50 protein-coding genes and 1 other RNA gene (1 of these 51 running past the window's edge) are annotated in these 57,671 nt (G+C 57.8%); 33 read left to right on the top strand and 18 right to left on the bottom strand.

Features of this window, described 5'->3' with window-relative positions; translation table 11 throughout:
- Both HNQ83_RS06885 and HNQ83_RS06880 read left to right on the top strand, forming a co-directional pair.
- Nucleotides 1-771: the 3' portion of a CPBP family intramembrane glutamic endopeptidase gene (locus HNQ83_RS06885; protein WP_175388261.1), read on the top strand. 21 nt of this gene lie to the left of the window's left edge; only the last 771 of its 792 coding nucleotides appear in the window; its start codon lies beyond the left edge, outside the window; it ends in the stop codon at nt 769-771.
- Between the two features lie 104 nt (nt 772-875).
- On the top strand, nt 876-2,441 hold the full coding sequence (locus tag HNQ83_RS06880; protein ID WP_175388260.1) for a PAS domain-containing methyl-accepting chemotaxis protein: 1,566 nt from the start codon (nt 876-878) through the stop codon (nt 2,439-2,441).
- A gap of 204 nt (nt 2,442-2,645) precedes the next feature.
- Here HNQ83_RS06880 and HNQ83_RS06875 read toward each other — a convergent pair whose 3' ends face one another.
- Nucleotides 2,646-3,323 carry an alpha/beta family hydrolase gene (locus tag HNQ83_RS06875; protein WP_175388259.1) on the bottom strand — a complete coding sequence of 226 codons (678 nt, stop codon included), beginning with the start codon at nt 3,321-3,323 and terminating at the stop codon, nt 2,646-2,648.
- A 94-nt stretch (nt 3,324-3,417) separates the two neighbouring features.
- On the opposite strand from HNQ83_RS06875, the gene ccoN (HNQ83_RS06870) reads away from it, so the two are divergent.
- The 18 genes from ccoN (HNQ83_RS06870) to HNQ83_RS06785 all read left to right on the top strand — a co-directional run bounded on the left by ccoN (HNQ83_RS06870) (nt 3,418) and on the right by HNQ83_RS06785 (nt 19,856).
- Nucleotides 3,418-4,842, top strand: coding sequence for a cytochrome-c oxidase, cbb3-type subunit I (gene ccoN / locus HNQ83_RS06870; RefSeq protein WP_175388258.1), 1,425 nt, complete (start codon nt 3,418-3,420; stop codon nt 4,840-4,842).
- Nucleotides 4,843-4,852: 10 nt separating this feature from the next.
- Nucleotides 4,853-5,461, top strand: a complete 609-nt coding sequence (ccoO, locus tag HNQ83_RS06865) for a cytochrome-c oxidase, cbb3-type subunit II (protein WP_175388257.1) — start codon at nt 4,853-4,855, stop codon at nt 5,459-5,461.
- 3 nt (nt 5,462-5,464) lie between these two features.
- On the top strand, nt 5,465-5,668 hold the full coding sequence (locus tag HNQ83_RS06860; protein ID WP_175388256.1) for a cbb3-type cytochrome c oxidase subunit 3: 204 nt from the start codon (nt 5,465-5,467) through the stop codon (nt 5,666-5,668).
- Entirely contained in the window at nt 5,665-6,618 is a 954-nt protein-coding gene (gene ccoP / locus HNQ83_RS06855) for a cytochrome-c oxidase, cbb3-type subunit III (protein ID WP_175388255.1), read from the top strand. The genes HNQ83_RS06860 and ccoP (HNQ83_RS06855) overlap by 4 nt, the downstream gene beginning before the upstream one ends.
- 482 nt (nt 6,619-7,100) lie before the next feature.
- Nucleotides 7,101-8,543: a cytochrome-c oxidase, cbb3-type subunit I gene (gene ccoN, locus HNQ83_RS06850; protein WP_175388254.1), complete on the top strand. Its 1,443-nt coding sequence runs from the start codon at nt 7,101-7,103 to the stop codon at nt 8,541-8,543.
- A complete protein-coding gene (gene ccoO, locus HNQ83_RS06845; protein WP_175388253.1) occupies nt 8,543-9,151 on the top strand; it encodes a cytochrome-c oxidase, cbb3-type subunit II in 609 nt (202 codons plus the stop codon). The genes ccoN (HNQ83_RS06850) and ccoO (HNQ83_RS06845) overlap by 1 nt, the downstream gene beginning before the upstream one ends.
- A gap of 5 nt (nt 9,152-9,156) precedes the next feature.
- Nucleotides 9,157-9,342, top strand: a complete 186-nt coding sequence (locus HNQ83_RS06840; RefSeq protein WP_003175465.1) for a CcoQ/FixQ family Cbb3-type cytochrome c oxidase assembly chaperone — start codon at nt 9,157-9,159, stop codon at nt 9,340-9,342.
- Nucleotides 9,339-10,322, top strand: coding sequence for a cytochrome-c oxidase, cbb3-type subunit III (gene ccoP / locus HNQ83_RS06835; protein WP_175388252.1), 984 nt, complete (start codon nt 9,339-9,341; stop codon nt 10,320-10,322). Before HNQ83_RS06840 ends, ccoP (HNQ83_RS06835) begins: the two co-directional genes overlap by 4 nt.
- Before the next feature lie 164 nt (nt 10,323-10,486).
- Nucleotides 10,487-10,741, top strand: coding sequence for a type II toxin-antitoxin system Phd/YefM family antitoxin (locus HNQ83_RS06830; RefSeq protein WP_175388365.1), 255 nt, complete (start codon nt 10,487-10,489; stop codon nt 10,739-10,741).
- A complete protein-coding gene (locus tag HNQ83_RS06825; protein WP_175388251.1) occupies nt 10,741-11,151 on the top strand; it encodes a type II toxin-antitoxin system VapC family toxin in 411 nt (136 codons plus the stop codon). The genes HNQ83_RS06830 and HNQ83_RS06825 overlap by 1 nt, the downstream gene beginning before the upstream one ends.
- 206 nt (nt 11,152-11,357) lie before the next feature.
- Nucleotides 11,358-12,773, top strand: a complete 1,416-nt coding sequence (ccoG, locus tag HNQ83_RS06820; RefSeq protein ID WP_175388250.1) for a cytochrome c oxidase accessory protein CcoG — start codon at nt 11,358-11,360, stop codon at nt 12,771-12,773.
- Nucleotides 12,774-12,784: 11 nt separating this feature from the next.
- Nucleotides 12,785-13,324, top strand: a complete 540-nt coding sequence (locus HNQ83_RS06815) for a FixH family protein (RefSeq protein ID WP_175388249.1) — start codon at nt 12,785-12,787, stop codon at nt 13,322-13,324.
- Nucleotides 13,325-13,461: 137 nt separating this feature from the next.
- The gene (locus HNQ83_RS06810) at nt 13,462-15,912 is read left to right on the top strand and encodes a heavy metal translocating P-type ATPase (RefSeq protein WP_175388248.1); all 2,451 of its coding nucleotides are present in this window, start codon (nt 13,462-13,464) and stop codon (nt 15,910-15,912) included.
- A 22-nt stretch (nt 15,913-15,934) separates the two neighbouring features.
- Nucleotides 15,935-16,153: a cbb3-type cytochrome oxidase assembly protein CcoS gene (gene ccoS, locus HNQ83_RS06805; RefSeq protein WP_059404569.1), complete on the top strand. Its 219-nt coding sequence runs from the start codon at nt 15,935-15,937 to the stop codon at nt 16,151-16,153.
- The gene (locus HNQ83_RS06800; RefSeq protein ID WP_175388247.1) at nt 16,146-16,829 is read left to right on the top strand and encodes a sulfite exporter TauE/SafE family protein; all 684 of its coding nucleotides are present in this window, start codon (nt 16,146-16,148) and stop codon (nt 16,827-16,829) included. Before ccoS ends, HNQ83_RS06800 begins: the two co-directional genes overlap by 8 nt.
- A 191-nt stretch (nt 16,830-17,020) precedes the next feature.
- A complete protein-coding gene (gene hemN, locus HNQ83_RS06795) occupies nt 17,021-18,403 on the top strand; it encodes an oxygen-independent coproporphyrinogen III oxidase (protein WP_175388364.1) in 1,383 nt (460 codons plus the stop codon).
- Nucleotides 18,404-18,494: 91 nt separating this feature from the next.
- Nucleotides 18,495-19,229: a fumarate/nitrate reduction transcriptional regulator Fnr gene (gene fnr, locus HNQ83_RS06790; protein WP_175388246.1), complete on the top strand. Its 735-nt coding sequence runs from the start codon at nt 18,495-18,497 to the stop codon at nt 19,227-19,229.
- A 78-nt stretch (nt 19,230-19,307) separates the two neighbouring features.
- On the top strand, nt 19,308-19,856 hold the full coding sequence (locus tag HNQ83_RS06785; protein WP_034152844.1) for an adenine phosphoribosyltransferase: 549 nt from the start codon (nt 19,308-19,310) through the stop codon (nt 19,854-19,856).
- A 120-nt stretch (nt 19,857-19,976) separates the two neighbouring features.
- Here the strand turns inward: HNQ83_RS06785 and HNQ83_RS06780 are convergent, their stop codons facing one another.
- The 5 genes from HNQ83_RS06780 to dnaX form a co-directional block, all read right to left on the bottom strand.
- Nucleotides 19,977-21,125 (bottom strand): acyl-CoA dehydrogenase family protein, encoded by a 1,149-nt coding sequence (locus HNQ83_RS06780; protein ID WP_175388245.1) that lies wholly within the window; start codon nt 21,123-21,125, stop codon nt 19,977-19,979.
- A 212-nt stretch (nt 21,126-21,337) separates the two neighbouring features.
- Nucleotides 21,338-21,940, bottom strand: coding sequence for a recombination mediator RecR (gene recR, locus HNQ83_RS06775; protein ID WP_175388244.1), 603 nt, complete (start codon nt 21,938-21,940; stop codon nt 21,338-21,340).
- A gap of 75 nt (nt 21,941-22,015) precedes the next feature.
- A complete protein-coding gene (locus HNQ83_RS06770) occupies nt 22,016-23,050 on the bottom strand; it encodes an NADP-dependent oxidoreductase (RefSeq protein ID WP_175388243.1) in 1,035 nt (344 codons plus the stop codon).
- A 263-nt stretch (nt 23,051-23,313) separates the two neighbouring features.
- On the bottom strand, nt 23,314-23,652 hold the full coding sequence (locus HNQ83_RS06765; protein ID WP_095197315.1) for a YbaB/EbfC family nucleoid-associated protein: 339 nt from the start codon (nt 23,650-23,652) through the stop codon (nt 23,314-23,316).
- A gap of 67 nt (nt 23,653-23,719) precedes the next feature.
- Nucleotides 23,720-25,795: a DNA polymerase III subunit gamma/tau gene (gene dnaX, locus HNQ83_RS06760; RefSeq protein ID WP_175388242.1), complete on the bottom strand. Its 2,076-nt coding sequence runs from the start codon at nt 25,793-25,795 to the stop codon at nt 23,720-23,722.
- Nucleotides 25,796-25,929: 134 nt separating this feature from the next.
- Between dnaX and HNQ83_RS06755 the strand changes: the two genes are divergently transcribed.
- Entirely contained in the window at nt 25,930-26,667 is a 738-nt protein-coding gene (locus HNQ83_RS06755) for an ABC transporter substrate-binding protein (RefSeq protein WP_175388241.1), read from the top strand.
- A gap of 121 nt (nt 26,668-26,788) precedes the next feature.
- Here HNQ83_RS06755 and HNQ83_RS06750 read toward each other — a convergent pair whose 3' ends face one another.
- Nucleotides 26,789-28,477 carry a bifunctional diguanylate cyclase/phosphodiesterase gene (locus HNQ83_RS06750; RefSeq protein WP_175388240.1) on the bottom strand — a complete coding sequence of 563 codons (1,689 nt, stop codon included), beginning with the start codon at nt 28,475-28,477 and terminating at the stop codon, nt 26,789-26,791.
- A 649-nt stretch (nt 28,478-29,126) separates the two neighbouring features.
- On the opposite strand from HNQ83_RS06750, the gene HNQ83_RS06745 reads away from it, so the two are divergent.
- The 7 genes from HNQ83_RS06745 to HNQ83_RS06715 all read left to right on the top strand — a co-directional run bounded on the left by HNQ83_RS06745 (nt 29,127) and on the right by HNQ83_RS06715 (nt 37,508).
- Complete coding sequence (locus HNQ83_RS06745) at nt 29,127-30,422, top strand: site-specific integrase (RefSeq protein ID WP_175388239.1); 1,296 nt, start codon at nt 29,127-29,129, stop codon at nt 30,420-30,422.
- A 986-nt stretch (nt 30,423-31,408) separates the two neighbouring features.
- Nucleotides 31,409-31,816 carry a hypothetical protein gene (locus tag HNQ83_RS06740; RefSeq protein ID WP_175388238.1) on the top strand — a complete coding sequence of 136 codons (408 nt, stop codon included), beginning with the start codon at nt 31,409-31,411 and terminating at the stop codon, nt 31,814-31,816.
- A 128-nt stretch (nt 31,817-31,944) separates the two neighbouring features.
- On the top strand, nt 31,945-33,366 hold the full coding sequence (locus HNQ83_RS06735) for a hypothetical protein (protein ID WP_175388237.1): 1,422 nt from the start codon (nt 31,945-31,947) through the stop codon (nt 33,364-33,366).
- A gap of 1,288 nt (nt 33,367-34,654) precedes the next feature.
- The gene (locus HNQ83_RS06730; protein ID WP_175388236.1) at nt 34,655-35,038 is read left to right on the top strand and encodes a hypothetical protein; all 384 of its coding nucleotides are present in this window, start codon (nt 34,655-34,657) and stop codon (nt 35,036-35,038) included.
- A gap of 14 nt (nt 35,039-35,052) precedes the next feature.
- Nucleotides 35,053-35,601, top strand: a complete 549-nt coding sequence (locus HNQ83_RS06725; protein ID WP_175388235.1) for a hypothetical protein — start codon at nt 35,053-35,055, stop codon at nt 35,599-35,601.
- 353 nt (nt 35,602-35,954) lie between these two features.
- Nucleotides 35,955-36,437 carry a hypothetical protein gene (locus HNQ83_RS06720; protein WP_175388234.1) on the top strand — a complete coding sequence of 161 codons (483 nt, stop codon included), beginning with the start codon at nt 35,955-35,957 and terminating at the stop codon, nt 36,435-36,437.
- A 516-nt stretch (nt 36,438-36,953) separates the two neighbouring features.
- The gene (locus tag HNQ83_RS06715) at nt 36,954-37,508 is read left to right on the top strand and encodes a tyrosine-type recombinase/integrase (RefSeq protein ID WP_175388233.1); all 555 of its coding nucleotides are present in this window, start codon (nt 36,954-36,956) and stop codon (nt 37,506-37,508) included.
- Between the two features lie 227 nt (nt 37,509-37,735).
- Here HNQ83_RS06715 and HNQ83_RS06710 read toward each other — a convergent pair whose 3' ends face one another.
- Complete coding sequence (locus HNQ83_RS06710) at nt 37,736-38,599, bottom strand: DUF4238 domain-containing protein (RefSeq protein WP_175388232.1); 864 nt, start codon at nt 38,597-38,599, stop codon at nt 37,736-37,738.
- Nucleotides 38,600-38,793: 194 nt separating this feature from the next.
- On the opposite strand from HNQ83_RS06710, the gene HNQ83_RS06705 reads away from it, so the two are divergent.
- Nucleotides 38,794-39,012, top strand: a complete 219-nt coding sequence (locus HNQ83_RS06705; protein WP_175388231.1) for a hypothetical protein — start codon at nt 38,794-38,796, stop codon at nt 39,010-39,012.
- Between the two features lie 99 nt (nt 39,013-39,111).
- Here the strand turns inward: HNQ83_RS06705 and HNQ83_RS06700 are convergent, their stop codons facing one another.
- The 10 genes from HNQ83_RS06700 to HNQ83_RS06660 form a co-directional block, all read right to left on the bottom strand.
- On the bottom strand, nt 39,112-39,420 hold the full coding sequence (locus HNQ83_RS06700) for a hypothetical protein (RefSeq protein WP_175388230.1): 309 nt from the start codon (nt 39,418-39,420) through the stop codon (nt 39,112-39,114).
- Nucleotides 39,421-39,430: 10 nt separating this feature from the next.
- Entirely contained in the window at nt 39,431-39,679 is a 249-nt protein-coding gene (locus HNQ83_RS31095; protein WP_256668883.1) for a hypothetical protein, read from the bottom strand.
- Between the two features lie 512 nt (nt 39,680-40,191).
- Entirely contained in the window at nt 40,192-40,503 is a 312-nt protein-coding gene (locus tag HNQ83_RS06695) for a hypothetical protein (RefSeq protein WP_175388229.1), read from the bottom strand.
- Between the two features lie 122 nt (nt 40,504-40,625).
- Entirely contained in the window at nt 40,626-41,429 is an 804-nt protein-coding gene (locus HNQ83_RS06690) for a hypothetical protein (RefSeq protein ID WP_175388228.1), read from the bottom strand.
- 238 nt (nt 41,430-41,667) lie between these two features.
- Nucleotides 41,668-41,764: signal recognition particle sRNA small type (gene ffs, locus HNQ83_RS06685), an RNA gene on the bottom strand.
- A 145-nt stretch (nt 41,765-41,909) separates the two neighbouring features.
- Nucleotides 41,910-43,076 (bottom strand): putative zinc-binding metallopeptidase, encoded by a 1,167-nt coding sequence (locus HNQ83_RS06680; protein WP_175388227.1) that lies wholly within the window; start codon nt 43,074-43,076, stop codon nt 41,910-41,912.
- A 275-nt stretch (nt 43,077-43,351) separates the two neighbouring features.
- A complete protein-coding gene (gene ligA, locus HNQ83_RS06675; RefSeq protein WP_175388226.1) occupies nt 43,352-45,709 on the bottom strand; it encodes an NAD-dependent DNA ligase LigA in 2,358 nt (785 codons plus the stop codon).
- Between the two features lie 91 nt (nt 45,710-45,800).
- Nucleotides 45,801-46,652: a cell division protein ZipA gene (gene zipA / locus HNQ83_RS06670; RefSeq protein WP_175388225.1), complete on the bottom strand. Its 852-nt coding sequence runs from the start codon at nt 46,650-46,652 to the stop codon at nt 45,801-45,803.
- A 256-nt stretch (nt 46,653-46,908) separates the two neighbouring features.
- The gene (gene smc / locus HNQ83_RS06665) at nt 46,909-50,397 is read right to left on the bottom strand and encodes a chromosome segregation protein SMC (RefSeq protein ID WP_175388224.1); all 3,489 of its coding nucleotides are present in this window, start codon (nt 50,395-50,397) and stop codon (nt 46,909-46,911) included.
- A 2-nt stretch (nt 50,398-50,399) separates the two neighbouring features.
- Nucleotides 50,400-51,059: a GntR family transcriptional regulator gene (locus HNQ83_RS06660; protein WP_175388223.1), complete on the bottom strand. Its 660-nt coding sequence runs from the start codon at nt 51,057-51,059 to the stop codon at nt 50,400-50,402.
- A gap of 266 nt (nt 51,060-51,325) precedes the next feature.
- Here HNQ83_RS06660 and xdhA point away from each other — a divergent pair, with 266 nt between their 5' ends.
- The 4 genes from xdhA to guaD all read left to right on the top strand — a co-directional run bounded on the left by xdhA (nt 51,326) and on the right by guaD (nt 57,490).
- A complete protein-coding gene (xdhA, locus tag HNQ83_RS06655) occupies nt 51,326-52,780 on the top strand; it encodes a xanthine dehydrogenase small subunit (protein WP_175388222.1) in 1,455 nt (484 codons plus the stop codon).
- Nucleotides 52,773-55,172 carry a xanthine dehydrogenase molybdopterin binding subunit gene (gene xdhB / locus HNQ83_RS06650; protein WP_175388221.1) on the top strand — a complete coding sequence of 800 codons (2,400 nt, stop codon included), beginning with the start codon at nt 52,773-52,775 and terminating at the stop codon, nt 55,170-55,172. Before xdhA ends, xdhB begins: the two co-directional genes overlap by 8 nt.
- A gap of 147 nt (nt 55,173-55,319) precedes the next feature.
- A complete protein-coding gene (xdhC, locus tag HNQ83_RS06645; protein ID WP_175388220.1) occupies nt 55,320-56,162 on the top strand; it encodes a xanthine dehydrogenase accessory protein XdhC in 843 nt (280 codons plus the stop codon).
- 23 nt (nt 56,163-56,185) lie between these two features.
- Nucleotides 56,186-57,490 (top strand): guanine deaminase, encoded by a 1,305-nt coding sequence (gene guaD / locus HNQ83_RS06640; protein ID WP_175388219.1) that lies wholly within the window; start codon nt 56,186-56,188, stop codon nt 57,488-57,490.
- The last annotated feature ends 181 nt before the right edge of the window (nt 57,491-57,671 follow it).

The following is a 57,671-nucleotide window of genomic DNA, read 5'->3' as shown; positions in this document are numbered from 1 at the left end:
TGCCTGTCCCTCCTCTCCCTCGGCTACGGCATGGCGCTCGCCTACGGTCACCTTGGCGGGTTCGCCACCCTCTCCGTTGCGTTGCTATTGATCGCCGGTTTCGCCGTTCGCCAACGACAGCTGCCGCTCGGCCGCTACCTCGGCCACGGTCTGTTCATCATCCTGGCCCTGGCGCTGGCGACTCACTGGCTGCCTGGCTTCTACAACGGCCGCGCCATTGCCCCACAGCGTTTCACCGACGATGCCGTGCCGTTTTCCATGTACTTGAATCTGGACAAACCCCTGATTGGTTTCTGGTTGCTGCTGGTCTGTCCGTGGATTGTCCGCCGGCGCTCGCTGCGGCTGTTCCTGACTGCAACCCTCCTGGCACTGGCCCTGAGCGCTGTGCTGGCCCTGGGCGGCGCGCTGTTGATGGGCGTCATCGGTTGGGCACCGAAATGGCCCGAGCACGCCGGGTTGTGGCTGATCAACAATCTGCTGCTGGTGACGCTGGTCGAAGAAGCGTTGTTTCGCGGCTACATCCAGGGCGGTCTGAGCCGACGACTTAAGCGCCTGCCTTACGGTGAAAACCTCGCCCTGCTGATCGCTTCGCTGTTGTTCGGCCTGGCGCACATCGGCGCTGGCTGGCAATGGGTGTTGCTCGCGAGCCTGGCCGGGATCGGTTATGGCCTGGCCTACCGCTTCGGCGGATTGGCTGCGGCCATCGCCTGCCACTTCGGTCTGAATCTGCTGCACTTCGGCCTGTTCACCTATCCGATGCTTGCCGGCTGAGACAAGGGGCATTTTGCGACGCGCCACTGATAATCGAAAAATAATCTCAACAAATCGCAAAACAGGCCGATACAGCACTTGAAAGCCTTGCGGATTAAAAAGCCATGCGTAATAACCAGCCAACTACACAACGCGAGCGGACCTTCCCGGCTCAGCAACGGTTGATCTCCACCACCGATGCCAAGGGCGTGATTACCTACTGCAACGACGCCTTCGTCGAGATCAGCGGGTATTCTCGTGAGGAACTGATCCGTGCACCGCATAACCTGGTGCGTCATCCCGACGTTCCCGCCGCGGTGTTCGCGCACATGTGGGGCACATTGAAACAAGGCTTGCCATGGATGGGCATTGTCAAGAATCGTTGCAAGACCGGGGATCACTACTGGGTTAACGCCTATGTGACGCCGGTCTTCGAAGGTAATCAGGTGATCGGTTACGAGTCGGTGCGGGTCAAACCCACCGCCGAACAGATCAGCCGCGCCGAAGCGCTCTACCAACGTATCAACCAGGGCAAGCCGGCCATTCCTGCCAGTAATAAATGGCTGCCGATCCTGCAGGATTGGTTGCCGTTCATTCTGGTCAGCCAGTTGAGCTTCATGATCGGCGCCTCGCTCAACTCCCATTGGGGATTTGCCCTGGCCGCCGGCCTGTCGGTGCCGCTGGGCCTGATGGGGCTGAGCTGGCAACAGCGCGGCATCAAGCGTTTGTTGCGCCTGGCTGAACAGACCACCTCCGATCCGTTGATCGCGCAGATGTACACCGACAGTCGCGGAACGCAGGCACGCCTGGAGATGTCGCTCCTCAGCCAGGAAGCACGCCTGAGGACCTGCCTGACCCGCCTGCAGGACACCGCCGAGCACCTGACCGACCAAGCGAAGCAATCCGACGCCCTGGCGCATAACAGCTCCTCCGGACTCGAACGTCAGCGTGTCGAAACCGAGCAAGTCGCCACCGCGGTCAATCAGATGGCCGCGACCACGCAGGAAGTGGCCAGTCATGTGCAGCGCACCGCCGATGCGACCCAGGAAGCCAATCGCCTGACCAGCCGTGGCCGCGACATTGCCGGGGAAACCCGCGAAGCGATTCAGCGTCTTTCGGTGGCGGTCGGGGAAACGGGCCTGACCGTGACCCAACTGGCCAAGGACAGTGATGAAATCGGCGGCGTGGTCGACGTGATCAAGGGCATTGCCGACCAGACCAACTTGCTGGCCTTGAACGCGGCCATCGAAGCGGCCCGCGCCGGTGAGATGGGTCGTGGCTTTGCGGTGGTGGCGGATGAAGTACGGCAGCTGGCACAACGTACCAGCGAATCCACCGGACAGATCCACGCCCTGATCGCCAAGTTGCAACAGACCGCCGGCACTGCCGTGCAAACCATGGAAGCCGGGCATCGCCAGGCCGAAGAAGGCGTGGCACGGGTACTGGAAGCGGATCAGGCCCTGGTGGGAATCAGCGAAGCGGTGGCCAACATTACCGACATGACCACCCAGATCGCTGCCGCGACCGAAGAGCAAAGCGCCGTGGCTGAAGAAATCAGTCGCAACATCAGCAACATTTCCGAACTGGCCGACCAGACTTCGGAACAAGCGCAGAACTCTGCCCTGCTGAGTGAAGAGCTGACCAAAACCGCGAATACCCAGTATTCGTTGGTGGAGCGGTTCAATCGCTGATTGATGCTGGAAATACAAAACCCGGACGGTGAAAGCCTCCGGGTTTTTTATTGCTACTTAAAGGTGATGTCGCCTGTTCGGACCTCTTCGCGAGCAGGCTCGCTCCCACAATGGATCTGCTGTGGGAGCAGACTTTGTGTCAGACCAAGATCAACTGTGGGAGCGAGCCTGCTCGCGAAGAGGCCTTGGAAGGCACAGTAAATCTCAAAGGAGAAAGGCTGCAACCTTCTCCGCCGCAGCCGCCAAATGCTGCTCATGGCTAAACCCCGAAGCCTTCAACGGCTTCAAATCATGATCCCCCGCCACCAGCCAATACACCTCGATGCTCGCTGACAGGTCGTAGCCCTCGACCGCCTCACGACTGCCCAACGCATCCCGCTCCCCCTGCACGATCAACGTTCGCGTCTTCAGTCCCGCCAGGTGCTCGACCCGCGGTTTCTCCGGTTTGCCCACGGCATAGAACGGATAACCCAGGCACACCAGTGCATCCGCACCCAGTTCATCGGCGAGCAGACTGGCCATCCGCCCGCCCATGGATTTGCCGCCGATGGCCAAGGGCCCAGCGACATGACGTCGCACCTCGGCATACACCTCACGCCAGCATTCCAGCAGCTTCGGTGCGGGATTGGGTGGTCGCTTGCCGCCATCGACACGTCGTTGCGCCATGTACGGAAACTCGAAACGCAGCACGTTGACGCCAAGCGCCGCGAGGCGTGTGGCCATGTCGGTCATCCAGTCGCTGTCCATCGGCGCACCGGCGCCATGGGCGAGGATCAGCGTCGCCGACGCAGGCACCATGGCCGCATTCCACAGCCATCCATGATCCTGCACGCACTGCGCCCATTGATCCCCGTCAATACCGGCCTTGTGCCGTTTGTCCATGCTTGCCTCGCATTTAGTCTGCCTATAACTCCAGACGAAGGGGACGTTGCCAAACGCTGCGCGCCCACTTCGGCTGAACCGTGGATGGGGAACCATGAACACTTCTATCAGTACCGCCTACAACTATAAGGTGGTCCGCCAATTCGCCATTATGACGGTGGTGTGGGGCATCGTCGGCATGGGGCTCGGGGTTTTTCTCGCTGCCCAGTTGGTCTGGCCCGAACTCAACTTCAACTTGCCGTGGACCAGTTTCGGGCGTTTGCGCCCGCTGCACACCAATGCGGTGATCTTCGCCTTTGGCGGCTGCGCCTTGTTCGCCAGTTCGTTCTACTCGGTGCAACGCACCTGCCAGACACAGCTGTTTGCGCCGAAAATCGCCGCGTTCTGCTTCTGGGGCTGGCAACTGGTGATTCTATTGGCGGCCATCAGCCTGCCACTGGGCTACACCAGTTCCAAGGAATACGCCGAGCTGGAATGGCCGATCGACATCCTGATCACCATCGTCTGGGTCGCCTACGCCATCGTGTTCTTCGGCACGGTGATGAAGCGCAAGACCAAGCACATCTATGTCGGCAACTGGTTCTTCGGCGGGTTCATCATCACCGTTGCGATCCTGCACATCGTCAACAACCTTGAACTGCCGGTGAGTTTCACCAAGTCCTACTCGCTGTACTCCGGTGCCACCGATGCGATGGTGCAGTGGTGGTACGGCCACAACGCCGTGGGCTTTTTCCTCACCGCCGGCTTCCTGGGGATGATGTATTACTTCGTGCCGAAGCAGGCAGAACGTCCGGTGTATTCCTATCGCCTGTCGATCGTGCACTTCTGGGCGCTGATCACCCTGTACATCTGGGCCGGTCCGCACCACCTGCACTACACCGCACTGCCGGACTGGGCGCAGTCGCTGGGCATGGTGATGTCGCTGATCCTGCTGGCGCCGAGCTGGGGCGGCATGATCAACGGCATGATGACCCTGTCGGGCGCCTGGCATAAGTTGCGCAGCGATCCGATCCTGCGCTTCCTTGTGGTGTCCCTGGCGTTCTACGGCATGTCGACCTTCGAAGGTCCGATGATGGCGATCAAGACCGTCAACGCCCTCTCCCACTACACCGACTGGACCATTGGCCACGTACACGCCGGCGCGCTCGGTTGGGTAGCGATGATTTCCATCGGCGCGCTGTACCACATGATTCCGAAAGTCTTCGGACGCGAGCAGATGCACAGCATCGGCCTGATCAACGCGCACTTCTGGCTCGCCACCATCGGCACCGTGCTGTACATCGCCTCGATGTGGGTCAACGGCATCGCCCAGGGCCTGATGTGGCGCGCGGTGAACGAGGACGGCACGCTGACTTACTCCTTCGTCGAAACCCTGGTGGCCAGCCACCCAGGCTTCATCGTGCGACTGATTGGCGGGGCAGTCTTCCTCAGCGGCATGTTGCTGATGGCTTACAACACCTGGCGCACCGTGCGGGCCTCGCAGCCTGCCGAAGTCGCCGCTGCCGCGCAGATGGCCTGAGGAGTCCGCCATGAAACACGAAACAATTGAGAAAAACGTCGGCCTGCTCCTGATTCTGATGGTGCTCGCCGTGAGCATCGGCGGCCTGACCCAGATCGTCCCGCTGTTCTTCCAGGACGTGACCAATAAGCCGGTGGAAGGCATGAAGCCCTACACCGCACTGCAGCTCGAAGGTCGTGACATCTATATCCGTGAAGGCTGCGTCGGCTGTCACTCGCAGATGATCCGTCCGTTCCGCGCCGAGACCGAACGCTACGGCCATTACTCGGTTGCTGGTGAAAGCGTCTGGGATCACCCGTTCCTGTGGGGCTCCAAGCGTACCGGACCGGACCTGGCCCGGGTTGGCGCGCGCTACTCGGATGACTGGCACCGGGCGCACTTATACAACCCGCGCAACGTGGTGCCGGAATCGAAGATGCCAGCCTACCCATGGCTGGTGGCGAACGCGCTGGATAGCAGCCACACCGAAACCAAGCTCAAAGCCATGCGCACACTGGGCGTGCCCTACACCGACGACGACATCGCAGGCAGCGTCGCGTCACTCAAGGGCAAGACCGAGATGGACGCACTAGTCGCCTACCTGCAAGTGCTCGGCACTGCCATCAAGAGCAAAAGGTGACTTATGGTCTTTGAAATCAGCACTGGAATGATCCGCGGCCTGGGCACGGTCGTGGTGTTCGTGGCCTTTGTCGGCCTGACCCTGTGGGTATTCAACAGCAAGCGCGGCCCGGAGTTCGCCGAAGCTCGCCTGCTGCCGTTCGCCGACGAGCCGCCATCCGAAAACAACGCTAAACAAGAATCCGCCGCAAGGAGTACCCGGCCATGACCACCTTCTGGAGTACGTGGATCTGCGTACTGACCATCGGCAGCCTGATCGGCCTGACCTGGCTGCTGATCGCCACCCGCCGGGGCGAAACCAAGGGCAGCGTCGACCAGACCATGGGCCACAGCTTCGACGGCATCGAGGAGTACGACAATCCGTTGCCGCAATGGTGGTTCATGCTGTTCGCCGGCACCCTGGTGTTTGCCGTCGGCTACCTGATTCTCTATCCGGGCCTGGGCAACTGGAAAGGCATCCTGCCTGGCTACGACAATGGCTGGACCGGCGTACACGAATGGGAAAAGGAGATGGACAAGGCCGACGCGAAGTTCGGGCCGATCTTCGCCAAATTCGCCGCCATGCCGCTGGAAGAAGTGGCCAAGGATCCACAAGCGCTGAAAATGGGCGGCCGCCTGTTCGCCTCCAACTGCTCGGTGTGCCACGGCTCGGATGCCAAGGGTGCGTTCGGCTTCCCCAACCTGACCGACAGCGACTGGCGCTGGGGCGGCAACGCCGAAACCATCAAAACCACCATTATGGGTGGTCGTATGGCGGCGATGCCGGCCTGGGGTGAAATCCTGGGTGAGGACGGCGTGAAAAACGTGGCAGCTTACGTACGCCATGAACTGGCTGGCCTGCCGCTGCCAGCCGACAGCACGGCCGATGTGAAAGCCGGACAGCAAGCGTTCAGCACCACGTGCGTAGCCTGTCATGGGGCAAACGGCCAGGGCACTGAAGCCATGGGCGCGCCGAACCTGACGCACCCGGCCGGCTTTATCTACGGTACAAGCCTGGCGCAACTACAGCAGACCATCCGTCATGGCCGCCAGGGCCATATGCCGGCACAAAGCGAACTGCTCGGCAACGACAAGGTGCAACTGCTCGCGGCTTATGTGTACAGCCTATCCCACGGCCTGAATACAGAGCGTTTGCAGGCTGAAGGCAAAAAACAGTAATTCTCGACCGCTCTGCTGCCGCATTCTCCGGGATGCGGCAGTTCCCTCCCCCTTTGCGACCCATTGTCGCACCCTTCGATAGTCCGCCTTTCGGTTCCCCTGATTCGGGTCTAAGCTTCCCCCGATGCGGACTGGCCAGCGCCGGTTCCAGGTCGACCCTGAACGATGTGTTCGACGAATCTGCCCGATGACAGGCCGCAAAGGCTGGTAGATACCGGCTGTCGCGCCAATTGCCTTCGGTCACCCAATCGTTGCGTTTGAACACACCCCGTTACATCCGACCTGACCCCCTCGCCTGATCAGTCCACCGGGACGTTTTGTCCGCGGACAATTTTGTCCCTACGCGGCGCATGGAAAGGCCGCAGAATCAGCATTTGAAAGCATTGACCCAGGTCATGGCGCGTTGCAATGACCCTACGCTTTCTACATACTTGCGGCCGATTTTTAATCCTAATAAAACACCCAAACCGTGGAACCTTAGAATGAGCACAGCAATCAGTCCGACTGCTTATAACTATAAGGTAGTCCGCCAGTTCGCCATCATGACGGTGGTCTGGGGGATCCTTGGCATGGGGCTCGGTGTCTTCATCGCCTCTCAACTGGTCTGGCCGGAATTGAACTTCGGTCTGCCCTGGACGAGCTTTGGACGCCTGCGCCCGTTGCACACCAACCTGGTGATTTTCGCCTTCGGTGGATGTGCACTGTTTGCCACTTCTTATTACGTCGTGCAGCGAACCTGCCAAACGCGACTGATTTCCGACAGCCTCGCCGCCTTCACCTTCTGGGGTTGGCAAGCGGTGATCGTCGCCGCCGGTATTACCTTGCCGTTGGGTTACACCACCACCAAGGAATACGCGGAGCTGGAATGGCCTATCGCTATTCTGCTGGCCATCGTCTGGGTCACCTACGGTCTGGTGTTCTTCGGCACCATCGTCAAGCGCAAGACCAAGCACATCTATGTGGGCAACTGGTTCTACGGTGCCTTCATCGTGGTGACTGCGATGCTGCACATCGTCAACCACGCTTCCCTGCCGGTCAGCCTCTTCAAGTCCTATTCGGCCTACTCGGGCGCGACCGACGCCATGATCCAGTGGTGGTACGGCCACAACGCCGTGGGCTTCTTCCTGACCACCGGCTTCCTGGGGATGATGTATTACTTCGTGCCGAAACAGGCCGAACGTCCGATCTACTCCTATCGCCTGTCCATCGTGCACTTCTGGGCGCTGATCACCCTGTACATCTGGGCCGGTCCGCACCACCTGCACTACACCGCGCTGCCGGATTGGGCACAATCGCTGGGCATGGCAATGTCGATCATCCTGCTGGCTCCGAGCTGGGGCGGCATGATCAACGGCATGATGACCCTGTCGGGCGCCTGGCATAAGCTGCGCACCGACCCGATCCTGCGCTTCCTGGTCGTCTCCCTGGCCTTCTACGGCATGTCGACCTTCGAAGGTCCGATGATGGCGATCAAGACCGTGAACTCGCTGTCGCACTACACCGACTGGACCATCGGCCACGTACACGCCGGCGCCCTGGGCTGGGTAGCGATGATTTCCATCGGTGCGATCTACCACATGATCCCGAAACTGTTCGGTCGTGCGCAGATGCACAGCATCGGCCTGATCAACACGCACTTCTGGCTCGCTACCATCGGTACCGTGCTGTACATCGCTTCGATGTGGGTCAACGGCATCACCCAGGGCCTGATGTGGCGTGCGATCAACGATGACGGCACCCTCACCTACTCGTTCGTCGAAGCGCTGCAAGCCAGCCACCCTGGTTTCATCGTCCGCGCCCTGGGCGGTGCGTTCTTCGCCGCCGGCATGCTGTTCATGGCTTACAACGTGTTCCGTACCGTACGCGCCTCGAACCCGGCTGAAGCCAAAGCCGCCGAACAGATTGCTGTAGTTGGAGCTCACTGATGAAGCATGAAGCAGTCGAGAAGAACATTGGCCTGCTGGCCTTCTTCATGGTTATCGCCGTCAGCGTTGGCGGCCTGACCCAGATCGTTCCGCTGTTTTTCCAGGACGTCACCAACAAGCCGGTCGAAGGCATGAAGCCTCGCTCCGCCCTTGAACTGGAAGGCCGCGACATCTACATCGCCAACGGCTGTGTCAGCTGCCACTCGCAGATGATTCGCCCGTTCCGTGCTGAAACCGAACGTTACGGCCACTACTCGGTCGCCGGTGAAAGCGTCTGGGATCACCCGTTCCTGTGGGGTTCCAAGCGTACCGGTCCGGACCTGGCCCGTGTCGGCGGACGGTACTCCGATGACTGGCAACGTGCGCACTTGTACAACCCGCGCAACGTAGTGCCCGAGTCGAAAATGCCGGCCTACCCGTTCCTCGTGGAAAACAAGCTCGACGGCAAAGACACCGCCAAGAAAATGGAAGTCTTGCGCACGCTCGGCGTCCCTTACACCGACGAAGACATCGCCGGCGCCAGGGATGCTGTGAAGGGCAAAACCGAAATGGACGCGCTGGTGGCCTATCTTCAAGGCCTGGGCACCATCATCAAAAGCAAACGGTGATCTAAATGGATATCGGGATGATTCGTGGCCTGGGCACCGTTGTTGTCATGGTGGCCTTCATCGGTCTGGCCTTGTGGGTATTCAGCCCCAAGCGCAAGTCGGAGTTTGAAGACGCGACCTTGCTGCCTTTCGCGGATGATCCCGAAGCCATCAAGCACGTCGAGCAAGCTTCTAGGAGTAACAAAGAATGACTACATTCTGGAGTCTGTACGTCACAGTCCTCAGTCTCGGTACGATCTTTTCCCTGACCTGGCTGTTGCTGTCGACCCGCAAGGGCCAGCGCACCGAAGCCACCGATGAGACGGTTGGACATTCCTTCGACGGGATCGAGGAATACGATAACCCGCTGCCGAAATGGTGGTTCATGCTGTTCGTGGGCACCATCATTTTCGCCCTGGGCTACCTGGTGCTGTACCCGGGCCTGGGTAACTGGAAAGGCTTGCTGCCAGGTTACAACTACCTGGATAACGAGAAGCAGACCGCGTTCGCCAACGGCCAGACCGGCTGGACCGGCGTTCACGAGTGGGAAAAGGAAATGGCACGTTCGGACGCCAAGTTCGGTCCGATCTTCGCCAAATTCGCTGCCATGCCGATCGAAGAAGTCGCCAAGGACCCGCAAGCCCTGAAGATGGGTGGCCGCCTGTTCGCCTCCAACTGCTCGGTCTGCCACGGCTCTGACGCCAAAGGCGCCTATGGCTTCCCTAACCTGACCGACGCTGACTGGCGCTGGGGCGGCGAACCGGCAGCTATCAAGACCACCATCATGGGCGGTCGTCACGCGGTCATGCCGGCGTGGGCTGAAGTGATCGGCGAGCAAGGCGTTGCGGACGTTGCTGCGTTCGTGCTGACCAACCTCGATGGCCGCAAGCTGCCGGAAGGCGCCAAGGCTGACCCGGTTGCCGGCCAGAAACTGTTCGCTGCCAACTGCGTGGCCTGCCACGGTCCGGAAGGCAAAGGCACCCCGGCCATGGGCGCGCCAAACCTGACCCACCCGGCCGCGTTCATCTACGGTTCGAGCTTCGCTCAATTGCAGCAGACCATCCGTTACGGCCGTCAGGGCCAGATGCCTGCGCAAGAGCAAATGCAGGGTAACGACAAGGTTCACCTGCTGGCCGCTTACGTCTACAGCCTGTCTCACGGTGAGAAGGCTCCGGCGGAAAATGCTCAGTAAGGCAAACGCTTGAAGCAACCCAAAAAGGCCCTGTCATCTGACAGGGCCTTTTTTTTGATCGATCAAATAACGACCGCCGGTCGAGCATTCGCACGGCAACGTTGCGAGCCAAGCAAGCAAGTAGTAACGTTTCTACATTAGAGCATTCAGGAGGGTCACACATGATGGCCATCACCACCATTTCCAGCCGTGAATTCAATCAGGACACAAGCGGTGCCAAAAAAGCCACGCGTCAGGGGCCGGTTTTTATCACCGACCGAGGCAAACCTGCCCATGTGCTGCTAAGCATTGAGGATTACCAAAAACTGACCGGCATCAGCGCCAACATCGTCGACTTGCTGGTAATGCCAGAAGCGGCAGAGATCGAGTTCGAAACCGAGCGTGCCGTGATCACTCATCGTCCCGTGGATTTGTCTTGATGTTTCTTCTCGATACCAACGTGATTTCTGAACTGCGCAAACCCCAGGCTGATGCGAACGTTGTCGCCTGGGCCAAAAGTACCACCGCCCCCCACATGTTCATTTCGGCCATTACCTTGAAGGAATTGGAGACCGGGGTTCTACGCATGGAACGTCGTGATCCGATCCAGGGAAAGGTATTGCGTACCTGGCTCAAGCGCCACGTCTTACCGGCTTTCGATGCCCGAATTCTGCCAATCGATGCTGCCGTGGCCCTTCGATGCGCCAGCTTGCATGTTCCGGATCGCGCCAACGAAGCAGATGCGTTGATTGCTGCTACGGCACTGGTTCATGGCTTGACCGTCGTTACTCGGAACGTCAGAGATTTTCAATCCAGTGGTGTGCAGTTGATTAACCCATGGGGCGACTGACTGTCGACACCCACAAAACCGTCCATAATTCACAAGTCAATTGATACAGGTCATTACACGGTCAGTTGATTTCCACCAACGTGACCAAAGGTCGCACCCTTGAGCTAGAGCGACAGGCGTATCATTGAGCCACTGCAACACCCCTTTTTGACCCCGGTCGGCACGTACTGACCGAGGCATTTTTCCACTGCCGTGGGATGCAACCGATGAGCAACCAGATTCCGGTACACGACGTTACCCCGCCCGCCAAAAGCGGGAGCAACAGCGTCGACCTCTACGCCTCTCGAGAAAAGATCTACACCCGCGCCTTCACCGGCATTTTCCGCAACCTGCGAATGGCCGGCGGCGCCGTGTTGTTCCTGCTGTATTTCGGCACGGTGTGGCTGAACTGGGGCGGTCACCAGGCTGTTTGGTGGAATCTGCCGGAACGTAAGTTCTTCATCTTCGGCGCGACCTTCTGGCCTCAGGACTTCATCCTGCTGTCCGGCATGCTGATCATCGCGGCGTTCGGCCTGTTCTTCATCACCGTGTACGCAGGCCGGGTCTGGTGTGGTTATACCTGTCCGCAAAGCGTCTGGACCTGGATCTTCATGTGGTGCGAAAAGGTCACCGAAGGCGACCGCAACCAACGCATCAAGCTCGACAAGGCGCCGATGAGCGCCAACAAATTCCTGCGCAAGTTCAGCAAGCACACCATGTGGCTGTTGATCGGTTTCGTGACCGGCATGACCTTCGTCGGCTACTTCTCACCAATCCGTGAATTGACCATCGACTTCTTCACCGGCGAGGCCGATGGCTGGTCGTACTTCTGGGTCGGTTTCTTCACCCTCGCCACCTATGGCAACGCCGGCTGGTTGCGCGAGCAGGTGTGCATCTACATGTGCCCGTATGCGCGCTTCCAGAGTGTGATGTTCGACAAGGACACCCTGATCGTGTCCTACGACCCGCGCCGTGGCGAAGGCCGCGGTCCGCGCAAGAAAGGCATCGATTACAAGGCCCAGGGCCTGGGTGACTGCATCGACTGCACCATGTGCGTTCAGGTCTGCCCGACCGGCATCGACATTCGCGACGGCCTGCAAATCGAATGCATCGGCTGCGCCGCCTGCATCGATGCCTGCGACGCCATCATGGACAAGATGGAATACCCGCGCGGCCTGATCAGCTACACCACCGAACACAACCTGTCCGGCCAGAAAACCCATAAACTGCGTCCACGCCTGATTGGCTATGCCGTGGTGTTGCTGGCAATGATCAGCCTGCTGGTGACCGCGTTCTTCATGCGTTCCCTGGTGGGTTTCGACGTCAGCAAAGACCGCGTGCTGTATCGCGAAAACGCCGAGGGCCGGATCGAAAACGTCTACAGCCTGAAGATCATGAACAAGGATCAGCGCGACCATACCTATGTACTTGAAGCCACCGGCCTGCCGGACCTCAAGCTGCAAGGCCGGCGTGAGATCAAGGTCGCGGCCGGCGATATCGTCAGCCAGCCGGCCGAACTGTCCGTGGCCCCGGAACACCTGCCATCGAGCACCAACGAGGTGAAATTCATCCTCAAGGATGCCGATGACGCCAGCATTCACGTTGAAGCCAAGAGCCGATTCATCGGCCCACAAAACCGTTGAGAGAAGTGATCATGCCCGCAGCAACTGCCGCAAGTCCCTGGTACAAGCACCTTTGGCCATGGATCATCATCGGGATCCTGGCCTGCTCGGTGACCCTGACCTTGTCCATGGTGACCATCGCGGTGAATAACCCGGACAACCTGGTCAACGACAACTATTACGAGGCCGGCAAAGGCATCAACCGCTCCCTGGACCGTGAGCTGCTCGCGCAGACCCTGCTGATGCGCGCCAGCGTGCATCTGGACGACGTGACCGGCGAAGTCGACCTGCGCCTGAGCGGCAACAGCCAACCGAAAACCCTTGAGCTGAACCTGATCTCACCGACACAACCGGAAAAAGACCGCAAGATCGTCCTGACCCGCAGCGAAACCGAACAGGGGCGCTACATCGGCCAGTTGAGCGACAAGATCGAAGGCCGCCGTTTTGTCGAGTTGCTGGGCAGCCAGGACGACCACGTCTGGCGCATGTTCGAGGAAGAATCGGTCAACCATGACAAGGATCTGCTGCTGGGTGATGAGCCGTTGCAGGGTGCGGAAGACCTGAAAAAGTAAAAAACTGCGCTTTGCGCATTCGCGAGCAGGCTCGCTCCCACACTTGATCCGTGTACACCGGTCCATTGTGGGAGCGAGCCTGCTCGCGAAAAGGCCCTCTCCGGCGATAGAGATTCAGCGGTACTAGTGAATAATCCATGACCACCCCAACCCCCTGCTACCACTGCGCCCTGCCCGTCCCTACCGGTAGCCGCTTCACCGCTGCCGTCCTGGGACAAACCCGCGAATTCTGCTGCCCGGGTTGTCAGGCCGTGGCTGAAGCGATTGTCGCCGGTGGACTGGAGAACTATTACCGGCATCGCAGTGAAGCCTCAGCCAACCCCGAAGCGCTGCCGGTGCAATTGGTGGACGAACTGGCGCTGTATGACCGCGCCGAGGTGCAGCAACCTTTTGTCCGCCATGACGGTGAACTGGCCGAAACCACGCTGTTGATGGAAGGCATCAGTTGCGCCGCCTGCGGCTGGTTGATCGAGAAACACCTGCGCACGTTGCCGGCGGTGGCCGAGGCACGCCTGAACCTGTCGAACCATCGACTGCACGTGCGCTGGGCCGACGCTCAACTGCCGCTCAGTCAGATGCTCGGCGAACTGCGCCACATCGGTTACGCCGCACACCCCTATCAAGCCGATCGCGCCAGTGAACAACTGGCCAGCGAGAACCGCCTGGCGTTGCGCCAGCTCGGTGTGGCCGGCCTGCTGTGGTTTCAGGCGATGATGGCGACCATGGCCACCTGGCCGGAATTCAACATCGACCTCAGCCCCGAACTGCACACCATCCTGCGCTGGGTGGCGCTGTTTCTCACCACTCCGATCGTGTTCTACAGCTGCGCGCCGTTCTTCAAGGGTGCCATGCGCGACCTGCGCACCCGGCACCTGACCATGGATGTTTCAGTGTCGCTGGCCATCGGCAGCGCCTACATCGCCGGCATCTGGACTTCGATCACCGGCGTCGGCGAACTGTATTTCGATGCCGTCGGCATGTTCGCCTTGTTCCTGCTGGCCGGGCGCTACCTGGAGCGCCGCGCCCGTGAACGCACCGCCGCCGCCACCGCGCAACTCGTCAACCTGTTGCCAGCCTCCTGCCTGCGCCTGGGCAGCGACGGTCAGAGCGAACGGATCCTGCTGAGCGAACTGCGAGTGGGTGACCAGGTGCTGGTGCATCCGGGCGCGATACTTCCGGCTGACGGCAAAATCCTCGACGGTCAGTCGAGCATCGACGAGTCTCTGCTGACCGGTGAGTACCTGCCTCAACCTCGTACCCCAGGTGACGCCGTCACTGCCGGCACCCTGAATGTCGAAGGTGCATTGACCGTGGAAGTGCAGGCCCTCGGCCAGGACACCCGCCTCTCCGCCATTGTCCGGTTGCTGGACCGTGCCCAGGCTGAAAAACCGCGACTGGCGGAAATCGCCGACCGCGCCGCTCAATGGTTCCTGCTGCTCACACTGATCGCGTCCGCCTGCATTGGCTTGTTGTGGTGGGAGCTGGACTCCTCCCGGGCCTTCTGGATTGTGCTGGCGATGCTGGTCGCGACCTGCCCGTGCGCCTTGTCCCTGGCAACGCCGACCGCACTCACCGCTGCCACCGGCACTCTGCACAAACTGGGCTTGTTGCTGACGCGCGGCCATGTGCTCGAAGGCCTGAACCAGATCGACACGGTGATTTTCGACAAGACCGGCACCCTCACCGAAGGGCGCCTGGCACTGCGCTCGATTCGCCCCCTCGGCCTACTCGACAGCGATCAGTGCCTGAGTCTCGCCGCTGCGTTGGAAAACCGCTCGGAACACCCGATTGCCCGGGCCTTCGGGCGTGCGCCGATGGCCGCTGAAGAAGTGCACAGTACGCCGGGGCTTGGTCTCGAAGGGCGGGTGGGAGAACAGCGTTTGCGTATCGGCCAGCCCGGTTTTGTCTGTGAGCTCAGCGGTGCCGCCGCGCCATCGATGCCGGACGAAGCCGGCCAATGGCTGCTGCTCGGCAACCCGCAAGGGCCACTGGCCTGGTTCGTGCTCGACGACCGCTTGCGCGCTGACGCCCCGGCCCTGCTGGCAGCCTGCAAGGCCCGCGGCTGGCGCACGTTGTTGCTCTCGGGCGATAGCTCGCCGATGGTTGCCAGTGTCGCGGCCGAACTCGGCATCGATGAAGCCCGGGGCGGCTTGCGTCCGGACGACAAGTTGCAGGTGTTGCAGCAACTGCACCAGGAAGGTCGCAAGGTGTTGATGCTTGGCGATGGGGTCAACGATGTGCCTGTGCTGGCCGCCGCCGATATCAGCGTGGCCATGGGCTCGGCCACCGACCTGGCCAAAACCAGCGCCGACGCGGTGTTGCTGTCCAATCGCCTCGATGCACTGGTGCAAGCTTTCAGCCTGGCCCGGCGCACCCGCCGGGTAATCATCGAGAACCTGCTGTGGGCCGGGTTGTACAATGGTCTCATGTTGCCGTTCGCCGCCCTTGGCTGGATCACTCCGGTGTGGGCCGCGGTCGGCATGTCCATCAGTTCGTTGACCGTGGTGTTGAACGCCCTGCGCCTGACTCGCCTGCCGAGCGCGCCGGCTGCCGGCACCACGCCAGAAACCCGCCCGTTGCCGGCCTGAGCCGCACGGGCATGGAGTCCAGATGCCAGCTCTTTACGTGATGATCCCGGCCGCGCTGCTGATCGTGGCCATCGCTATTTACATTTTCTTCTGGGCGGTCGACAGCGGTCAGTACGACGACCTCGATGGCCCGGCCCACAGCATCCTGTTCGACGATCAGGACCCGAACCACACCGCGGCTGTCGACGAGGCCAGCGGCCATCCGGCCAAACCCGACGACAAGGCCCCGCCCCATGCTTGAATTGGCGCCCTTGATGGTGTCCGCGGTGATTCTCGGTCTGCTCGGTGGCGGTCATTGCCTGGGCATGTGTGGCGGCCTGATGGGCGCGCTGACCCTGGCGATCCCCAACGAACAACGCAGCCGCCGCTTTCGCCTGCTGCTGGCCTACAACCTGGGGCGAATCCTCAGCTATGCCGCCGCCGGCCTGCTGATCGGCCTCGCTGGCTGGGCGGTGGCCAATAGCCCGGCGGCGATGATCATGCGGATACTCGCCGGACTGCTGCTGATTGCCATGGGCCTGTATCTGGCCGGCTGGTGGAGCGGTTTGACGCGTATCGAAAGCCTCGGCCGCGGCCTGTGGCGGCATATCCAGCCGGTTGCCAACCGACTGCTGCCGGTTTCCAGCCTCCCTCGCGCACTGCTGCTCGGTGCACTTTGGGGCTGGCTACCCTGTGGCCTGGTCTACAGCACCTTGTTGTGGTCGGCCAGCCAGGGCAATGCGCTGGACAGTGCGCTGCTGATGCTGGCATTCGGGCTGGGCACCTGGCCTGTACTGCTCGCCACAGGGTTGGCGGCCGAACGGGTGACGGCGTTGTTGCGCAAGCGCAGCGTGCGCATGACCGGTGGATTGCTGGTGATGCTTTTCGGTATCTGGACCTTGCCGGGGCCGCATCAGCATTGGCTCATGGGGCATTAGAACGGCGGTGCCGCCTTCGCGAGCAGGCTCGCTCCCACCGGGAACGCATTTCAACCGTGGGAGCGAGCCTGCTCGCGAAGAGGCCTGCACAAACAACACAGATCCCGACCTTGATGCAAATCAAGATCCCCAATTGTCACACCCCCTAGACTGACCGCCACTGCCAGCCTATTCCGGGGGATGCCCGCATGATGCTCGACGCCATTCGTTGGGATACCGACCTGATCCGCCGTTATGACCTGGCGGGACCACGCTATACCTCCTATCCGACCGCCGTGCAGTTCCACGGCCAGGTCGGCAGCTTCGATCTGCTTCACGCCTTGCGTGACAGCCGCAAAGCGATGCGCCCGTTGTCGCTGTATGTGCACGTGCCATTTTGCGCGAACATTTGCTACTACTGCGCCTGCAACAAAGTCATCACCAAGGATCGTGGCCGTGCCCTGCCCTACTTGCAGCGTATGGAACAGGAAATCCAGTTGATCGCCTGCCACCTCGACCCGACCCAAAAGGTCGAGCAACTGCACTTCGGCGGCGGCACGCCGACCTTTCTGAGCCACGACGAACTGCGCCAGTTGATGGCGCACCTGCGCAAGCACTTCAATTTGCTGGATGATGATTCCGGCGACTACGGCATTGAAATCGACCCACGTGAAGCCGACTGGTCGACCATGGGTCTGTTGCGCGAACTGGGTTTCAACCGGGTCAGCATCGGCCTGCAAGACCTGGATCCGGCGGTGCAGCGCGCGGTCAATCGCCTGCAAAGCCTGGAGGAGACCCGCGCGGTGATCGATGCCGCCCGTACCCTGCAGTTTCGCTCGATCAACATCGACCTGATCTACGGTCTACCAAGACAGACCCCGGAGAACTTCGCCCGCACCGTCGAAGAAGTCATCCGCCTACAACCGGACCGGCTCTCGGTCTTCAACTACGCGCACCTGCCAGAACGTTTCATGCCGCAACGGCGGATCAACAGCGATGAGTTGCCGACGCCAGCGCAGAAACTGGAAATGTTGCAGCACACCATCGAACAACTGACCGGTGCCGGTTACCGCTACATCGGTATGGATCACTTCGCCCTGCCTGACGATGAACTGGCGATTGCCCAGGAAGAATCGACCCTGCAACGCAACTTCCAGGGTTACACCACCCATGGCCATTGCGACTTGATCGGGCTGGGTGTGTCTGCCATCAGTCAGATCGGCGACTTGTACTGTCAGAACAGCAGCGACTTGAACGAGTACCAGAACACTTTGGCGAGCGCTCAATTAGCCACAAGCCGCGGACTGGTGTGCAACGCCGATGACCGTCTGCGTCGTGCAGTGATTCAACAGTTGATCTGCAATCTCAGTCTCGAATTTGCCGAAATCGAACAAATTTTCAATATCGATTTTCAAGGCTATTTCGGCGAACTTTGGCCGCAATTGCAGCACATGGCCAAAGATGGCCTGATCTCGCTGGATCGCGAAAAAATAACCGTGTTACCGGCTGGACGCTTGCTGGTCCGCTCGGTGTGCATGGTGTTTGACGCGTACCTGGAACAACACAGCCGCCAACGGTATTCCAGAGTCATCTAGACGTGCGACAAAAGCGCCATAGGCTGGCCTCGATGTCCTTCGCTGGGTTACCCTTACGTCTTATGTGTGTTTTTCCACAAGGATTGAAGAAATGTCCGAGCCCGTAAAACTGCGCGCCCATAATCAGGCCCATTGTAAGGACTGCAGCCTGGCCCCGCTGTGCTTGCCACTTTCTCTGAATCTGGAAGACATGGACGCGCTGGACGAGATCGTCAAACGTGGCCGCCCGCTGAAAAAGGGTGAGTTTCTGTTCCGCCAGGGTGACACGTTCGACTCTGTTTACGCGGTTCGCTCCGGCGCGCTGAAGACCTTCAACCTGAGCGATACCGGCGAAGAACAGCTCACCGGTTTTCACCTGCCGAGCGAACTGGTCGGCCTGTCGGGCATGGACACCGAAAAACATCCGGTGTCGGCGCAAGCGCTGGAAACCACGTCGGTGTGTGAAATCCCCTTCGAACGCCTCGACGAACTGGCCCTGCAATTGCCACAGCTGCGCCGGCAGCTGATGCGCGTGATGAGCCGCGAGATTCGCGACGATCAACAGATGATGTTGCTGCTGTCGAAGAAGACTGCCGACGAGCGCATCGCCACTTTCCTGGTGAACCTGTCGGCACGGTTCCGTGCCCGGGGTTTTTCGGCCAATCAGTTCCGCCTGAGCATGTCGCGCAACGAAATCGGCAACTACCTGGGCCTGGCGGTGGAGACCGTGTCGCGGGTGTTCACGCGCTTCCAGCAGAACGAATTGATCGCCGCCGAAGGCAAGGAAATCCGCATCCTCGACCCGATCCAGCTGTGCGCACTGGCCGGTGGTTCGATCGAAGGTTGATCTCGATCCGCGGTTGAGCGAACCATTTCAGCCGCGGGTATACTGCGCCGTTTGCAGCCCTGCCAGGACTCTACGACTATGGTCTTCGATTCTTTCGATATCAAATCCCTCATCCGCCCCGTGATCGACTTTCCCAAGCCGGGCGTGATTTTTCGCGACATCACCCCGTTGTTCCAGTCGCCCACGGCCCTGCGCCTGGTGATGGACAGCTTCGCCCATCGTTACGTAGAGGCCGATTTCACCCATATCGGTGCCATGGATGCCCGTGGTTTCCTGATTGGCTCGGTGCTGGCCTATCAGCTGAACAAACCGCTGGTGCTGTTCCGCAAACAAGGCAAGCTGCCGGCCGATGTGCTGGCCGAAGGTTATGCCACCGAGTACGGCGAAGCCTTCCTCGAAGTGCACGCCGACAGCCTGTGCGAGGGCGATTCGGTGGTGATGTTCGATGACCTGATCGCCACGGGTGGCACCCTGATTGCGGCGGCGAACCTGATTCGACGCATGGGTGCCCGGGTTCATGAAGCGGCGGCGATCATTGATCTGCCGGAATTGGGCGGGTCGCAGCGCCTGGAAGATATGGGGATTCCGTCGTTTTGCCTGACTCAGTTTGCGTTGACCGATAAATAAGCAGCGTCCTCAAGGGCCTCTTCGCGAGCAGGCTCGCTCCCACATTGGATTTATGGCGTTCATAAGCCCCCTGTGGGAGCGAGCCTGCTCGCGAAAGCGTCAGCCGCTACACCACAAAACTCAAAGCCCCATCTGCTTGCTGATGATCTCGTTCATCACTTCCCGCGTACCACCCCCGATCGACAGAATCCGGTTATCCCGGTACAGCCGCTCCACCAGACTTTCGCGCATATAGCCCAGACCACCCAGGATCTGTACCGCATCATGGGTAATGCGGTCAGCCGTGTCGGTGGCAAAATTCTTGGCCATGGAAATCTCTTTGATCACGCTTTGCCCTGCGGCCATTTTTGCGGCCTGCCGGTAGGTGAACTCCCTGGAGACTTCCAGTTCGGTGGCCATTTCGGCGAGGCGGTGTTTGATCACCTGGAACTTGCCAATGGGTTTGCCGAAGGCTTCACGCTCCCGTGCCCATTTCAGGCTTTCCTCCAGCGCGAGCTGCGCGGTCATGTTAGCCATCAGGGCCAGCGCCAGGCGTTCGCTCTGGAAGTTACCCATGATGCAGGCGAAGCCCATGTTTTCGCCGCCGATCAGATTGCCCACAGGCACCCGGCAATCATCGAAGAACAGCTCGGCGGTGTCCGACGCCCACCAGCCCATTTTCTTCAACTGCCGTCCCACGGTGAAGCCGGGGGTGCCCTTCTCGATCAACAACAGGCTGATGCCCGCGAAACCCGGCTCGCCAGTGCGCACCGCGACGGTGTAGACATCGGCGCGCACGCCACTGGTGATAAAGGTTTTGCTGCCATTGACCCGATAACAATCACCATCGCGTACAGCGCGGGTTTGCAGGTTGGCGACGTCAGAACCGCCGCCGGGCTCGGTGACGGCCAGGGCGCTGATCTTCTCGCCCGACAACACCTGCGGCACGATCCGATCACGGACTTCAGGCCTGGCCCACTTGAGAATCGGTGGCAGTCCGATGTCCAGCGACCCCAGTCCCGCCACCAGACCACCAGAGCCACAACGCATCAGCTCCTCGCTGGCGGCGACTTTGGCAAATAGATCACCTTCGTGGCTCCCACCGAACGCTTCCGGGTAACCGATGCCAAGAATCCCCGCCGCGCCAGCCTTACGGTAAAGCTCACGGGGAAAGCTTTCGGCTTCTTCCCACTGTTCGATATCCGGAAGTATTTCGCGCTCGACGAAACGTCTGACGCTGTCACGGATTAATTGGTGGTTGGGGTCGAAGTATTCCTGGAAGGCAGGCATCGGCGAACTCCACTGAAGGGTTCAGCGAAGTTAACCGAGCGCTTGCTTGGTTTTCAACTGGATTGTGTGAATCAGGGAGACCGGGGTGCGCCATTCGCGAGCAAGCCCGCTCCCACATTGGATCTATGGTGGTTACAAAATATGTGTATGCAAGAGATTCAATGTGGGAGCGGGCTTGCTCGCGAAGGCGTCAGTTCACACAGCACATGACTTCAGAGAGCAATCGGCTTACGCCCGGCAAACGAATGCGCCAACGTCCCGCCATCCACCAACTCCAGCTCACCGCCCAAAGGCACGCCATGGGCAATGCGCGACGCGATCAGGCCTTTGCTGCTGAGCAACTGGGCGATGTAATGCGCCGTGGCCTCCCCTTCCACGGTCGGGTTGGTGGCCAGAATCACTTCTGTGAACGTACCCGCCTCCTCGATGCGCGCCATCAACTGGGGAATACCGATGGCTTCCGGCCCAAGACCGTCGAGGGGTGACAGGTGCCCCTTGAGTACGAAATAGCGACCACGAAATCCGGTCTGCTCCACGGCGTAGACGTCCATCGGCCCTTCCACGACGCAAAGCAACGTATCGTCGCGCCGGGTGTCAGCGCATTGCGGGCAGAGGTCATCCTCGGTCAGCGTGCGGCACAGTCGGCAGTGACCGACCCCCTCCATGGCCTGGCTCAGGGCCAGCGCCAGTCGCGAGCCGCCGCTGCGATCACGCTCGAGCAACTGCAACGCCATGCGCTGGGCGGTTTTCTGACCCACACCTGGCAAAACGCGCAGGGCATCGATCAGTTGGCGAATCAAAGGGCTGAAGCTCATGGGGGAAAATTCCGACAAAACAACGAGACGCGGTTTATACCCGCGCCTCCCTTAAGCGTCAAATACCAGCGGCAATCAGGCTTGGGCGACCTTCACCACCAGTTTGCCGAAGTTACGCCCTTCCAGCAGACCGATAAACGCATCGGGCGCATTCTCCAGTCCATCGACCACGTCCTCCCGGAACTTCACCTTGCCATCACGCACCCACGGCGCCATGGCGCTGGTGAACTCTGGCTGACGGTCGCCATAGTCGTCGAACACGATGAAGCCCTGGATGCGCACGCGCTTGGTCAGCAGCGTGCGCTGCAACTGCGGAAGGCGATCCGGCCCGCTCGGCGCTTCGCTGGCATTGTAGGAAGCGATCAGGCCACACAACGGAATCCGCGCCTTGGGATTGAGCAGTGGCAACACCGCGTCGAAAACCTTACCGCCGACGTTCTCGTAATAGATGTCGATGCCCTTGGGGCATGCCTGGGCCAGTTCATCGACAAAATCCGGACTCCTGTGGTCAATGCAGGCATCGAAGCCCAGGTCTTGAACCACATAGCGACACTTGTCCGCCCCACCGGCCACGCCAACCACGCGCAAGCCCTTGATCTTCGCAACTTGCCCGACCACCGAGCCCACAGCGCCGGACGCTGCCGCCACCACCAGGGTTTCACCGGCCTTGGGCTGACCGATGTCCATCAAGCCCATGTAGGCGGTCATGCCTGGCATGCCCAGTACGCCCAGGGCCATTGACGGGCTCGGCAGTGTTGACGGGATCGGCATGATGCTGCGCCCGTCGTTGATGCTGTGGCTTTGCCAGCCCGTGGCACCCACCACGAGATCACCTTCCTGAAACCTGGGATTGAGCGAGCGCTCGACCCGACTGACAGCGCCACCGGTCATTACCTCGCCGATTTGCACCGGGGCGGCGTAGGACGGTGCGTCACTCATGCGCCCGCGCATGTAGGGGTCCAGCGACAGGTAAAGGGTCTTGAGCAGCACCTCGCCGTCGGCCAGATCGGGCAGCGTGACCCGTTCCAGGCGGAAGTTCTCCGGGGTCGGCGCGCCGACCGGGCGTGAGGCCAGGACAATGCGTTGGTTGAGGGTCAGTGGGTCGGACATGTCAGCGTCTCCTGTGGTCGATGATTTCGGGGATATAGGGAGCAGACCTTTGTGGCGGTGGTGTGTTCGATGTTTCCAGCCTGGGACCGAGTTGACGTCTTCGCGAGCAGGCTCGCTCCCACAGTTAATCGTAATCACCCTGTGGGAGCGAGCCTGCTCGCGAAGACGATTTCACAGACACTGCATTTCCAACAGGCGAAAACAAAAATGCCAGGCGCGATGCCTGGCATTTTTATGTAGCCCATCCGAAGCGCTTTGGCGAATCAGAACGGCAGTTTCATGCCCGGCGGCAGTTGCATGCCAGCGGTCATGCTGCCCATTTTTTCCTGGCTGTTGGCTTCGATCTTGCGCACCGCGTCGTTGACGGCGGCGGCAACGACTGCTTCCAGCATTTCCTTGTCGTCTTCGCTCATGCCTTCGACCAGGCTCGGGTCGATGCTTACACTCTTGACGTCATGACGACCGGTCATCACCACGGTGACCATATCGCCACCCGCCTTACCAGTGACTTCGGCGTTGGCCAGCTCTTCCTGCATCTTGGCCATTTTTTCCTGCATCTGCTGCGCCTGCTTCATCAGGCCGGCCATGCCACCTTTCATCATGGGAATCACCTCAAAAGTACTTGGATTAAAGCGGCGCCCGGCTCTTTCGGCCGAACGCCTTCAGTTATTAGCCCTGACTGACCAGGGCTTCGACAGGTTCAATAGTATCGTTACGGATCACCGCACCGAACTGCTGCATCATTTGCTGGATGAACGGATCGCCGTGGATGGACTCTTCTGCCTCGCGCTGGCGATCGGCACGACGGCGAGACGCAGCCTGGGCCGGGGTCTCCTGCTCGGGCTTGATCAACTCCATGGTGAGGGTCAGGGTACGCCCGTGATACTGGTTCAACGCATCGTTGAGGCGACGCTGCTGCGTGGCGTTGAACAAGGCGCTATGGGCCGGGTCCAGGTGCAACAACCAATTGTCGCCCTCGACGGAGATCAAGGTGCAGTTGGCGGCGATGCTGCCGGTCATGCCGGAAATCGGCAGCTTCGGGAACAGCTCCAGCCATTGCAGGGCCAACCCGGTGGCCGGCGCAGCAGCAGGCTCAGGTTCGGGCTCCGGCGCTGGCTCAGCGACATGTTCGCTGGCCAGGTCATCGAGGTAGCTGTAGGCCGAATCCATGTCCGGCTCGATGTAGTCCTCATCCAGCGGCGGTTCGTCGTCGAGGTCCATGCCGGGCGTGGCGGCATCGACCTCGGCCACGGACGGTTCGGGAATCGGCGCGGCGGCCCACTCTGGAGCGTCCGGCACCACGCTGTCAGGTGTCGGCGTCATCACCGGCGGCAATTCGGGCTGCTCGCTGGCGGTTTCCAGCACCGGCGCCACCGCTGGCTGCTGGACGATGGCCGGTTCGACCGGGTCATTCCACGGCAGGTCGACAACCTCTTCGACCACGGCCGCCTCGACCACAGGCTCGGCTGCAACCACCGGCGCAACCGGTTCAGGCTCGGGAGTTTGCGTCGGCGCGACGACTGGCGCAGGCTCGACGGGTGCAACTGCCGCAGCGACTACCGGCGCAACAACTGGCGCGGCAGCCACGGATTTGGCGGAATCAACTGTGGCCTGGCTGATCCCCACTGGCTTTAGCGATTGCCTCGGGGCGTCCGCAGTGTCGGCCGGCCGGAACGCGAGCATCCGCAGCAGCACCATTTCAAAGCCGCCTCGCGGGTCCGGTGCCAGCGGCAAGTCGCGGCGACCGATCAGGCCCATCTGATAATAGAACTGCACATCTTCGGCCGGCAGGGCCTGGGCCAGGGCCAGTACCCGGTCCCGATCGCCATGACCATTGTCGACACCCTCGGGCAAGGCCTGGGCGATAGCGACACGGTGCAGCACATTGAGAATTTCCGAGAGCACGCCGCTCCAGTCCGGACCTTGTTCGGCCAGATGGCGGACGGCTTCGAGCAACGCCTTGGCATCGCCTTCGATCAGCGCATGCAGGACGTCGTAGACCTGACCGTGATCGAGCGTCCCGAGCATCGCCCGCACATCGGCGGCCATGACCTTGCCTTCACCGAAGGCAATCGCCTGGTCGGTGAGGCTCATCGCGTCACGCATCGAGCCATCGGCGGCACGACCCAGCAGCCACAGTGCATCATCCTCGAACGGCACGTTCTCGACGCCCAGTACGTGGGTCAAATGCTCGACCACGCGCTCCGGCGTCATGTTCTTCAGAGAGAATTGCAGGCACCGCGAGAGAATCGTTGCAGGTAGTTTCTGCGGGTCGGTGGTCGCCAGGATAAACTTGACGTAGGGTGGCGGCTCTTCAAGGGTCTTGAGCAGCGCATTGAAGGAATGGCTGGAGAGCATGTGCACTTCGTCGATCAGGTAGACCTTGAAGCGCCCGCGGCTCGGCGCGTACTGCACGTTATCGAGCAGCTCGCGGGTATCCTCGACCTTGGTGCGGCTGGCGGCGTCGATCTCGATCAGGTCGACGAAACGACCTTCATCGATTTCACGGCATACCGAACACTCACCACAGGGTGTCGAAGTGATACCTGTTTCACAATTCAGGCATTTGGCGATGATCCGCGCGATGGTGGTCTTGCCGACCCCGCGCGTACCGGTAAACAGGTAGGCGTGGTGCAGCCGCTGGCTGTCCAAGGCGTTGATCAGAGCCTTGAGCACATGGGTCTGGCCGACCATTTCGCGGAACGAGCGCGGACGCCATTTACGTGCAAGAACCTGATAACTCATCGAAAACCATCGCCACTGGGAAGCAGAAGCGGCTAATGCTAGCGGAGCAAGGCCAAAATTGCATCCGGTGCGCTCGTCTAATCTGGCTAAGCTGCTGTTTGGGGGCGGTTTGTTTCAAAAATAGCGGAGTGTTTATGCGGCTGGCCTTGGGGGGACTGCTGTTGATTGGCCTGAACAACGCCGCCGCGCAAGCGCCGTTGCGCTTTGTGGTGCCCGACAGTTGGGCGATGCCGATGGTCCAGCTTGAACACGGCCGCCCCACCCAGGGCATTCTGTATGACGTGATGCTCAGTCTCGCGACCCAGGTCGGTGTACCGGCGGAGTTTCATGTGCTACCTCGGGGCCGGGTACAGAGCGCCATGGAACAGGGCGAAGTCGATGTTCGTTGCTATGCCGCGCAGTCCTGGCTGCCAAACCAGTCAGGCGACTACCTTTGGAGCATCCCGCTCTTTACTCAACCTGATTTACTGATCAGCCGCCCTGACCCGCACACCTCGGTCATTCCAGCGAATCTCTCGCGACAGTCCATCGGCACCGTACTCGGCTACAGCTACCCGACCCTGCAACCGCTGTTCGATGCCAATCAGCTACACCGGGACGATGCCCGCAACCAGGAGCAAGTGCTGGAAAAACTCCAGGCCGGACGCAATCGCTATGCCGTCAGCAATCAATGGACACTGGACTGGTTCAATCAGCGGCTGCTGCCGGGCAGGCAACTGCAAGGCCTGGCGGTGCTACAGGAGCAAAGCGTCGGTTGCTACGTGCGCAATGATCCGGATGTGCCGGTGCAACGGATTTTGCGGACGTTGTTGCGCATGAAAATGTCCGGGGAAATCGATGAGATCATTCGGCTATATATCGGGAAGCCATGAACCTTGTGGGAGCGAGCCTGCTCGCGAAGCGATTCAACATTCAATAGGAGTGTTGGCTGATCGTCAGTCTTCGCGAGCAGGCTCGCTCCCACATTTGATATTCATGAGTCTCACATTGGGTTCAGGCCGCCCGCCACTGCGGCGGTGCGACAAAACCTTCGACCCAGCCCGGCACATCCACTGACGGCATCGGCCGCGCAATGAAGTACCCCTGAGCCACTTCGCAGCCCAACTGCAGCAACAACTCACCGTGCTCGACGCTTTCCAGCCCCTCGGCAATCACCTGCCGGCCAAACGCCCGAGCCAGACCGATCACTGCGGTGGTCAGGGCAAGGTCGTCGCCGTCATGCAGAATGTCGCGCACAAAGGATTTATCAATCTTGATGGTTTGGGTACGTAGACGCTTGAGGTAGCTCAAGGACGAATATCCCGTACCGAAATCCCCCAATGAAAACTGCACACCCAGCGCCTGACAGGCCTGCAGACAATCGCTGACATGCTGGATATTCTCGATGGCGACCGACTCGACGATCTCCAGGTCAAGCCGCTGCGGCGCGACCCCGGCATGCCGCGCGAGAACCCCTTTAAGCCGTTCGACAAAATCCGTCCGCTGGAAATGCCGCGCCGCGATGTTGACGCTCACGGGCCAGTCATGCCCGACCTGGTGCCACTCATCGAGCTGTATCAGCACTTTATCCATCACCCACTCACCGATATCGATGATCAGGTCGGTTTCTTCCACCAGCGGTAAAAACTCCCGGGCAGGCACGATGCCGTTTTGCGGATGCTGCCAACGCAACAGAGCCTCGAAACCGACGACCTCGCCACGACGCATGTTGACCTTGGGCTGGAAATGCAGGCGCAACTCGTCGCAAGCCAGCGCCTGACGCACTTGCTCCACGGTCTGATGAGTGGCCTTCACCTCGCGATCCCGGGATACATCAAACAGATGAAAGCGCTTGCGCCCGCTCTGCTTGGCCACGTACATCGCCTGATCGGCGTGGCGCAACAAGGTTTCGGCATTTTCGTTGTCGTGGGGGAACAGCGTGACACCAATGCTGGCAAACACATTGATGTCCTTGCCATTGAGCGAATAGGGCGCGGAGATTGCTTCCAGCACCCGGTTCAACGCCGCGCGCAGTTCCGGCAAGTCGCGCACATAGCGCAACACCAGCACGAACTCGTCACCGGCCAGTCGCGCCACCACATCCTCACCGCGCACGATGCCGCGCAATCGTTTGGCAACCTCCACCAATAAAAGATCGCCGCTGGCATGGCCGTAGCCATCGTTGACGGCCTTGAAGCCGTCGAGGTCGAGCATGCACACCGCCAGCGGGATGCTTTCCTGCCGTGAAAACTCCAGTGCCTGATCCAGCAAATCCGACAGAAACGCGCGGTTTGGCAGCCCGGTCAGCACGTCATGCCCGACTCGCCATTGCAGAGAATGGAGCAGTTGACGCTTTTCGCTGATATCAAAACGAATCGACAGATAACGCTCGACGCGTCCGGTGGCGTTATCGAGCACCGGCACCATGGTGCTTTCGACCCAATACAGACTGCCATCTTTCGCGCGGTTGCAGATTTCGCCCTTCCAGACACTGCCCAGAGCGATGGTGCGCCACATCCCGGCGAAAAACTCACTCGAATGCATGCCGGAATTGAGCAGGCGATGGTTTCGCCCGAGCAGTTCCTCACGGCTGTAGCCGGAGATTGCGCAGAATTGATCGTTGACGTGGGTGATCCGGCCAGTCAGATCGGTCTCTGAAAAAATGGCGGCGGCATCCACGGCCCTGCGGTACTTCTCATCCATGAGTCAGACTCGCTGTTGCTGGCGGTGGGGCCTGTTTAAGGCAGCAGCACCAATATTTGTAATTTTTTTGAAAGGCTTCAGCGTCGCACCTGGGTTCTCGCAGTCCTGCGAGTACGCGCGCTAATGGCTCACTCACACTCTCCGAACGGTAGAGAGCAGGTCAACCAATGCCTCTTTTGGGCGGCGATTCTACGAAACACATCACATTTTGCAAAGCAAGGTGATGAACCATGCGGTTGCCCGATGCAAAAAACTATCGTTAAGTTCTTGATTATAAATGGGAATAGAGCGATGCAAATTTCAAGTTTTGGACAAACTGAAGACGACGAAAAGCCGCAATGGACAAGACCATGGCAGCGCAATAAAAGTACTTTCAAATAGAAACGCGAAGAGGGTTCGCGTGGCGTTAAGGTGGCGACCCCACCAGCCACACCCCGGCACACAATGTTCCCGCTGTGGCTGCTGCCTTCCGGCTCTGACCGGGTGGCATGCCAGCATGCTCGGTAATCGTTGCGGGCCTTACGGGGTAAGGGTTTCAGGGTTTTTGGGGTGCAATATTTCTACCGTGCAAACTCGCCGCACGGGCAGTAAACCCTCGGGGTGTAGCCAGCACTGTCACACTTTGCTGTAACACTTTGGTGTCACACCCATGGCCTACCTAATCAAGCGCGGGGCGCTCTATTACCTCAATCTCAAGCTGCCTAAGCACCTCTTCCCGAGGTGTCACACTTTACGTTTGAGCCTGAACATCCGACATCGGCAGAGTGCCCAGTTCCTCGCCGCTTCACTAGCTCAGCAGGTGCACAAACACCTGAATGAACACCCCATGGCAGACCTCCGGACGCTGCGTAGGCTGTGTTCGGAGTGGCGAGACTCTGCCCCCTCACCAACTATCCAACCTGCTGCACGGGAGGCGCCGACCAATACCATGATGCGGAACAGCGATGGTCCTACCCTCGCCACCTTGTCGAAACTATATATAGAAGAAGGAAAACGTGGTGGTACGTGGCGGGAGGTCAGCACCTTCGAGGTGGAACGTGCGTTACGCGATCTGTTCGAGTTGATCGGTGACATGCCCGTCGAGGCGTTCGACGCACAACAGGCTCGACTGTTAAAAGAGCGGTTGAGCCGGTGCCCACAATACTTTGGCCTACGCCCTGAGTACGAGGGAAAGACATTGAAGCAAGTGGTTGAGTCTGGCGCCACTTACAAAACCATCACCGCCGTTACCGTAAACAACCGCCTACGCAAACTCTCAGCGTTCATGAACTGGTGCAAGTCGAACGGCTACATCACGGACAATCCACTGCTGGGACTCAAGGCCATGACCGGATCAGCCAAAGAGGCCCGGTTGTCATTTGATCGACACGACCTGACCACCCTGCTGGACCTGGATGCACTTAAGGTACAAGCCCGAAAGCACCCATGGCGCTATTGGTTGCCATTGCTCGGTCGCACCACCGGAGCACGACTAGAAGAACTCTGCCAACTGCGGGTGGATGACTTCATCGAACAACAGGGTATTCAATGCATCCGCATCGACGACAGTCGTGAAGGCCAGAACCTGAAGAACTCCAGCAGCCGACGCGTTCTCCCCTTGCACCCCGCACTGATCGAACTGGGGTTGTTGAAGCATGTTGAATCGGTCCGGAACACCGGAACAGATCGTCTGTTCCCTGAGCTGGAAGCGGTTCGAGGGAAGCTGGGCCACGCACCATCGAAATGGTTCGGTCGGTACAAGACGAAGTTGGGCATCACCGACCCGAGAAAGACGTTCCACAGCTTTCGCCACACACTTATTGACGACCTGCGGGACGCTGGTGTGCAGGACTCACTAATCAAACGAATAGCAGGACACGAGGATGGTGCAGTGACGTTCAGTATTTATGGCAGTCGCAGCCCGCTGAAAGCTATGGCGGAGGCGCTGCGACAAGTAGAGCTTTAAACCCGCATCTACAACTGGGGTTGCATTAGGATCTATGCCCGTGAACTGGTTTGCGTAAACACATAGCCCAATGCGACCCCACATCACTGCTCTCGCAATTGGTTTACCGTCGACGAACTTGTGCGAGTGCAGTTGGCCCGATGACATCGAAGCCTGAGCGTAACGGCGGCACTTACGCCGTCAAGGTAATGGTCTACGCCTAGGCAATGTGGATTAGTGCCGAGCACCACCTGAAATTCATCCGTGCTTATGACCGCATGGTGACTGACACCTAAACCACACCAAAATAGCTCACACGAGTTAAACAGACCAAAAACTACTTTAGCACTTCATCACGAAAAAACACCAAATCGACGCTCAAGACAATACGAAAACCATAGAAGCTCTTCAATTTCCAACCTCGAACTGCAATTACTCCAACCCTATTAAAACAGCACTATACGTCAATTGCAGCACACAAATAACACCATTCAAAACATCAACAACGTCAATTAATTAATCATGCTGTATTCCATTTACAGCAACTAACTAATGCAGTGCTGTACATTAATTACAGCAACAAAAGTGCTGTATCACACATACAGCAAACAGCAAAAAAATTTCAACCCAATGAATTTTTTCGGTTGACAGGAGCGATTAGCGTGATCAACATATGCCTCGTAAACAGTGCTCCCCCCTCGAAAAATCTTTATGAACACAGAACTTCTTATCGGACCCTAAGTGCATGAACAGAACATCCATCTCGGACAACACTCTATCAAAGCTTGTAATGGACTCAAATTAACTCACCATAGTACCCGTTACCGATAGCACCATGGCGGTATCATTCCGTACACAAACTTTAGTTTCAAGCCTCCACTAGACAAGTTTCCTACAGTCGAGTTACGCAACGCCATAACCTCGCATAACCGATACAAATCTCCCTGCTATAACTTATGAAGTCATAGTAGCGGATTCTTTTTGCGTAAAAAACAATTGGACAACACATGAAAAAATCATGCACCCGCTCCAAAAAAGGCTACACCCCAGATGAAGTTGAAGCAATAATTCGCGCTCTCCGGTCGCCATATTGCGATTTCGCTGACGACGAGAGTTTCTTCGACACCCCTCAACTTTACTTCCTAATGACGACTGAATTGGAGATTTTGGGTATAACAGATAACCCGTCCGATGAAAGCGATGAATATTGCGTACCTGCTAATGACCACGATTTTGCTTTCATCATAGAATTTAAAAAGAACTGGGAGGACGTTAATCCTTATTTCTGGGAGTTAGAGATATACCGAGATTATTATAGAGCGCGATCGAACCTCTACAATATCAGGAGAGGTTACCCAGAAACCTCCATCCATCAGCACTTTAAAAAAATAGATAATATTAAGCGCTTACCCTGAGAATCTAAAGACGGCGCCAGAACGCAGTATAAAACTCCTAAACTGTAGTTCTGGCCAACTGCCAGGTTCGATCCCCAAAAAAAAGTCCAAGTAAAACTTACTTCTCCAGTATCAAAACGCAACGGACTATGAAGACCATTAACATCTCAATTGCTCCCCCTGGAGCAGGAAAAACTGAAGCTCTACTAAGTAAGCTCCCCGCCCTATTAGATGCAGGTAAGCGTATAATCCTAGCTCTACCAACCCTAGTTTTGAGCGACAGTATCGCTCGACGTGCGTGCGAGGCTGGAGTTACATATCGCACTATCGACCAGCGTTGCGGCGAAGCGGTAGTCCTCACGCTGGAGAAAGCACTGCGAGAGAAGGCAGATTCGTTCATCATCTGTACGCAGGAGTCGATACGGAAAGTTCAGCACAAACTGTTTTCTGGCTGGGTACTGGTAGTTGACGAACTCCCAAAGGTCGTAGATTACCCCGACTACGGTCTAAAACCGATGGAGCTGGAACGGGTGCTCCACTTTACGGACGAGCTCGATGGACAACTATGGATAAAGGATGATCTTAAGGAAGCAGTACGGGAACAGGTGTCGACAAACCGTGCAGACGCACGAGGAACAGCCTGCTCAACACTAGGAAGGTCGGCCGCACACATCTTTCGGCTACTACTATCCAAAATTGATGTCTTCATCGACCAGCCGCAACCAGACAGTGTGCGTCATATACGTGCTGTTGAAGAGTTTACAGACTGGTGGGAAATCTTCTCATCAGCCATTGAGTGCCACGTACTGGCAGCGAGCATCCAGAACAGCGAGTTCGAGGTATTTGCGACGGTCCATGGCTTTCACTTCAAGCGGTCTGAATTCACGCCAGAAGGCAACCCCATTAACAGCGTCGTAACCATTTTCCCTGTTGTTCAGACTGGTCAGAAGTTCAGTAAGGGAATGATGCTTGCCCCGCACGGAGATAAGCGGCTTATTGATATCGTTCTAAAGAACATTCTGGAGCGCACAATGAGTCTACCGCTTTTATTTGCCAACAAATGGGCCAACTTGCAGTTCACACGTGACGTTGAATATATCCCAAAAGACTGTCGCGGCCTGAACAACTATACTCACGCAACTGAGGCAATAGTACTTTTCGGCGGCAACCCGAGCCCTTCGGACAGTAATGGAATAAAGTATCTTTCCGCAAAGTACGGGAAAGACTTCGAAGAAGCGTTCATCACGACCAGATTTCTGGAGCCATCTTTACAGGCGGTTACTCGCACGGCTGTTCGCTGTTATGACAACACCAAAGATTTGCATTTCTACGTTCAGGACCATCGTGTTGTTGATTATCTGCGTTCAACGTACTTCCCAGATGCGACAGTTGACTGGTCACTGGCAAGTACAGTACCCATCAAACGAGATGGCAGGAAGCTGGACGAGAAAACCGAAGAAGAAGTTAAACGGCTAATATCACTCGGTACTTCAACGTGTCAGATTCAGCGAGAAACTGGAGTTTCACGCCCGAAGATAACCAAGATGAAGAAAATGCACAAAGCTGCCTAACATTCCCGACAGTGTGTAACCTATCCTAAAAGACTTCTTAGGAAGGGTTACACCCTATTCATCGCAACGACCTATGCCGTTCGGCACGGATTAATTTACATAATGAAAAAAGAGATGGGGCAGAGAACCCCCTCTTCGCTTTGCTTTTCGCTTTCAACCTAGCTTAGTAACTTGTGGCGTGAGCCATGACTGAGCATCCAAAAAGAACTAATAGTGACGCAATCACATGGGTAAGTCTATGCCTGTAGGCACCAGTTCTATCCCCACAATTAAGAGCAAGAGCAACAGCGGGAGGGGCACCCCCTACCCTCCCTTCTTGAACCTCTACAATTATTAACTAACCAAAGTACTACTAATAGAGGATTACTTCGTGACGTAAACGTCACAACTAACTTTGCAAGGTAATAACTCTACCAGTAGGGTGGAGTGGTGCAGCACCACCCTGCTCTTCGCTTGTACCATGCCGAGAGGCATAAGATATGGTGCCCGTGGCGGAACGCCACACATTACCCCTGTTTGAGTTTACTCTACCGGGCGTAAACATCAGGTGCTTCGTCTGCCACCGCGACAATTAATCGTGAACCGATGTTTTGAATAAGTAGCGGAGCAACCAAAACTGAACCGGAGTCTAAACCCCTTCACAACAGCAAAAATAAGTCAACTAATTTAGTATGAAGGTATTGACTTTTACGGATTTCGTAGTACACTCGTAGAGTGAAATTAGCAACTTCACCACCCCTTCCAAAACGTCGAAACATCCCCCCTCCGCAATAACTTCTTTCGGACCACTCGTTTCTTACTGAGTTGTCTTTTTCTGTTTCCGATCCAGTGAAGATGATCGGTAGTAACATTGGGAGGATAGCTGTACCGGATAGGTTTGATGCGAACCTTCAAGGTGATCCTGGCCAGAGGATGCAGCGACAACTGGCCACTAATTAACCCTATTTGCTTCGCAACGGAGCAAACCGCACTTGCCCATAACAAGTGTCCTAGCAGCACCACTACCCCGTAACCTCATCACGAGTGCGGGGTACTTTTTCCCGTAACAAACTTCATCAAACATACCGAAGGTAACTCATATGGCACAACGCCGACCAATTCGTCTGCGGACTTGCGAGTCTTGCAACCGTAACTTTTACAGCCGCTCTCCCCTTAGCCGCTACTGCTGTGTCGCACACCAGGTCAAGGAATGGAGAGCCAGAAACAAGTCCACCCAACATGAACTTGAGCAACAGTACATCACCCAAGAACTTGAGAAGTCCAACCAACCAAAACAGGAAGTCGCTTAATGAGTCACAAGACAGTTTGGCTAGAAATCGACAAGAGCAACCAAGCAATTATTTCGTACTTCATCGAACAACCAACTGGCACATCCGACAAAGTTGATTACGTTCAAGCAACGCTGGACGAACTAACGTACTTGAACGCATTGGAAGATTCAGTACTCCCACCTGGGATGGTAGTCACCCTTAGTGACTTACAGGCTCATCGGGCCCGAGTAGCATCAGCGAAGAAAGACAAGACAGCACCTACTATCGAACCTGCCTCCAAGGTGTCGCAGCAGCCTTCTAAGGGCGATAGCGAACGTAGCACTACCAATCCAAAGACCAATAACGACAAAGCGAAGGCAAGCCTTATCAGCGCTCTTCGCAAGCACCGTTCACGCAAATAACAAGGTAACCCAACATGACTGATACAAAGCACTACAATTACGGCACTGAAGTTGTCGAATTCTTCAAACACGATGATGAAGCGTTACGAAAATTCATCGCACAACGAGAAGTGGATTACTTTCGCAGCAGCGAATCCCTGCTTCACCCACAGCTTGGAGTCCAAGTAAGTTGGTCTAGTGACCAACCCATGGGTGTCGCCCTTAAGGACTTAACTGAGTTGTTACTGAAGGGCTACAAGGTAGTAACAGCTTACTCCAAACCACTCGACTTCAACGTTCAACTTCGGAAGCCAGATTCTGTAATCGATTCCGACCTAATTAAAATCGTTGAGCAGGCTAAGGCTGACTACACCGAAGAGCGGTATGTCCGGAACGTCGACGAAACAAAGCGTCAGATTGCCTTTACTGTCGCACGTGAGATGCGGGAAGCGGAGACAGCAGCAGCCAAAGCCACAGCAGATAGGTTGACTACCATTCAGGATAACGCACTGGCTGACTTGCTCGCTGCTTACTCCAAACCAACCAAGCCCAAGTCCAAGAAGGTCGATGCGGTGACAGCGTGAGCCCGGAGAATCCAACCAGACTACTGGGCATAAACTTCACGGACGATGAGTTTCACCTAATCAACTGTCACGCTCGTAAGCAAAAAATGCCGGTTCGCAACTTCGTTGAATACATGATTCGCTTCTACATCAACTCAATGCAGCAGCAACAACCGGCAAAGCTGAAGTAACTTCAACAGCGAGCGAGTACACACTCAAACACTAGTGCAAGAGAAAATTTTTATTAGTGTAAGAGAAAGTGATTAGTTACATAAAAAACATTAGCGCAAGAGAAAATAGTTGCGAGAAGGCGCTTGACTTCATCGCCAAGCCCTGCTTTTCTGGAAATACAAAAGTCACTCGGAGAACCAGAAATGATCGCTTTCAAGCCTCCCCTTAACGCCTCTGATGATACTTGGCACGAGTACGCAGATGACTGCTGCCTTTACTTTAATTCGAAGCTCAGCCATTTTCTCATTGAAGGATTCGGTTATAAACCACGATGGGTGAATCAGAGACTAGGGGTCGGACTTACTTCAACCATCAAAGCTTACACAATGAAGTACGACCTATACCTTCGAATGTTCCCAAGACCCGAAGCTGGCTGGCCACGAGAGACACTTGTTATTGCACGTATTGGCTTCAAGGACGAACGAAAAGGACATGGTCGTCGTTTATTGACGCTGATGACCGAACTCGCCCCTGAGCTTGGTTATAAACATATTGCCATCGAGTGTGCTAACGAGAACTCCAGTGCTTTTGGCAGACGCTTTGGTCTTCAACCAATGGACGAACGCGGAAGTAATTGGATCGGCACCGTTGACGATGTCCAGCGAGCACTTGAGCAGTCTTTGTAATCTAAATAACAGGAATAACAGTCGGTCAAAATAAACACTACGCTGTCGTTGGCCACCGAGGCAAAACTATCGACCAAGTAATCAAGCAACTATTTCCCATAGGCGGCTCTGCAATAGGTAATGCGAATTTGTAGCACGTCAAAGTCCCTAACTTCGGGGGCCTCGTCATCATGGGGTTAAGCAAAAGTGCCTTCGTACGCATTCTTCCGAAGCGGCGGAGAATTTGTTGACACTTGCTTGTTCGGACCAGCGAAAGCCAACCTTTTTTGCACTACAGGGGGTTAGGCGACCCATCTGAATTACCTTGTTTGTCATTCATCACCAGTGAGCTGCTTCCGCCTCCAGTTCGCGCCATCGGAGATTGACCTGGGTCGCACCGGAAGCACCAGTGCCGTCTCTTAATTAACAGAATAGTATTGTGTAAATTAGCCAACCCGCAGAAACACTGGACTACTCATGTAGGAACATGATCTAATTAACACATAAGCGTATTCCGTCATGGAGTGTTAATTAGAGATGAACATCGTAGAAGCGGTGAAAACAGAGGGTGAAGCCGAAACCATCTCTCGCAAGTTAGCCAAGAACGCCAGGGGCAATTCCCTGTACGCGGACATCTGGCGGTTCGGGGTCAACACCGCTCTTCGTATCAGTGACCTACTCAGTCTTACGTTCGAGGATGTCAAAGGCGACAAGCTGGTGATCAAGGAAGCCAAGACCGGCAAGACTCGCGCCATTGACCTCAATAGTTCAGCCAAGGCCATTGTAGGCCGCCGTAGGGCTGCTCACCCCACCCACACATACGTATTCGAGGTGGAGAGCAACCGGGCAAAGGGAAAGCCAGTAAGTCGTGTCGCAGTAGCCAACGCCTTCAAGGCCGTAGGTGACGAGATGAGCCTGCAACTGGGTACTCACTCGATGCGGAAGACTCGCGGCTGGTTGATGTACAACGGTGGGGTATCCATCGAGAAGATTTGCAAGGTACTGAACCATTCAAGTCCAGCTGTCACGATGGCGTACATCGGCATCACACAAGCAGAAGTTGATGCGACCTATCACGAGTTCGTGTTTTAAGCCTCTATAAGCTTCCCGGCGCTCCTACTGCGTGAATATTAGCCGCCTCCGGGCGGAATTTTCATGCCTTTGATATTTTGAATTTATGGCCGCTGACAGCGAGGTGGCACGGAAATGGCTCTTAACCTCGACCTACACTGATCGAAATTTCAACCGTTTTGCTAGCTACCCACTTGATATTTGGCTATAGATTCACGGGCAGCATTCGGCCGAGGGCAAGTGCAAAACTATACGCGATGCATTTCTTCAAGAATCTTACTGAACTTAGTGCAGACTTCGTCCCTCAACGCTCTACTTGAGATTACATACTTTTCGGATTTAGAAATGACTTCAATATTATAAACCATTGTTAGTGTTCCGATGAAGTCGGAGCTTAGGCTGGACGAGTCATATACTAAAATTAGTAATTTATCAGGGGAGATGGCGAGCCTAATAAAATATAAAGGTTCCTCTTCAACCGCGCCGTTATTAATAACAACCACATCATCACCTAAAACAAAATGTTCGCCCAAGGCATTAATGTGAGCAACTATCCAGCTCATCTTACCTATTGTCTGAGCAAGCTCTGAATCAAGAACTCTCTCCACCATAAACTTTAGGATCGTGTTATCCCTTAAAGCCTGAACATTGAAATCTAGCTTCTCTATAAGTCTAGCTATGCTTGGGTTCGCCTCGTGGAGTTCGTTGACATAGTCATCAATTTCAGCAATTCTTTTATATTTTTCGAGCCTTTTAGGACTTCGTTCGATCATGGAGGCCATAAACATTGACCAGATACTCCGCTCCTCTTCGCTCAGTGCGTTAACCCCATGATCCAGCAGCTTTCTATGAACAATAGCAGCTTGATCATCAATCTTCGCCATCACTTCTTTTTCAATTTCATCGGACGGTTCTTTGGCCCCTCGATATTCCGGATATATCGTGTAAAGATTCTCTACGTACGCAACCGACTTGGGAGCACCTTTCCGGAAAGAAATATCTCCCCCACCATTTCGCTGATAAATCCACAGCGCCCCGCTCTCATCCTGCCACTCTTTCAGAAGAAACCTTGGAATAAAATGGTGTTTCGTAGAAACCTTTTGTTGTGACATGAAATCGATCCCTGAAAAGATAAACTAGCAAACTTCTCGCACACCAAACCGCACATAATGCAGGCAGGTTTGGGAGCGGACTCAACTCGAACCGCGACCAGCCGCCTGAAACCCTGGGGCGTACGTTGCCATTCAATCCCGGCCAATGGCAAGGTGAACTAGAATTGTCGCAACATCACTGAGGAACGGAAGCCATGTCGGATAACCCAGAAGCCAACATCGCAACGGCGGACGCATTGACGCTGCTCCTGCACAACCAGCACGCCATATGTGCGGCAATTGAAGAGGTCACAAAGTGGCTCTCAGAGAATGGAGTGGGAAGTGTTGCCGTTAACGCCATGAGCACTCTGGAAACACTAGACACGAACGCTCACGCTATAACAGAAGCGATCATGCGACTGCGCCAGTCGTAGGTATCGGAAAGCGAGCCATTCACAAGAGTGGGCGTACCCGCTCAAGATCTGAACGGGCTTAGAATCCCCGCCGAAGCGGGGTGGAAGTGTTTACTTCTCTTAGCGACGAAGTGCTTGAGCTAGCAGACTATTGACGCCTTTTGTCCATTCCGTTGGTTTCTCTTCGCTGATCGTTACCAAGGCTTCATAGGTAGTGATCCCCGCTTTTGCTGCGGCTTCATCTATGCAATTGCGTGCATAGCTAATAGCTACGGCTTTCGTAGTCCCCAATTTGTACGTAGCAGTCCACACGGTTGTGAGCTTGTGCTTGGAGAAGTGCTTTTTCGCGAGCTCATCGTTGAACTTGTCGCGGGCTGCTCTGCTGACTCCGTTGTCGAGGTCAACCGTAACGAGTGCGTAGTAAGTCATGGCGAAATCCTCAGCGATCTTTGTTGGATTGGGACACGAGAGAACCCGCTAGGGCCTTCGTCTGGTCGCTGTACTTCTCGCTCTGAAGCACCCGCCCTGCGAAGGCTTCCATCTCAGCACTCGTTTGCTTCCCAGTTCTGGTCTGAGCCAGCACCGAGGCTGCAAGACTTTTAGCAGTAGCAGACTTGCTAGGGGTACGGAGGGTTTCGGAAGCCAGCTTGGCTGTCTTCGCTGAGGATTGCTTTTTATTGCTAGGCATGACAATTCACCTGTGTAGACAAGGATGGAAGTGTCAGACCTAGGGAGGACCGGCCAGCAGAGAACCGTTGACGATCCCGCCAATGTTTGGCTCAATGCAATCCCCCTAGGGCTAACGTAATCGCTACTGTTTAGCTTTAGTTGGTGCGGGTGGTTGTGATCTAAGTTGTCCAGACCGAACACGACCACTCGCAGACTTTTCTAAGTACCTCATTCGAGGTCAGCAGCTAACGACAAACCCTACATCTAGGGTTTTTTTGTCGTCTGCGTACAGCATATTGCGTTTTGAAGGGAGATTGCAACGTACTACCTGTGGATAAACCTGTGCGTAAATTGTGTGTGAAAGAGCGAATCGGCGTGTAGGCCGCAATGCTGCTGGACCGGGCCTTTTTTCATCATTTTCAACAATTGAAAACAGCCAAATAGATTTTTAATGCCGCGATCCCTATCACAAAAATTCACTGTAATTGGGTGAGTACATCGCGCAGTCATCAGTGCCGAATTCGCCTTGGTTCACTTCTTTTCCCTGTTGGCATGGTCGCCGTACGCGTATCCCATTCGCGATGCCTCCCGCTCCCGCTCCTGGCTGTACATTTCACTCAGCGTCCATTTCAACCGTTCGTGTTCAACCTTCAACGCTGCCAGTTCGGTCGAGCCATCCCGATGCATAATGATCAGCTTGGCGATGTTCTGGTGGGCCTTACGCAAGTCTTTGCATGTCATCTCCAGCTCGGCACACAGCAGGGTACATTGATGCTTCAGCATCTCTTCGTGAGTGGGAAGCCCCAGTTCAAATCCGCCGTCATCGATCAAATCGTCTTTCATCACGCACATACCGAACACTGTATGTACGAACAGTATTCTGACAGACTGATCACATCAATCTTTGGCTGATGGATGGCAAGACCACCACAGAATCGTCGTGGCGGCGAGCAACCTATGACCCGTCAGACTTTCCCTTGATCTATCGCGAGATGCTCGAATGCCTCCAAGGCGCCGTTAGGTAGCTGCACCAGCTTACTCACTGCTCTGGCGATTTGAGGGTTCAAGTACAACGGTGAGTTGGTCGCAACGAAGTTGAAATTATCAGAGGCGCTGAAAGGCTTCCCCCCACCGAACATTGCGTTACGCCAGACAAGACCCTTATGAGCTCGGTGATGCTGGTCTGCAAGGATCTTCTCGAGTGCGCCGATCTCTAGGTGCCCACCAGCGGGCTCCCCGCCCAGCCTTGCTTTGATCTTATTTAAGTTCCTAGACAAAACCTCTTCTGACGGCTTGTCGTTATAGTGCTCGATATCAAGCACAACGCAGTACTGGCGGAGGCGCCAAACCAGTGCATCCAACCCTGCTAGCTCGTGATCGAATAGGTGGAGTGATACGACTAGATATCGATCACCACCAGACTCTGCAAGATGATTGAAGACCGCCCGCTCATCGTCGGGCAAAACGATGTCGTAGCCTAAACGATCATTTACCCTCCTGAGACCTTCAGCGATGTTGTGCCCCACCCCCTTGGAGCTAACCCTGCGAAGAAGCAGCATGCACTTCAAGTACTTTTCTACAGCTTGCAACCCAGACCAAATGGCCTGTGTAGCCAAACCGGCCCTCAGGGCCAACCTTGCTGCAATGTAGTCACCATCTCCCGTATCCCTGAAGCACCTGATGGCGAAGTCATTGATCCAAGCGGCTTCTGAAGGCGCCTGGTACTCGGAGACAAACTGTTGCCAAGTCTTCTTTACGTCGTCGCTCATGCTTACATCTCACCGAAAAGTTCAGCGATAGTAATGACCACCATAGCTAGGGGCCAGCAGCACGTTGACGCCAGTTGCAGCTACAGGTGGCTGGACACTTGAAGGGTTGGAGAAACAACAGGCAGACGCTAACATGCCGCTTATGATGCACCACTTTGGTGTACCTAAACGCTGTCACACTTCGAGATTTTTTACTGACAAATCCTTGTAAAATCAAGGACTTAGAGATAGGTGGTAACCCCACCAGCCACACCCCGGCACACAATGTTCCCGCTGTGGCTGCTGCCTTCCGGCTCTGACCAGGTTCACGGGTAATCGTTGCGGGGGGACCGATGGGGTCACCATAACGACGCTCACCTGACGGCGAGCCGCGCCATTGTACCTATCTGAGTCGAAGTTACAACTGTTAGGGCGGATTAAAAAATATAGCTGCTTCAATGACATGCAGAACGCCCGAAAGATCATGGTATCCGCCGACCCTTACAGGTCCTGTACGACTTCGTCCGCCCTGCCGCCCTCGCGCTGGATGACCAGATGAATGAAGTGCAGCTTGGCGATCACCGCCGGTGGGAGCACGAAAGGATAAAAATCCGGCTGTCCCATGCTGCGCGAAAGCTCATTGAGCATGCCGGCCAGTTCAATCCAGGCGTTGACGAACGACAGGAACGTCGCACCACCGGGGTGCTGCGGATCGTAGAGGGTGTCCAGCTGAAACGGCTGATAGTCGAAGTCCATTTCCCGGGCACTCATGCCAAATCCCAGCGCCGTATCCACCGCGTCCATCATGTGCAGGTAGTGCGCCCAGGTTTCAGCCCAGTCTTCCCAGGGGTGCATGGTGGCGTAGGCACTGACGCAGTGCTGCTGCCAATCCAGCGGGGCGCCTTGCTGATAATGACGATCCAGCGCCTCGGCGTAGCTGGCACGCTCATCGCCGAATAGTCCTCGAAACGGTTCCAGCCAATCGGTGTTGGCAATCAACCGGTCCCAATAATAGTGCCCGACTTCGTGACGGAAATGCCCGAGCAATGTGCGATAGGGTTCGTGCATCTGCACCCGTACCTGCTCACGATGGGCGTCATCGGCTTCCTTGATATCGAGGGTGATCAGTCCGTTCGCATGACCAGTGGTGGGTGACTTGCCTTCGAGGTCCACACCGATGAAATCGAAGGCCAGGCCCTCCTCCTCATCCACGGTTTTCGGAATGACCTGCAAACCCAGGCTGACCAATTGAGCGACCAGACGCCGCTTGGCGGTTTCCACCTTTCGCCAGCGTTCGTGGTTTTCGGCTATCGATAGATCAGGAATGGTGCGATTCAAGCTACAGGCGATACACAAGGCGTCGTGATCATTGGCAGGCAACAACCAATTGCAGGCGGCCGGGGAATCGAGGTTGGCACAGCGGCGAAACAGGCCTGCTCCGGGATCGACATCCAGCAACCAGGTGCCCGATGGCTCACCCGGCTGCAGCGAGGACAAACGAGTCTGTTCCGGCTCATAACCCAACGCCGCCGAACAAGCCAGGCACTGACTGTTGCGAAAGAACAGCGACTGGCCGCAACGACAGGGCCAGACCTTGCTGTTGCGCGAACTATCACCGATGAACGGTGCGGCGATGCGCGAAGTGAGCTGTTCGAAGAAACGGTACATGGCGATCTCTCCCTGGGCTTGCCAAGACTAGATCATTCCCGAGAGGTGATCGTTCCCGTTTTTTGCGGGGCTGTTGAAATCGCCTTCGCGAGCAAGCCCGCTCCCACAGGTATTTCAGGCGGCCTCAGGATGGGCATTCACTGGAGATCAAACTGTGGGAGCGAGCCTGCTCGCGAAGACGGAGTACCTGGCGATGCCGATGTTGGCTGTGCCGACCTCTTCGCGAGCAGGCTCGCTCCCACAAAGTAACTTGGGGAGCGGGCTTGCGAATGATGTCAGACCGAAATGTTGTGATCCTTCAAGAAAACAACAAACGTCTCTTCATCCAGCACCTTCAGCCCCAGCTCATTAGCCTTGGTCAATTTGGAGCCCGCGCCGGGCCCTGCCACCACGCAATGGGTCTTGGCCGACACGGAGCCGGCGACCTTGGCGCCGAGGCTTTCGAGCTTGTCCTTGGCCACGTCGCGGCTCATCAGCTCCAGGGAGCCGGTCAACACCCAGGTCTGGCCGGCCAGCGGCAAGCCTTCGACGACTTTCTTTTCGCTGTGCCAGTGCATGCCGAAGTCGGCCAATTGTTTTTCGGCTGTCTCGGCAAGCAGCCGATTTTCCTCGACTGCAAAAAACTCGCGAACCGAATTGGCCTGCTTTTCCGGCAGCGCCTGGCGCATATCCAGCCAGTCGGCGCCGATCACCGCCTGCAGCGAACCGAACCTGTCGGCCAGTTTCTGCGCCCCGCCCGGCCCTACCAATGGAATGTGCAGCTTGTCGAGGAAACCACCCAAGGTGGTGCTGGCAGCAAACTCGGCGCCCAACTCGCCCTGATCCTGAATCTGCAATCCATGCTTGAGCAGATCGGCGATGACCTGCTGGTTATGCGCATCCTCAAAGAAGCTGTGGATCTCGTGGGCGACTTCCAGGCCGACATCCGGCAGGTAGGTCAGCACGTGCGGCAGCGCTTGCTGCACCCGTTCCAGCGAGCCCAGGGAGCGCGCCAGCACCTTGGCCGTTTCTTCACCGACATCGGGAATCCCGAGGGCATAGATGAAGCGCGCCAGCCCTGGTTTCTTGCTGTCTTCGATAGCACTGAGCAACTTCTTGCTCGATAGCTCGGCAAAACCTTCCAGATCGACAATGTCCTCGAACTTCAGGGCGTAGAGATCGGCAGGCGAATTCACCAACCCCTCGTCCACCAGTTGCTCGACGCTTTTGTCGCCCAGGCCTTCGATGTCCATTGCCCGACGGGAAACGAAGTGAATGATTGCCTGCTTGAGTTGCGCGCCACAGGCCAGTCGACCGACACAGCGATACACCGCGCCTTCGCTGACGGTCTCGCGGCCCTTGCTGCGCTTGACCAGTTGCGTGCGCTCGACATGGGAACCACAGACCGGGCACTGCTCCGGGATCTGTACCGGTCGCGCATTTTCCGGGCGACGCTCGGTGACCACTTGCACCACTTGCGGAATCACGTCACCGGCACGGCGAATGATCACCGTGTCGCCGATCATCAACCCCAGACGCGCCACTTCATCCATGTTGTGCAGCGTGGCGTTGGCCACGGTGACACCCGCGACCTTGACCGGCTTCAGACGCGCCACCGGGGTGACGGCCCCCGTGCGGCCCACCTGGAATTCCACATCGAGCAATTCGGTGAGCTCTTCCATGGCCGGAAATTTATGCGCGATGGCCCAGCGCGGCTCACGGGCGCGGAAACCCAGCTCACGTTGTGAAGCGATGCTGTTGACCTTGAACACCACACCGTCGATTTCATAGGGCAACGCGTTGCGACGCTCTCCAATGTCGCGGTAGTAATCCAGGCATTCATCGATGCCGTTCGCCAGTTTCAGTTCATGGCTGATCGGCATGCCCCAGGCTTTGAGCTGTTGCAGATTGCCGATGTGCGTATCGGCGATATCCGCGGACACCTGGCCGATGCCGTAGCAGCAGAACTCCAGTGGCCGGTTGGCGGTGATCTTCGAATCCAGCTGCCGCAAGCTGCCCGCCGCCGCATTGCGCGGGTTGGCGAATGTCTTGCCGCCGACTTCCAGTTGCGTGGCATTGAGCCGCTCGAATCCAGCCTTGGACATGAACACTTCGCCGCGTACTTCCAGGGTCGCCGGCCACCCTGTGCCGTGCAGCTTGAGCGGGATGTTGCGCACGGTGCGCACGTTGATGCTGATGTCTTCGCCTGTGGTGCCGTCGCCGCGCGTGGCACCGCGCACCAGCAGGCCATCTTGATACAACAGGCTGACCGCCAGACCATCGAGCTTGGGTTCGCAACTGTACTCCACCGCGGCGCCGCCACCGAACAAATCGCCAACCGGCAAATCCAGCCCTTCGGTCACCCGGCGATCAAACTCGCGCATGTCGGTTTCTTCGAAGGCGTTGCCAAGACTGAGCATTGGCACTTCGTGGCGTACCTGGGTAAATGCCGACAACGCTGCGCTGCCCACCCGCTGGGTCGGAGAGTCGCTGGTGATCAGTTCGGGATTGGCGGCTTCGAGCGCCTTGAGCTCATTGAACAACCGATCGTACTCGACGTCCGGGATGCTCGGTTCGTCCAGCACGTGGTAGCGATAGTTGTGCAGATCCAGCTCGGCACGCAGCTCTAGAATGCGGTCTTTGGCGGCAGTCATGGGTGTTCTCTCATAAAGCAAAAGAGCAGCCGAGGCTGCTCAATCTATTTTGCCGATCGTCCCGCGCCCGGCGCGGGGACAACCCTTTGAATCAACGCTTCTGGGTCAGGGCGCGACGCTCGAATTCAACGATACGCTGACGGTAGTGCTCGATCGTCTGGGCGGTCAGCACGCTGCGCTGGTCGTCCTTCAGTTCACCGTTCAGCTCTTGGGACAGCTTACGCGCCGCGGCCACCATGACATCGAAGGCTTGCTTCGGATGACGCGGACCTGGCAGACCCAGGAAGAAGCTCACCGCCGGGGTGCTGAAATGGTCGATGTCATCCAGATCGAAAACACCCGGCTTGACGGCGTTGGCCATGGAGAACAGGACTTCGCCGTTACCCGCCATGCTTTCGTGGCGATGGAAGATGTCCATCTCGCCGAAACGCAGGCCGCTCTCCAGAATGTTCTGCAACAGCGCCGGGCCTTTGAAGCCGGCCGCGTCGCGGCAGATCACGCTGATCACCAGCACTTCTTCGGCTTGTGGCTGATCTTTGTCGCTGACCGAAGGTGAAGCCTTGGTGTCTTCGACGAAATCGTCGTCGCGGCTGCTGAAGCTCGGGCCGCCATCCAGGTCAAGACTCAGATTCATGTCGCCCTGGGACGGCTCGCCAGCACGCTTGCCACGCTTGGAACCCGATTCGCGCGGCTCGCGTGCCGGCATGCTCACCGACGGCAAATCCTGCTCGTCCAGCTGCGGTTCCTTGTGGGCATCCAATACGCGGGACGGGCCCAACAGCTCGGCGCTGGTGTCCTCGTCCGGCAGGTTGGACAGACTTCGGTCAAGACGGAATTTCAGTTTTCCCTTGCCGCCGCGCATACGGCGCCAGCCATCGAAAAGAATACCGGCAATGACAATGATGCCGATGACGATCAGCCACTCGCGCAGACCGATTTCCATGTAATCCCGTGCCTCTATAAAAAATGCTGAAAAATAAGGGGTTTACAACCTGTAAACCGCTTTAAAACGTGGCGCCAACTCTATGTTCTGACAGGCGTTTTGCCCACGTATACGAAAAATTGACATTAAACTAGCACGACCAAAGGCAACTTTACACCGTCTGTCACTATGGCTTCAGCGAATATGTCGATTGGCCAGCAAGTCAGGACAAGTAAAAAGTCCCATGAGCCCGTAGTATCCGTCCTACAGATACAAATCAGGCATCCACCATCGCCATCGCCTCCTCGACATCCACAGCCACCAGACGCGAACAACCGGGTTCGTGCATCGTCACCCCCATCAGCTGCTCAGCCATTTCCATGGCGATCTTGTTGTGGGTGATATAGATGAACTGCACCGTCTGCGACATCTCTTTGACCAGCCGTGCGTAGCGTCCCACGTTAGCGTCATCCAATGGCGCGTCAACCTCATCGAGCATGCAAAACGGCGCCGGGTTCAACTTGAAGATCGCAAAAACCAGGGCCAATGCGGTCAGGGCCTTTTCGCCACCGGAGAGCAAATGGATGGTGCTGTTCTTCTTTCCAGGCGGTTGCGCCATGATCGTTACCCCTGTATCGAGTAGATCTTCGCCCGTCAGTTCCAAATACGCGCGACCTCCACCGAAAACTTTTGGGAAAAGCGCCTGTAAACCGCCATTGATCTGATCAAAGGTATCCTTGAAGCGGTTGCGGGTTTCCTTGTCGATCTTGCGAATCACGTTTTCCAGCGTCTCCAGCGCTTCCACCAGATCGTCGTTTTGCGCATCCAGATAGCGTTTACGCTCCGACTGTTGCTGGTACTCGTCGATGGCCGCGAGGTTGATCGCACCGAGACGCGCAATCCGCGCGGCAATGCGTTCGAGTTCTTCCTCGGCGGCTTTTTCGCTGGCCTCGGCGGTCAGCGTGGCGAGCACGCCGTGCAAGTCGTAACCGTCTTCGAGCAGCTGGTCCTGCAACGCCTTGCGCCGCACCGTCAGCGCTTGCCATTCCATGCGTTGCTGTTCGAGCTGACCGCGGATCAGCTGCGATTGCTGCTCGGCCTGGCTGCGGCGTTTCTCGGCGTCGCGCAGTTCGCGGTCGGCATCTTCGAGGGCGATCTGCGCGGTCTTGAGTTCTTCGTCGACGGTCATGCGCTTGTCGAGCAGCTCTTCGAGTTTCAGGCGCAGCTCTTCCAGCGGTGCCTCGCCCTCCTCCAGATTGAGGCTCAACTGTTCACGCTTTTCGGTCAGACGTTCGGACTGCATTTCCAGACGCTCCAGCGCCTGGCGGGTCGAATCATGCTGCGCCTTGAGCGACCCCAGACGCACCGCCAGCTGATGGGCGTGATCCTTATGCTGTCGCGCTTCCTGACGCACCCGGTCAAGTCGCTCACGCAAGCTGTCGCGCTGGGCCAGCAGCAATTCGCGCTGCTCGGTGTCCAGCGCCATGCTGTCGAGGGCTTCCTGCAAGTGCACCCGCGCTTCGCCGATCTGTTCGTGCTCCAATTCGCGTTGTTCGCCCAACTCGGCGATCTCTTCATCGAGGCGAGTGCGGCGCAAAGTCAATTGCTCGGCTTTGGCCTTGCCGGCCGACAACTGGGCTTTTAGCTCACCTTGCTGGCGGGCTTCGTCTTGCAGCAAACGACGCAAATGTTCGCGGCCGTTTTCCTGCTGACGCTGTTGCGCCCTGAGATTTTGAAGTTGGGTTTCCAGGGTTTCGACGGCGGCTTCACGCTCTTCGCGCTCAAGGCTCAGTTGCTGGATTTCCTGCCCCCGAGCCAACACCCCGCTTTCCGCTTCACTGGCGCGCCGCACCCGCAGGAAATGCCGGCCAACCCAGTAACCGTCGCGACTGATCAGGCTCTGCCCGCTGGCCAACTGAGCGCGCAAGGCAAGGGCCTGCTCAAGACTCTCAACCGGCTTGACCTGCCCCAACCAGGGCGACAGATCGATCGACGCCTCGACCTTGTCCAGCAAACTGCCCGGCACCCGCGCGCCATCGCTGGCCGGGCTGAGCAGACGCAGATCGCCCTGGGCAAACCCGGACAGGTCGAAATCGTTGAAGTCATCCACCAGCACGGCTTGCAGATCGGCACCGAGCACGGTTTCCACCGCCAGCTCCCAACCGGCTTCGACTTTCAGGCCTTCGGCCAGGCGCGGGCGATCGGCCAGGTGCTGTTCGCGCAGCCACTCGGCGGTGCCGGTGCCCGGATCGAGCGCGGCTTGTTGCAAGGCCTCCAGTGACGCCAGACGCCCATTGAGGCGTTGCAAATCGCCCTGGGCCTGCTGCTGCGCCGACTGGGTTTGCTGCAATTGCTGGCGCAGTTGTTCGAGCTTTTCGACCTGTGCTTCTTCACTGGTCTGCAAATCTTCCAGGGTCGCCTCGGACTCAGCCAGTTGCTCGCTGAGTTCCATGATCGCCGCGTCTTCCGGGTCGGCCGACAGCAAGGCGCGCTCTTCACCGAGACGCTTCTGGCGATCGGCCAGACGCTCCAGGCTGGTCTCCAGTTGCTGGATTCGCGACTGCTGGACTTCGGCCTGACGCCGCGGCTCGGCGGCGGTCAGGTTGAATGCATCCCACTGTTCCTGCCAGCCATGCATGGTGGTTTCGGATTCTTCCAGCGCGGCCGCAGCCTCTTCGGCGGCGGCGCTGGTGACTTCCTGCTCGGGGGTGAGCATGTCCAGCTCTTCACCCAGGGTCAGCAGCAAGGTGCGGTCATGGCCCAGGTGCGATTCGGTTTCCAGGCGCGCGCGCTCGGCTTCCTTCAAATCGTCCTGCAGCTGCCTCAGGCGTTGCTGGCCATGCTGGATACTCTGCTCGACCCGGGCAATGTCACCCCCGACCGAATAGAAGCGCCCCTGCACCAGATTGAAGCGTTCGGACAGGTCATGGTGCCCGTCACGCAATCTTTCGATGCTGGCATCGGCGTTGCGCTGCTCGGCCACCAGGGCTTCGAAACTGATTTCCTGGTTGCCGATGATTGCTTCGCGCTGGCCAACCTGATCGTTCAGATCCTGCCAGCGCAGGGCCGACAGTTGCGCCTTGAGCTGGCGCTCTTCGCCCTTGAGTTCCTGATACTTCTTGGCGGCCTCGGCCTGGCGGTGCAAGCGCTCGAGCTGGCGTTCGAGTTCTTCGCGCAGGTCAGTCAGGCGTTCCAGGTTTTCGTGGGTTCGACGAATGCGGTTTTCGGTCTCGCGCCGGCGCTCCTTGTACTTGGAGATGCCCGCCGCTTCCTCGATAAAGTTGCGCAAGTCTTCGGGCTTGGACTCGATCAGCTTGGAGATCATCCCCTGCTCGATGATCGAATAGCTGCGCGGTCCCAGGCCGGTGCCGAGGAAAATATCGGTGATGTCACGGCGCCGGCATTTGGTGCCGTTGAGGTAATAAGTGGTCTGGCTGTCGCGGGTCACTTTGCGGCGAATGGAAATCTCCGCATACGCGGCGTACTCGCCGAGCAGCGTGCCGTCGGAGTTATCGAACACCAGCTCGATACTCGCCTGGCTCACCGGTTTGCGGCTGGTGGAACCGTTGAAGATGACGTCGGTCATCGACTCGCCGCGCAGGTTCTTGGCCGAGCTTTCGCCCATCACCCAGCGCACGGCATCGATGATGTTCGATTTTCCGCAACCATTGGGCCCGACCACCGCCGCCATGTTACTGGGGAAGTTCACCGTGGTCGGATCGACGAAGGACTTGAACCCCGCCAGCTTGATGCACTTTAGCCGCACCCTTAAGCGTCCGTCAGGGCAGAGATCACCAGATCGCAACTGCGCTGGCCGTAAGCCGTCAGCACTTGGCGAATCTGTGGAAAGTCACGGGCGATCACGGCGGCGAGCAGGCGTTCGAACAGCTCCAGGTACTCGCTCATCGAGGCCTTGCGCTGGTCCAGCGCCAGGAAGTAGGCACGACTCATGGCCGGTTGCAGATTCTCGACGGTTTCCTGCAGATAAGGATTGTCGGCGAACGGATACGTGGCGCGCATCACGTTGAAACTGTCGTCGACGAAGGTATGGATGTCCTGACGTTCGTAGCTGGCGGTCAGGCGCTGCTGGATCTGCACGAACGGCGCGAGATCGGCCTGGACCTTCCAGCCATTGGCCACGGCGTTGGCCAGCAGGATGTACATCTCGCTCATCAGCGTGCACAGGCTCTGCACCTTGTGCGCGGTGAGTTCGGTTACGTGGGCGCCACGACGCGGCAGGATCGCGATCAGGTGGCGACGCTCGAGAATCAGCAAGGCCTCGCGGACAGAACCACGGCTGACGTCGAGCGCCTGCGTGACCTTCTGTTCCTGGATGCGCTCCCCGGGCTTCATTTCGCCGCGAATGATGCGTTCGGCGAGGTGGTGAGCGATTTGCTCGGCGAGGCTGTCCGGCGCCTTGAACGTCATGGTTGTCCTTCAAACTCTTCGATCTGCACAAGCGGCGCAGTGTAGCGCAATTGATACGTCATGGCGGAGTGCCCAACCGGCGGAATTTGGCACGATTCAAGCAAAAAGCAGCCTATCCCGCGAGGGTCAATACTGTAGGAACCCGTTGTTGATCGACGAAATGCACTTTCCTGACCTTTAAGTCAGAAAATCATTGACCGAAAAGTCAGACCTGCTAAATTCGGTTCACGTCGGTTAACAACAATAATGAGTCTGCGAGGCCTTCCGTGATCCAGTTTTTACTCAACCAGGAACTCCGTAGCGAGCACGCCCTGGACCCGAATCTGACCGTGCTCAACTATTTGCGCGACCATGTGGGCAAGCCTGGCACCAAAGAAGGCTGCGCCAGCGGTGACTGTGGCGCGTGTACCGTGGTGGTTGGCGAGTTGCAGACAGATGATGCTGGTCGCGAGCACATTCGCTATCGCAGCCTCAACTCCTGCCTGACGTTCGTTTCGTCCCTGCACGGCAAACAACTGATCAGCGTTGAAGACCTCAAGCACAAAGGCGAACTGCACAGCGTGCAGAAAGCCATGGTCGAGTGCCACGGTTCGCAATGCGGTTTCTGTACCCCCGGTTTCGTGATGTCGCTGTTTGCCCTGCAAAAGAACAGTGACGCACCGGATCATCACAAAGCTCACGAGGCCCTGGCCGGCAACCTCTGCCGCTGCACCGGCTATCGGCCGATCCTGGAAGCCGCCGAGCAGTCCTGCTGCGGTAAAAAGCCGGACCAGTTCGACGCCCGTGAAGCCGAAACCATCGCCCGCCTGAAAGCCATCGCACCCACCGACATCGGCGAGCTCAACAGTGGCGACAAACGCTGCCTGGTGCCACTGACCGTGGCCGATCTGGCCGACCTCTACGACGCTTACCCACAGGCCCGGCTGTTGGCCGGTGGTACCGACCTGGCGCTGGAAGTCACGCAGTTCCACCGCACCCTGCCGGTGATGATTTATGTTGGCAACGTCGCCGAGATGAAGCGCATCGATCGCTTCGATGACCGCCTGGAAATCGGCGCCGCCACCGCCCTCTCCGATTGCTACGACGCCCTGAAAGCCGAATATCCGGACTTCGGCGAATTGCTGCAACGCTTCGCGTCCCTGCAGATCCGCAACCAGGGCACCCTGGGCGGCAACATCGGCAACGCTTCGCCAATCGGTGACTCGCCACCGCTGCTAATCGCCCTCGGCGCGCAAATCGTCCTGTGCAAGGGCGACACCCGTCGCACCATGGCGCTGGAGGACTACTTCATCGATTACCGCGTCACGGCGCGTCAGGAAAGCGAGTTCATCGAGAAAATCATCGTGCCACGCGCCAGCGCCGAGCAGCTGTTCCGCGCCTACAAGGTCTCCAAGCGTCTGGACGATGACATCTCGGCGGTTTGCGCCGCGTTCAATATTCGCCTGGAAAACGGCGTGATAGCCGACGCCCGCGTGGCCTTCGGCGGCATGGCGGCCATCCCGAAACGTGCCAACAGTTGCGAAACGGCGTTGATCGGCGCGCCGTTCAACAGCGCTACCCTCGAACGCGCCTGCGCCGCACTGGCCGAAGACTTCACCCCGCTGTCGGACTTCCGCGCCAGCAAGGAGTACCGCCTGCTCAGCGCGCAGAACCTGCTGCGCAAATACTTCATCGAACTGCAAACACCGCACATCGAGACCCGGGTGACCGCTTATGTCTAACCATCACGCCGTAGAGAAGACCCAGGCCGAACTGGCTGAATTGTTCGCCAAGGACCTGACCACCGGTGTCGGCCGCAGCGTCAAGCACGACAGCGCCGCCAAGCATGTGTCCGGTGAAGCGCAGTACATCGACGACCGCCTGGAATTCCCGAATCAGCTGCACGTGTACGCTCGCCTGTCGGACCGTGCCCACGCGAAAATCATCAGCATCGACACCTCGCCCTGCTACGCCTTCGACGGTGTGCGCATCGCCATTACCCACGAAGACGTGCCGGGCCTGAAAGACATCGGCCCGCTGATGCCCGGCGATCCCTTGCTGGCCATCGACACGGTGCAGTTCGTCGGTCAGGTGGTGCTGGCCGTGGCCGCCCGTGACCTGGAGACCGCACGCAAGGCCGCCATGGCCGCAGTGATCGAATACGAAGACCTGGAACCGGTGCTGGACGTGGTCGAGGCCTTTCGCAAAAAGCATTTCGTGCTGGACAGCCATACCCATGAACGCGGTGATTCGGCAGGCGCGCTGACGACCGCGAAAAATCGCATCCAGGGCACACTGCACATCGGCGGCCAGGAGCACTTTTACCTGGAAACCCAGATCTCTTCGGTAATGCCTACTGAAGACGGCGGCATGATCGTTTACTGCTCCACGCAAAATCCCACCGAAGTGCAGAAGCTCGTGGCCGAAGTGCTGGACGTGTCGATGAACAAGATCGTCGTCGACATGCGGCGCATGGGTGGCGGTTTCGGCGGTAAGGAAACCCAGGCGGCGAGCCCGGCCTGCCTGTGCGCGGTGATCGCGCACCTGACCGGTCAACCGACCAAGATGCGCCTGCCACGGGTCGAAGACATGCTGATGACCGGCAAGCGCCATCCCTTCTATGTCGAATATGACGTGGGCTTTGACGACAGTGGTCGCCTGCACGGCATCCAGCTGGAACTGGCGGGCAACTGCGGCTGCTCGCCGGACCTGTCGAACTCGATCGTCGACCGGGCGATGTTCCACTCGGACAACTCGTATTACCTGGGCGATGCGACCATCAACGGTCACCGCTGCAAGACCAACACCGCCTCGAACACCGCCTACCGTGGCTTCGGCGGCCCGCAAGGCATGGTCGCCATCGAAGAAGTGATGGATGCCATCGCCCGCCATCTGGCCCTCGATCCGCTGGCGGTACGCAAAGCCAACTACTACGGCAAGACCGAGCGCAACGTCACCCATTACTACCAGACCGTCGAGCACAACATGCTCGAGGAAATGACCGCCGAACTGGAAGAAAGCAGCCAGTACGCCGAGCGCCGCGAAGCGATCCGTCGCTACAACGCCAACAGCCCGATCCTGAAAAAAGGCCTGGCGTTGACCCCGGTGAAATTCGGCATTTCCTTCACCGCGAGCTTCCTCAACCAGGCAGGCGCCTTGGTGCACGTTTACACCGACGGCAGCATCCACCTGAACCACGGCGGCACCGAAATGGGCCAGGGCCTGAACACCAAGGTTGCGCAAGTCGTGGCCGAAGTGTTCCAGGTGGAAATGGATCGTGTGCAGATCACCGCGACCAACACCGACAAAGTGCCGAACACCTCGCCAACCGCCGCGTCCAGCGGTGCCGACCTGAACGGCAAGGCCGCACAGAACGCTGCGGAAACCATCAAGAAACGCCTGATCGAATTTGCCGCACGGCAATACAAGGTCAGCGAAGAAGATGTGGAATTCCACAACGGCCATGTCCGCGTGCGAGATCACATCCTGACCTTCGAAGCGCTGATCCAGCAGGCGTATTTCGCCCAGGTATCGTTGTCGAGCACCGGGTTCTACAAGACCCCGAAAATCTACTACGACCGCAACCAGGCCCGTGGTCGTCCGTTCTACTACTTCGCCTTCGGCGCGGCGTGCTGCGAAGTGCTGGTCGACACCCTGACCGGCGAATACAAAATGCTGCGTACCGACATCCTTCACGATGTCGGCGCCTCGCTGAACCCGGCCATCGACATCGGCCAGGTCGAGGGTGGTTTCATCCAGGGCATGGGCTGGCTGACCATGGAAGAGCTGGTGTGGAACAACAAGGGCAAACTCATGACCAACGGCCCGGCCAGCTACAAGATCCCGGCCGTGGCGGACATGCCGCTGGACCTGCGGGTGAAGCTGGTGGAAAACCGCAAGAACCCGGAAGACACGGTGTTCCACTCCAAGGCCGTGGGCGAGCCGCCGTTCATGCTCGGCATCGCCGCGTGGTGCGCGATCAAGGATGCCGTGGCCAGCCTGGGCGACTACCGGCATCAACCGAAGATCGACGCCCCGGCGACCCCGGAGCGGGTGTTGTGGGGCTGTGAGCAGATGCGCCGGTTGAAGGTGGCGAAAGCCGTTGAAGCCGAAACCGAGTTGGCTTCGCTCTAGACCGAGGCGCGGCCTTCGCGAGCAGGCTCGCTCCCACAATGGATCTCCAGTGGGCACAAATTTTGTGTATGACAGAGATCAAAATGTGGGAGCGAGCCTGCTCGCGAAGAGGCCGGAACAGACAACAAAAGTTGTAGGGGTGAAAACATGTACAACTGGATCGACGCCCTCGCCGACCTGCAAAACCAGGGTGAGCCCTGCGTCCTGGTGACCATCATCGAAGAGCTCGGCTCGACGCCGCGCAATGCCGGCTCGAAGATGGTCATCAGCGCGAACCAGAGCTTCGACACCATTGGTGGCGGGCACCTGGAATACAAAGCCATGCAGATCGCCCGCGAGATGCTCGCCAGCGGCAAGCAGGACACCCATCTGGAGCGCTTCAGCCTCGGTGCCAGCCTCGGCCAGTGCTGCGGTGGCGCAACCGTATTGCTGTTCGAACCGATGGGCCAGGTCCAGGCACAGATCGCCGTGTTCGGCGCCGGCCATGTCGGCCGCGCACTGGTACCGCTGCTGGCCAGTCTGCCCTGCCGCGTGCGCTGGATCGACTCGCGGGACGCCGAATTCCCAGAGCAAATCCCCCACGGCGTGCGCAAGATCGTCAGCGAAGAACCGGTGGACGAAATCGACGATCTGCCGGCCGGCAGCTACTGCATCGTCATGACCCACAACCACCAGCTTGACCTCGAACTCACTGCCGCGATTCTCAAGCGCAACGACTTCGCCTACTTCGGCCTGATCGGTTCGAAGACCAAGCGGGTGAAGTTCGAACACCGCCTGCGCGACCGCGGTTTCGACAGCAGTGTCGTGCAACGCATGCGCTGCCCGATGGGCATCGGCGAAGTCAAAGGCAAGTTGCCTGTGGAGATCGCCATTTCCATCGCCGGCGAGATTATCGCCACTTACAACGCGAACTTCGGCCAGCACACCGCCAGCACCGGATCGATTGCCAAACTGCTGCCCGCTTCACGCCGCAGCCAAGCCATTAATTGATAAGACTGACCACTGAGAATCCCATGCCCTTGACTCGCAAAGCCTACCGCGCCGCCATCCTGCACAGCATCGCCGACCCTGCCGAAGTGGGTATCGAAGCCTCGTACGAGTATTTCGAGGACGGCCTGCTGGTGGTCGATAACGGCAAAATCAGTGCCCTTGGACACGCCAGCGAACTGCTGCCGAGCCTGCCGGCCGATATCGACATCACCCAGTACCAGGATGCGTTGATTACCGCAGGTTTCATCGACACCCACATCCACTTGCCGCAAACCGGCATGGTCGGTGCCTACGGCGAACAACTGCTGGACTGGCTCAACACTTACACCTTCCCGTGCGAAAGCCAGTTCGCCGACAAGGCCCATGCCGACGAAGTCGCCGACATCTTCATCAAGGAACTGCTGCGCAACGGCACCACCACCGCACTGGTGTTCGGCAGCGTGCATCCGCAATCGGTGAACTCGTTCTTCGAAGCCGCCGAGCAGCTGGATCTGCGGATGATCGCCGGCAAGGTGATGATGGACCGCAACGCGCCGGACTACCTGACCGACACCGCCGAATCCAGCTACGTCGAAAGCAAGGCGCTGATCGAGCGCTGGCACGGCAAGAGTCGCCTGCACTACGCGGTCACCCCGCGCTTCGCACCGACCAGCACTCCGGAACAGCTCACCCTTGCGGGCCAGTTGTTGACCGAGTACCCGGATCTGTACATGCAGACCCACATCAGCGAAAACCTCAAGGAAATCGAGTGGGTCAAGGAGCTGTTCCCGGAGCGCAAGGGCTACCTGGACGTCTACGATCACTACCAATTACTGGGCGAGCGCTCGGTGTTTGCCCACGGCGTGCACCTGTGCGACGACGAATGCGCGCGCCTGGCCGAAACCGGCTCGGCGATCTCGTTCTGCCCGACCTCGAACTTCTTCCTTGGCAGTGGTTTGTTCAACCTGCCGATGGCCGAAAAGCACAAACTGAATGTCGGCCTGGGTACTGATGTCGGTGGCGGCACCAGTTTCTCGCTGCTGCAAACGCTGAACGAGGCGTACAAGGTCATGCAGCTGCAAGGCGCGCGCCTGAGTCCGTTCAAGTCGCTGTACCTGGCGACCCTCGGCGGCGCCCGTGCGCTGCGCCTGGAAGACAAGATCGGCAACCTGCAACCGGGCACCGACGCCGACTTCCTGGTGCTGGATTACAACGCCACGCCGTTGCTTGGCTATCGCTTGAAGCAGGCCAACAACATTGCCGAGACGTTGTTTGTGTTGATGACGCTGGGGGATGACCGGACGGTGCTGCAAACCTATGCGGCGGGGAATCTGGTGCATCAGCGGTAGGGTTTTCCGGGCCAAAAAAATCCCCCGCAGCTTTTCAGCCCGGGGGATTTTTATTGCCTGTCACATTGCCTTCGCGAGCAGGCTCGCTCCCACATCTGAAATGCATTCCCCCTGTGGGAGCGAGCCTGAACTGGCCTAATAATTCCGGACACCTCTTAAGGGCGATATGATTTCGCCAACT

It is taken from the genome of Pseudomonas sp. C2B4 (assembly GCF_013359695.1).
In the GTDB taxonomy this organism is placed as follows: Bacteria; Pseudomonadota; Gammaproteobacteria; order Pseudomonadales; family Pseudomonadaceae; genus Aquipseudomonas.
This window is presented reverse-complemented; position numbering and strand designations above follow the sequence as displayed.

Bases quoted from the DNA above. Each gene is read 5' to 3' on its own strand.
- zipA (WP_175388225.1), bottom strand. From the start codon at position 46,652: ATGGAAATCGGTCTGCGCGAGTGGCTGATCGTCATCGGCATCATTGTC.
- ccoO (WP_175388253.1), top strand. From the start codon at position 8,543: ATGAAGCATGAAGCAGTCGAGAAGAACATTGGCCTGCTGGCCTTCTTC.
- HNQ83_RS06785 (WP_034152844.1), top strand. From the start codon at position 19,308: ATGGTCTTCGATTCTTTCGATATCAAATCCCTCATCCGCCCCGTGATC.
- HNQ83_RS06830 (WP_175388365.1), top strand. From the start codon at position 10,487: ATGGCCATCACCACCATTTCCAGCCGTGAATTCAATCAGGACACAAGC.
- HNQ83_RS06815 (WP_175388249.1), top strand. From the start codon at position 12,785: ATGCCCGCAGCAACTGCCGCAAGTCCCTGGTACAAGCACCTTTGGCCA.
- HNQ83_RS06705 (WP_175388231.1), top strand. From the start codon at position 38,794: ATGTCGGATAACCCAGAAGCCAACATCGCAACGGCGGACGCATTGACG.
- xdhC (WP_175388220.1), top strand. From the start codon at position 55,320: ATGTACAACTGGATCGACGCCCTCGCCGACCTGCAAAACCAGGGTGAG.
- ccoN (WP_175388258.1), top strand. From the start codon at position 3,418: ATGAACACTTCTATCAGTACCGCCTACAACTATAAGGTGGTCCGCCAA.
- HNQ83_RS06740 (WP_175388238.1), top strand. From the start codon at position 31,409: ATGAAAAAATCATGCACCCGCTCCAAAAAAGGCTACACCCCAGATGAA.
- HNQ83_RS06700 (WP_175388230.1), bottom strand. From the start codon at position 39,420: ATGACTTACTACGCACTCGTTACGGTTGACCTCGACAACGGAGTCAGC.
- HNQ83_RS06750 (WP_175388240.1), bottom strand. From the start codon at position 28,477: ATGGATGAGAAGTACCGCAGGGCCGTGGATGCCGCCGCCATTTTTTCA.
- ccoP (WP_175388252.1), top strand. From the start codon at position 9,339: ATGACTACATTCTGGAGTCTGTACGTCACAGTCCTCAGTCTCGGTACG.
- HNQ83_RS06800 (WP_175388247.1), top strand. From the start codon at position 16,146: ATGCTTGAATTGGCGCCCTTGATGGTGTCCGCGGTGATTCTCGGTCTG.
- ccoO (WP_175388257.1), top strand. From the start codon at position 4,853: ATGAAACACGAAACAATTGAGAAAAACGTCGGCCTGCTCCTGATTCTG.
- ccoN (WP_175388254.1), top strand. From the start codon at position 7,101: ATGAGCACAGCAATCAGTCCGACTGCTTATAACTATAAGGTAGTCCGC.
- ccoS (WP_059404569.1), top strand. From the start codon at position 15,935: ATGCCAGCTCTTTACGTGATGATCCCGGCCGCGCTGCTGATCGTGGCC.
- HNQ83_RS06825 (WP_175388251.1), top strand. From the start codon at position 10,741: ATGTTTCTTCTCGATACCAACGTGATTTCTGAACTGCGCAAACCCCAG.
- dnaX (WP_175388242.1), bottom strand. From the start codon at position 25,795: ATGAGTTATCAGGTTCTTGCACGTAAATGGCGTCCGCGCTCGTTCCGC.
- HNQ83_RS06660 (WP_175388223.1), bottom strand. From the start codon at position 51,059: ATGACGTTCAAGGCGCCGGACAGCCTCGCCGAGCAAATCGCTCACCAC.
- HNQ83_RS06715 (WP_175388233.1), top strand. From the start codon at position 36,954: ATGAACATCGTAGAAGCGGTGAAAACAGAGGGTGAAGCCGAAACCATC.
- HNQ83_RS06710 (WP_175388232.1), bottom strand. From the start codon at position 38,599: ATGTCACAACAAAAGGTTTCTACGAAACACCATTTTATTCCAAGGTTT.
- HNQ83_RS06730 (WP_175388236.1), top strand. From the start codon at position 34,655: ATGAGTCACAAGACAGTTTGGCTAGAAATCGACAAGAGCAACCAAGCA.
- HNQ83_RS06875 (WP_175388259.1), bottom strand. From the start codon at position 3,323: ATGGACAAACGGCACAAGGCCGGTATTGACGGGGATCAATGGGCGCAG.
- HNQ83_RS06690 (WP_175388228.1), bottom strand. From the start codon at position 41,429: ATGAGCGACGACGTAAAGAAGACTTGGCAACAGTTTGTCTCCGAGTAC.
- ccoG (WP_175388250.1), top strand. From the start codon at position 11,358: ATGAGCAACCAGATTCCGGTACACGACGTTACCCCGCCCGCCAAAAGC.
- recR (WP_175388244.1), bottom strand. From the start codon at position 21,940: ATGAGCTTCAGCCCTTTGATTCGCCAACTGATCGATGCCCTGCGCGTT.
- HNQ83_RS06745 (WP_175388239.1), top strand. From the start codon at position 29,127: ATGGCCTACCTAATCAAGCGCGGGGCGCTCTATTACCTCAATCTCAAG.
- ligA (WP_175388226.1), bottom strand. From the start codon at position 45,709: ATGACTGCCGCCAAAGACCGCATTCTAGAGCTGCGTGCCGAGCTGGAT.
- HNQ83_RS06765 (WP_095197315.1), bottom strand. From the start codon at position 23,652: ATGATGAAAGGTGGCATGGCCGGCCTGATGAAGCAGGCGCAGCAGATG.
- HNQ83_RS06725 (WP_175388235.1), top strand. From the start codon at position 35,053: ATGACTGATACAAAGCACTACAATTACGGCACTGAAGTTGTCGAATTC.
- ccoP (WP_175388255.1), top strand. From the start codon at position 5,665: ATGACCACCTTCTGGAGTACGTGGATCTGCGTACTGACCATCGGCAGC.
- HNQ83_RS06780 (WP_175388245.1), bottom strand. From the start codon at position 21,125: ATGCCTGCCTTCCAGGAATACTTCGACCCCAACCACCAATTAATCCGT.
- HNQ83_RS06770 (WP_175388243.1), bottom strand. From the start codon at position 23,050: ATGTCCGACCCACTGACCCTCAACCAACGCATTGTCCTGGCCTCACGC.
- HNQ83_RS06860 (WP_175388256.1), top strand. From the start codon at position 5,465: ATGGTCTTTGAAATCAGCACTGGAATGATCCGCGGCCTGGGCACGGTC.
- HNQ83_RS06880 (WP_175388260.1), top strand. From the start codon at position 876: ATGCGTAATAACCAGCCAACTACACAACGCGAGCGGACCTTCCCGGCT.
- HNQ83_RS06735 (WP_175388237.1), top strand. From the start codon at position 31,945: ATGAAGACCATTAACATCTCAATTGCTCCCCCTGGAGCAGGAAAAACT.
- HNQ83_RS06720 (WP_175388234.1), top strand. From the start codon at position 35,955: ATGATCGCTTTCAAGCCTCCCCTTAACGCCTCTGATGATACTTGGCAC.
- HNQ83_RS06755 (WP_175388241.1), top strand. From the start codon at position 25,930: ATGCGGCTGGCCTTGGGGGGACTGCTGTTGATTGGCCTGAACAACGCC.
- fnr (WP_175388246.1), top strand. From the start codon at position 18,495: ATGTCCGAGCCCGTAAAACTGCGCGCCCATAATCAGGCCCATTGTAAG.
- HNQ83_RS06810 (WP_175388248.1), top strand. From the start codon at position 13,462: ATGACCACCCCAACCCCCTGCTACCACTGCGCCCTGCCCGTCCCTACC.
- xdhB (WP_175388221.1), top strand. From the start codon at position 52,773: ATGTCTAACCATCACGCCGTAGAGAAGACCCAGGCCGAACTGGCTGAA.
- HNQ83_RS06695 (WP_175388229.1), bottom strand. From the start codon at position 40,503: ATGAAAGACGATTTGATCGATGACGGCGGATTTGAACTGGGGCTTCCC.
- guaD (WP_175388219.1), top strand. From the start codon at position 56,186: ATGCCCTTGACTCGCAAAGCCTACCGCGCCGCCATCCTGCACAGCATC.
- HNQ83_RS06680 (WP_175388227.1), bottom strand. From the start codon at position 43,076: ATGTACCGTTTCTTCGAACAGCTCACTTCGCGCATCGCCGCACCGTTC.
- hemN (WP_175388364.1), top strand. From the start codon at position 17,021: ATGCTCGACGCCATTCGTTGGGATACCGACCTGATCCGCCGTTATGAC.
- HNQ83_RS31095 (WP_256668883.1), bottom strand. From the start codon at position 39,679: ATGCCTAGCAATAAAAAGCAATCCTCAGCGAAGACAGCCAAGCTGGCT.
- HNQ83_RS06840 (WP_003175465.1), top strand. From the start codon at position 9,157: ATGGATATCGGGATGATTCGTGGCCTGGGCACCGTTGTTGTCATGGTG.